The following is a 56747-nucleotide window of genomic DNA, read 5'->3' as shown; positions in this document are numbered from 1 at the left end:
CCGCAATCTCGACCGACGAAGCATCAATGGCTCTCCTCACCCATCTGTTCGGAAAACTCGCCAACGCCGTCGCGCTGCTGCTGGCGGTGCTGGTGATGAATTTCTGCCTGATCCATCTTGCACCGGGCGACCCGGTGCAGGTGATCGCCGGCGAGATGGGTGGGGCGTCGCCCGAGGTGATCGCGGCGCTCCGGGCAAAATACGGCCTCGACCACAGCCTGCTCGAACAGATGTTCACCTATCTAGGTAAGGTGGCGCATGGCGACTTCGGCTATTCCTACTACTTCAATCAGCCGGTGCTCGGCCTGATCCTGCAGCGGCTGCCGGCGACGCTGTATCTGGCAGCCGCCTCGCTGGTGGTGGCAGTGCTGATCGGCACGGTGCTCGGCGTGATCAGCGCGCGGCGCCCGAACGGTTTGCTCAGCCACGGCGTCACCGTGCTGTCGCTCGCCGGCCACGCGGCGCCGATCTTCTGGACCGGCCTGTTGCTTCTGCTGCTGTTCGGCTCGGTGTGGCCGATCTTGCCGGTCAACGGCATGACCGACGTGGTCAATCCGAAAACCGGCTTTGCCTACGCGGCTGACGTCGCCAAGCATCTGGTGCTGCCGTCGATCACGCTGGGGCTGGTATTCGTCGCGCAATATTCGCGGCTCGCCCGCGTCAACATGATCGACGTGCTGTCGGCGGACTACATCCGCACCGCGCGCGCCAAGGGGCTGCCGGAGCGGGTGGTGCTGGTCAAGCACGCGCTGCGCAACACCCTGATCCCGATCGTCACCGTGATTGGCCTGCAGTTCGGTAATCTGTTCGCCGGGGCGGTGTTGGTGGAGACGGTGTACTCCTGGCCGGGCATGGGGCGGCTGGTGTTCGACTCGATCCTGCGCCGCGACTACCCGACGCTGATGGGCGTGCTGTTCTTCTCCGCCGTGATGGTGATCGCGGCCAATATCCTCACCGACCTGGTGTACCGCCTGATCGATCCTCGCATCCGCGCAGGTGCCCGATGAGCACGATGGAGTCTTCGCTCGCGATGGCACAGAAGCCCGTTCCCAGCGTCAGCAAAGTGCCGAAGGCGGTGTCGCCGGCCCGGGCTGCGCTGCGCCAGTTCATGAAGAGTCCGTCCGGCGTCGCCGGCGCGATTCTGCTCTTGCTGCTGCTCGCCGGCACCGCGCTCGGTCCGTGGCTGTATCCGGTCGATCCGCTCGACATCGTCGGGCTGCCGTTTGCCGCGCCCGCGGCCGATGCTCCGCTCGGCACCGATTATCTCGGCCGCGACGTGCTGGCCGGGCTGATCTATGGCGGCCGCGCAACGCTGACGGTGGGCGCAGTGGCGGCGCTGATTACGATCGTGATCGGCGTCACCGTCGGTGCGCTCGCCGGCTTCTTCGGCGGCTGGGTCGACGCGCTCCTGGTCAAGATCGCCGAGTTCTTCCAGGTGTTGCCGCCGCTGCTGTTCGCGATGGTGCTGGTGACGCTGTTCGGTCCGAAGCTGTCGACCATTACGCTGGCGATCGGCGCGGTGAGCTGGACCGCGGCGGCGCGGTTGACGCGCGCCGAATTCATGCGGCTGCGGGATCTGGATTTCATCAAGGCCTCGCGCGCCGCCGGCGCCGGCAATCTGCATCTGATCCTGCGGGTGGTGTTGCCGAACGCGCTGCCGCCGATCATCGTGTCGGCGACGCTGGCGATCGGCACTGCGATCCTGTTCGAGGGCGGCCTCAGCTTCCTCGGCCTCGGCGATCCCAACACCATGAGCTGGGGCCTGATGATCGGCCAGAACCGCAACTACGTACTCGACGCCTGGTGGGCGGTGACGTTCCCGGGCGCCGCGATCTTCCTCGCCGTGCTGGCGGTCAGCCTGGTCGGCGACGGCGTCAACGATGCGGTCAATCCGCGGCTGCGGCGGAGGTGATGATGGCGCCGGTATTGTCTGTCGAGAATCTCAGCGTCAGCATGACCAATCGCGACGGCGATCTGGTCCCGGTGCTGGAGAATCTGTCGTTCACCCTCGATAAGGCGCGCACCGTCGCGCTGGTCGGCGAGTCCGGCTGCGGCAAGAGCATGACGGCGCTGGCGATCATGCGGCTGCTGCCGGAAGGCTTCGTGGTCACCGGCGGGCGCATCATGCTCGACGGCGAAGATCTGCTCACCGCGCGACCGAAGCGGATGCGCGCGCTGCGGGGCGACGCGATGTCGATGGTGTTCCAGGAGCCGATGACGGCGCTGAACCCGCTGTACACCGTCGGCGATCAGATCGCCGAGGTGCTGTATTATCACCGCCGGCTCAGCCGCAAGGACGCCGCCGAGCAGGCCGTGCAGTTCCTGAAAGCGGTGCAGATCCCGGCCGCCGAGCAGCGCGCCAAAGCCTATCCGCATCAGATGTCCGGCGGCATGCGGCAGCGGGTGATGATCGCGATGGCGCTCGCCTGCCGGCCGAAGCTCTTGATCGCCGACGAGCCGACCACTGCGCTCGACGTCACCGTGCAGGCGCAGATCTTCGACCTGCTCGCCCAGCTCCAGGACGAGACCGAGGCCGCAATCGTGCTGATCACGCACGACCTCGGCGCGGTCGCCGAACTCGCCGACGAAATCGCCGTGCTCTATGCCGGTCGCTGCATCGAGACCGGGCCGGCGCATGAGATCGCGGCACGGCCGCGCCATCCCTATACGCGTGGGCTTCTCGGCTGCGTCCCGCATCTCACCGTCGGCGTCGCCAAGCCGGAGGAGTGGGTCGATCTGGGCGAAATTCCCGGCATGGTGCCGGCGCTCGGCAATCGCGGGCCGGATTGCGCGTTCCTGGCGCGCTGCGCCAACGCCTCGGAGGCATGCCGGTCGCGGCCGCAGCCGCCGCTCGGGGCGATCGCGGCCGGGCATGCGGTGTCGTGCTGGCGTGCCGAGGAGATCGCTGCATGATGATCCACGAAGATCTGCGCCCCGCCGACGGCGATCCCTATCTGCTCGACGTCAACGACCTCGTGGTGCACTTTCGCACCGGCCGTAAGCGGCCGTGGGGCAAGCCGTCGTTCGTTCACGCGGTCGACGGCGTCAGCTTCCGCGTCAAGCGGGGCACCACCTTCGGCATCGTCGGCGAAAGCGGCTCGGGGAAATCCACCACCGCGCAGGCGATCATGAGGCTGGTGCAGGCGACCTCAGGGCAGGTGGTGTTTCGCGGCGAAGACATCATGCCGCTCACCGGCGAGCCGCTGCGCAAGGCGCGCAAGCATCTGCAGATCGTGTTCCAGGACCCGTTCTCGGCGCTCGATCCGCGGCGAAGGGCCGGCGACCAGATCCGCGAGCCGCTCGATCTGCTCGAGATCGGTAGCCGCAGCGAGCGCGACGCGCGCGTGCGCAAGCTGCTCGCCGAAGTCGGCCTGCCGCCGGAAGCCGCCGATCTGTTTCCGCATCAGTTCTCCGGCGGTCAGCGCCAGCGGCTGTGCATTGCCCGCGCCTTGGCGCCGGAGCCCGAGCTGATCGTCTGCGACGAGGCGGTGTCGGCGCTCGACGTCGCGATCCAGGCGCAGATCCTGAACCTCTTGAAGAAGCTGCAGCGCGAGCGCGGCCTCACCTACATCTTCATCTCGCACGACCTCGGCGTCATTCAGCAGTTCTGCGACGAGATCGCCGTGATGTATCTCGGCAAGATCGCCGAACAGGCGCCGGCCTCGGCGCTGTTCACCGAGCCGCGCCATCCCTACACATGGTCGCTGGTGTCGGCCGCTGTGCCGCCCGGTCCGCTGCGCGACGAGCTGAAGGCCAAGTATCTGGTCAAGGGCGAGCCGCCGTCGCCGGTCGATCCGCCGCCCGGCTGCCGCTTCGCGCAGCGCTGCCCGTTCGCCGAGGCGCGCTGCCGGGCGGAGTTGCCGTTCCCCGACGCCGCCGGTCACGAACACTACGTCGCCTGCCACCGCAAGGACGAGATCGGCATCCCCGATTTCGCCCCGCGCGCGGCGAGCGGGCCGATCGGTTAGTTCTCTCGTCGGCGATTTGCCATTCGTGGAATATCAATCACCGTCATTGCGAGGAGTGCAGCGACGAAGCAATCCAGCTCAGTGCACGAAGCTGGATTGCTTCGCTTCGCTCGCAATGACGGGAGGACTACACCTTCGCGTCGAGCAGCGCCTTGCTCATGTCGCGGTCCGCCTTCAGTGAGGCGAGGTTGGCGGTGTAGCTGTATTTGGCGACCATCTGGCCGATGAACTCCTGCGCCAAGTCGACGTTCGGCGCCGCCACCATGCCGTCCGCATTGGCGAACGGCGCTTGCGGGTCGGACACCGGGACGGTGGCGGGCGAGGTCGTGCCCAGGCTGGTCTGAGTGCCGCCAGTCGATGTGTCGGTTTGATTGACCTGCAGCGGCTTGTAAGCCTGCGGCGCACCGGCCGGGACGGTGCCGTCGGCGCCGGGCAGCGCGCCGGTCGATTGCTGATTGGCGATGTTGCTGGCCGACACTTCCAGCCGGCGGGTCGCTGCTTTCAGGCCGGAGACGGCAATCGACGAGATGCTGGACATGGACGCGCTCGTTGCGGCGGGCAGATGCGGGCAGAAGACGCCCGCACCTTGCAACGATCCGTGCACCGCTTCGGTGCAATTTGAACGATCCGGCTAAAGCCTTCTCAATCCTGCCGGGGCGTCAGACGGATTGCGTCAGGCCGGCTGCGTCGCCGGCCGCTGCGGGCGCCGCCGCAGCTTGCGCCGGGTCCACAGCCAGACGCCGGTGACCAGCAGGCCGAGCAGCACCACCGAGGTGATGACGTTGAGCGTGCCGGACAGCCAGGTCGACCAATTGCCTTCGTGCAGTAGCCGCGGCCAATTGCGCGGCAGCGGTGTGACGCCATCCGGCGCGAAGGTGTAGGCGCGCAGCTCGCCATCTTCGTAGATCCGCGCCATCATCCGTCCGCCGCGATTGGCGATCATCGTCAGGTGCGACACGTCGTGCGATTGCGCGATCTGCTGCACCGCGTCGGTCAGCTTGATGGTCATGCGGGCCGGCGGCGGGCCGCTGGAGAACGTCAGGCCGAACGCCATGCACAGCGCGGTGAGAGGGCTGAGCAGCAACAGCGGCAGCGTGAACCACGCCGCGCCCTTGTGCCAGCCGGAGAGGCTATTGCGCAGCCGCGGCAGCCCCATCAGCACGCCGATCGTCATCAGCACCGTCATGGCGATGGTCGAGGCGATCACCAGCCACTCGTAGCCGAGCAGGCGCTCATGGGTGCGCCGCGCCCATAGCAGCAGGTCGCCGGTGGAATCGCTGGCGGCTGCGGCTTCGCCGCTTGCGAGGTCGATCGGTGGTGCATTGACCCCGAGCAGGCGCATTTGTTGGCCGGTGGCGTTGATCGCGAGCCCGCGCGCCTGGCCTTGCGGATCGTAGCGTTCGATCAGGCCCGTGAGGCGGGCGGCATCGAGCGTTCCGGCCGGCAAGCCGCGGCCTTGCAGCATCGGCTCGACCGACAGAATCAGTCCGGTGACGATGATGGCGAGCAGCGGCAGCGCGAACACCAGACTGGTCCAGCGATGCAGTTTGAGGAGCAATGCATTATTCATGATGGAACTTCACGGTTGCGATCAGCGGCGAGCAACATGCGGATGCCGTCGTTGATCAGGCTTAAACGTCGCCGGCGGCGTCTGGCGTCGGCTCTGCTGCCTTCGTCCGTCTCTTCAGGACCGGCGGAGAGCCTCAATGTCGCGGCGAGTACTCCTACCTGCTCACGAGGCGGATGGAGCGCAGCGTGTTGTAGGCCTCTGAACCTATCGATTCGCTGACAGATTTTGCAGAGCAGCAAGCCCTTGGGGCTGCTCGAATTCTCGCGCCAAGGCCGCATGGTCGCTTCTTGAACCAGATGATGCGGGCAGCGGTGGTCCGATCGAGCGAAGTGATTCGGGGCACGCAGCCCTCGTGACGTTCTTGTCCGGGAAATGCCGAATCACCGGCACATTGCGGACTGGGGCGGTGGCCAGCGTTGCTCTTCCTTCGTCGTTAGGCCTCCTGCCCGAATGCGCGCGAGCGGGCGTGCATCGCGTTGCTGCCGCTCCGGCCAGATCGCGATGGCAGATTCGAATGTGCTCCGGAACGGCCGGCCTGTCCGGCAAATCACCAACTCGCGCAAACTGATGAGCGACGGTAACATCGTTGCAAGCAGTCGGTCGTGACGGGCCGCGCTGGATGGTGAGCCGCCGTGACCGGCGTGTCGCCGACGCGCGTTGTGGTGACGATCGCGCTGTGCCGACGTCATCCTTAGTAGCGGTTGCTCTGTCCTTAAGCGTGCTGAAACTTGCGCCTGTTGAAATTCCGGGGCGTTGATAACATGCTGCAGTTGCAAACCGTCTGGTGACAATTCCAACAGGTATGGAGGTAGTATGCGCTCCTCATCGATGATCTTCCTCGGTGCCATCGCGTTCGTTGCCGCGCTGTCGGTGGTGAACCAGGTCGGTGTGCCTCATCCGGCCCTGATCGAACCCGCCGTCGCTGCCACGCCGGTCGCGCCGCCGGTCAGTGCTTTCCGCACCGTGACGTCGTCGACCTGCTCGTCCAACGGCTGCCCGACCTCGTGCGAGGCGGATGAAGCGCTGATCTCCGCGATCTGCATCGGTCCGAGCAGCGCCAAGTTCAGCGACAACCTTTCTCTGGAGAACGGGCAGATGACCGCGAGCTGCGGCCCGAGCTCCTCCACCATCGTGGTGTCCTGCGCCCGCAAGTAACGCAGGCAGTTCGCTTCTGGGAGCCGGCGGCTGATCCAAGCACCCGCGGGCTCCCGTCAGTCTCAAAGGTTCTCTCCGATGCAAAACTGGTTCATCGCACTCGCCGTCGCAGTGCTGCTGCTCATCGGCTTCGCCGCCGGACCGATGTCCGTGGTCGTCGCCTTCCTGGCATTCTGGGTCACGCTGTATCTGGTGTGGGCCCGCGACCTCGGCTTCAAGGACACCTGGTCGCGCTACGGCCTGCAGCGCGTGAAGCCGCCGTTCTGGGCGGCGGAGAACAAGGTCTGGTTCTTCCCGATCTTCGACGACCGCGCCAAGGTGGTGAAGGCCGCCGCGGTGCCGCTGCTGATCATCGCGCTCAGCCTGATGCTGCCGACCTCGGTGGTGCGGATCGGCACGCTCTTGGTGCTGGCCTGGTACTGCCTGGAGATCTACCGGTCGCAGAAGGGCCTGGATCAGCTCGACCGCGCGCGCTTCAACTAATTCGGCGCAGCGCCGTTTCGGCGGCGCGCGCTCACGACGACATCGGCAACGGCGGGTGTGGCCAGCTCCACGCCCGCCGTTCGCGTGTCGGCGGTTAGGCATCTTTAAATGCTCCGCAGTTAGTACTGGACGGCGCTGCAGATTTTGCGATCATTGTCGCGCGTGAATGGCGTGCACAGGGCTCCGGCCGTGCGGCCATCTGGTGCTTTAAGTAGCCGGAGAGCCTCGAGGAGATCGCGATGGCAGACAAGAACTCGTCCGACGTCATCCTGAACGTGATGACCAAGAACCTCGAGCAGGCGCGCGGCGCGATGACCAACTACCTCGAGTTCATCAGCAAGAGCATGTCGGTGGTGCCGATGGGCCAGAGCAGCCAGGCCACCACGCTGAAGGGCTACGTCGACCGCAACGTCCAGGCGACGTTCGATTTCTCGCAAGCGCTGCTGCACGCCAAGGACTTTCAGGACGTGGTCCGGATCCAGACCGAATTTCTGCAGACGCAATTCCGCGTTCTCACCGACCAGGCCAAGGACGTCGTCGAGATGACCAAGCCGACCGTCATCGTTCCGAACGACGGCTAGAAGGCGTTGTCCGCCACCGTCGGTCTGCCTGTCGTGTAGCGGTCGTCATCTGCGACGACCGCTACGGGAACGGTTGCGCACACATCGCATTGATGCAACTGAACAGGCTCAGCTCTGATTTGGATACCAAGCATGTTGAAGATCGTTGGTCCGCTCGTTTGCCTCACCCTGATCGCCGGCGCCGCCCAGGCGCAGGAGCGTCGCCCCGACCCTGGCTGCGGCCGGGATGTGTCGCGTCTGTGCCGGGCGGTGATGAACGAGTCCGACGGGGTGATCCTGAACTGCCTGCAGCAGCATCGCGCCAAGCTCAGCGCCAAATGCGCCAAGGTGCTGACTGACAACGGTCAGTAATAACTCTCCGTGATCGGTCCATGCCCGTGCCTGTCGCGGACATCCGCCTCTTGAGATTTCGCCATGAGCGAATGGCTAAGAGCGGGATGGCAAAGACAAGCCCGACCATGACGCCGGACGAGATCGACCCTATGTCGAACCGCCGCTGACGCCGGCGACCGGCAGCACTTCGGTCGCGGTGGTGCGATCGGGCGATTCCTCTTTCCAGCGCACCGAGCCGAACGGCCGCTCCAGCATGCGGCGTACCCGCACCGGCTCCGGTCCACGATGAAACGCGATCGCGCGCCGGTGCAGCGCGCGGTCGTCCTGGGTCGAACGGCTGCGCTGGCGCAGATAATCGAGCCAGGTCGGGCAGTGGTAGCGCTCGGTCCACAATTCCGGATCGGCGACGTCGCGGGCGATCGACCAGCCATAGGCGCCGTTGCGCTGGCGGCTGAGCTGCACCTCCTGCATCACGTTGTGAAACGCGCGCGCTTCGTCGGCGTCGACCCGATAGTCGATTTCGATCACCACTGGACCGCTGCGTGACGTCAGCGCCAGTTTCACTTCCGGATCGGCCAGCAGTTCGGCGTCCTCGGTGGGGGTGCCGACCGGCGGCATCGGCAGCAGGAAGGCGAGCACTGGAGAAGCCAGCATCGCCAGCCCCGACAGCAGCATCGATGGCGCAACGCCGGACAGATCGGCGACGTGACCCCAGCCCCAGCTGCCGATCGCGATTCCGCCGGAGATCGACGCCTGGAATGCCGCAAGCGACCGCCCTGCCACCCAGCGCGGTGCCGACAGTTGAACGCCGATGTTGAACAGCGCGATCGCCAGCATCCACACCGCGCCGGCGACGACGAGGGCTGCTGCGGTGAGGAGGGGCGAGCGGCTGATCGCGATCACCGCCATCGCCACGCCCATGATCATCGCACACAGCCGAACCGCGGCTTCACTGCTTAGGCGCTGCCGCGCAATCCCGACATTGAGTGCGCCGATCACTGCGCCGATGCCGAACGCGCCGAGCAGCAGCCCGTAGGTCTCGGCGCCGCTGTGCAGCAGGTCGCGCGCCACCAGCGGCATCAGGGCCAGCACCGAGCTGCCGGCGATGCCGGTCACCAGCGTGCGTGTCAGCACGATGCGGATCGCCGGCGAGTTGGTGATGTAGCGCACGCCGGAGACGATCGCGCGGTTCAGGCGCTCCGGCGGCAGCCGCGGCGGCTCGCTCTCCCGCCGCCACAGCAGCAGCACGATCAGCAGCGGCAGATACAGCACCGCATTGGCGGCGAATGCCGCCACCGCGCCGGCAGCCGCCACCACGATGCCGCCGACCGCCGGGCCGAAGCTGCGCGCGATGTTATAGCTGATGCCGTTCAGTGCGACCGCGGCCGGCAGGGTTTCGGCCGGCACCTGCTCGGACACCGAGGCCTGCCAGGACGGCCCGAACAGCGCCATGCCGGTGCCAATCACGAAGCAGAACAGCAGCAGGGTGTTGGGCGTCACCAGCCCGAGATGCGCCAGCGCCGCCAGCGTGGTCGCGCCGGCGAGGCCGATGCCGAGCGCGGCCAGCGCCACTAGGCGGCGGTCGTACATGTCGGCGATCGCGCCGGCCGGCATTGCCACCAGCATGATCGGCAGCATCAGGGCGGTCTGCACCAGCGCCACCTTGTCGGCGGACGCGGTCATCTGCGTCATCGCCCAGGCGGCACCGACGCCGTTGATCATCAGGCCGAGATTGGACAACAGGCTTGCCAGCCAGATCCGCCGGAACAGTGCGTGCCGCAGCGGCGCCGCGATCCCGTCGCCGGAAAACAGCCCGCGCTTCGCCGTGCCCGCCATCTGGGTCTGACCCTCCGCCGTCCTCACCGCCCCGCCGATTCAACGGCGCTGGAAACAGTGATGCCTGCGAAGCGCTCGCACTGTCCAGAGCCAACGGCGCTGGAGCGCCGGACCACGGACTGTTACGGTCGAAAAAACCGATGGAGGAGACGCGATGCAGACCACCCGGCGCAGCCTGCTGAAGGCGTTCGGAGCGCTGCCCGTGGTGCTTGGTGGCGCACCACTCGCGGCGCTGGCGCAAAGCGAAGCGACTGCGGTACCGGCGGAAGTTCCGCCGATCCTGTTCGTACATGGCAATGGCGACCACGCCGCATTGTGGATCGCTCAAATCTGGCGGATGGAGTCCAACGGCGTCGCCCGCGGTCGACTGGCCGCGCTGAATTTCACCGATCCGTTGGCGCGCAGCGACGACGGTGTGGCGCAGGATCATCGCTCATCGACCAACGACCAGCGCCGCGAATTGGCCGCAGCGATCGCCGACCTCAAGCGTCGCACCGGCGCAGCCAAAGTCGCGTTGGTGGCGAGTTCGCGCGGCGGCAACGCGGTGCGCAACGTGATCAAGAATGGCGGCGCCGCCGACGTCTCCCATGCGGTGCTGTGCGGCACCCCGAACCACGGGGTCTATGCCTGGGATTCCGGCCTGGGCAACGAGTTCAATGGCAAAGGCCCGTTTCTGAGCGGCCTCAACGCCGGCGACAGCGAGGTCACTCCCGGCGTCGCGTTCCTCACCTTACGCAGCGATGGCATGGACAAATACGCGCAAGCTGACGGCCGCTTCGTCGGCAAGCCGGCTACGCCAACCGGCGTCACCGCGGTGGGGCCGGAGCTGAAGGGCGCCACTAACCTGGTGCTCGGCGCGCTCGACCATCGCGAGACCGCGTTCCATCCGCGTGCCTTCCGCGAGATCTACAAATTCATTGCCGGCCGCGAGCCGGAACGGATCGCGGTCGCGCCCGAAGCGGCGGTGCAGCTCAGCGGCCTCGTCACCGCGACGCCCGGCGGTGTGCCGACCAACCGGCCGGTGGCGGATGCGCGGGTCGAGGTCTATCGCGTCGACCCCGACAGCGGGAAACGGATCGGCGCGGCGCTGTTCGACGGCCGAAGTGGCCCCGACGGGCGCTGGGGCCCGGTCGACACCCAGCCGCCCTGGCCGCTGGAATTCGTGCTTACCCAGCCCGGCGAGATGACCACCCACATCTATCGTTCACCGTTCCCGCGCTCGTCGGACGTGGTGCATCTGCGCGCGACGAAGCCGGCCGCCAAGCCGCAGGACGGCGCCGGCGCGGTGGTGATGCTGTCGCGGCCGCGCGGTTATTTCGGCCTGCCGCGCGACATCGTGATCCTCGACGGCAAGCAGCCGACCGACGTCAAGCCGGGTGTGCCGACCGACTCGGTGACCACGGCGATCGTGCCGTCTGGGGAAGTCGGTCGCGCCGTGATCGGCCTGTTCAATGAGGAGCGCATCGTCGCCCGGGCGTGGCCGCTCGCCGAGAACCGCATCACCGTCGCCGAGCTGACCTATTAGCGCGGCGGTTCGCGCTTGCGCCGGGTTTTTGCGGGGCCCTCACCCCGCCCCTCTCGCGCTTGCGGGAGAAGGGGATGGTGCTCCGAGCAAGGGGGCTCTTCAGCGGGTCAAACGTGCCCGCTTAAATCCGTGATCGTCGGCGCGTCGCCATTCAGGGGATTTTGCGGGTCGCGGCTGTAGCGCAGCGTCTCGAACCGCATCGCGCGGGCGTCGATCATCACGAGCCGCCCGACCAGGCCTTCGCCGAAGCCGACGATCTCGCGGATCGCCTCCAGCGCCATCATCGAGCCGAGCACGCCGGCGAGCGCGCCCATCACCCCGGCCTCCTCGCAGCTCGGCACGGTGCCGGCCGGCGGCGGTTCGGGAAACAGGCAGCGATAGGTCGGGTTGGGCTCGCCCGCGGCGTTGCGTTCGTGGGCGCGAATCGTGGTCAGCGATCCGTCGAACTGGCCGAGCGCCGCGGTGATCAGCGGCTTCTTGGCCAGATAGCAGGCGTCTGACACCAGATAGCGCGTCGCGAAATTGTCGGAGCCATCGAGCACCAGATCGCAGCCGCCGATCAACGCCAGTGCATTGGAGCCGTCGAGCCGCACCCGGTGCTGCACCACGCGGACGTTGGGATTTAGGGCGAGGATCCGGCTGGCCGCACTGTCAGCCTTGCGGGCGCCGATGTCGGGCGTTGCGTGGATCACCTGGCGCTGCAGATTCGACAGCGTGACGATGTCGTCGTCGACGATGTCGAGCGTACCGATTCCGGCCGCGGCCAGATACATCAGCACCGGCGCGCCGAGTCCGCCAGCGCCGACCACTAGCACCCGCGCACCCTTCAGCGCCGCCTGCCCGGGGCCGCCGACATCGCGCAGCACGATGTGGCGGGCGTAGCGTTCCAGTTCCTCGGCACTCAGCATGATCGGATGGTATCCTTCACTTCCACGGCCAGACCGGCATCGTCATCTTGAAGACGCGCATCCGGCTCATCCTTTCCTGCGGTCGAAGGTGCGATTTCCGGCAGGCGAGACATTGTGCGCGCTGCCGCGCGTCGAACCGGCGCAGCGTTGGCGCCGACCAAGCGGTTGTGGTTATTTGCGCATGGCGCAACGTTGCTCGGGAATTGTCATGAGATCGATGCTGGCTGCAACCCTGATCGTCGCCGGTGCCGCCACTCTGGCGGCGCATGGCGCAAACGCCGCGCCAAAGCAAACCGCGGCCGCACCGCCGGCAGCGCAGACACCTGCGGAGACGGCCAAAACGCTGGCGCAGGGCGAGCGCCAGGCGATTCAATCCGATCTCGCCTGGACCGGCGACTACAATGGCCTGATCAACGGCGAGGTGTCCGATCGGATGATCGCCGCGATCAAGCAATTCCAGACCAATCAGGGCCACAAGCCGACCGGCGTGCTCAATCCGCAGGAACGCGGGCAGCTCGCCGAGGCGGCGCGCAGGCTGCAGGCCAGCGTCGGCTGGAAGCTGGTTTCCGATCCGGTCACCGGCGCGCGCGTCGGCGTACCGACCCGGCTGGTGCCGCAACAGGCCTCCGACGGCAATGGCACGCGCTGGAGTTCCTCCACGGGGACGATCCAGGTCGCGTTGTCGCGGCGTAAGGAAGCGGACGTCTCGATCGCCAAGCTCGCCGAGCAGGAGAAGAAAGAGCCTGGCCGCAAGATCGAATACAGCGCGATCAAGCCGGACTTCTTCGTGCTGTCGGGCACCCAGAACCAGAAGAAGTTCTATATCCGCGGCAGCTTCAAGGATGCCGAGGTCCGCATCCTCACCGTGCTGTACGACCAGGCCACCGAAGGCACGATGCAGCCGGTCGTGGTCGCCATGTCGAGCGCCTACAATCCGTTTCCGGGCGGCGTCCAGGCCGGCCCACCGCCGCGCAAGAAGGTCGAATATTCGACCGGCACGATCGTCGGCGCCGATGGCGCGATCCTGGCCGATCGCGAGGCGGTCGAGGGCTGCCTGTCGATCGTTGTTGCGGGCTACGGTCCTGCCGATCTGGCCGATCGAAGCAAGGAGCACGAACTGGCGCTGCTGCGGATCTACGGCGCGTCCGAGCTCAAGCCGCTGCCGATCGGCGGTGGCGCAGCCAAGGCCGGAGCGGTCGAGATCACAGGCGTCGCCGATCCGCAGAGCCAGGGCGGCGGCGCTGCCGTCACCACCGTCAAGGCGCAGCTCACCGTTGCCGGCACCACCGGCGGGTTGGTAGTAACGCCGCCGCCGAGCCTCGGCTTTTCCGGTGCACCGGCACGCGATGCGGAGGGACGGTTCGCGGGGCTGACGACGCTGCGTCTGCCACTGGTCGCAGGAGCGGCGGATGGCGCTGCGGCGCAGGCGACGCTGATCACCGCCGACACCGTCCGCAGCTATCTCACCGGCGTCGGCGTGAAGCCGGCCGAAGTCACCACCAAGGATGCCAAAGCGAGCGTCGTCCGCGTGATCTGCGTGCGGAAGTAATCCCCGCGGACTCGCTGCCTGTGTCGTCCGAAGTGATTGGTTGAATTCCCTTCACTTCTGGCACTTCGGGCACCAGAACGTCGACCGGCCGTTCTGCACGAAGCGTTGCACTGTGCCGCTGCAGGTCGGGCACGGCTTGCCTTCGCGGTCGTAAACCTTGAACGCGTGTTGGAAGTAACCGAGCTCACCGCTGGTCTGGCGATGGTCGCGGAGCGATGAGCCGCCGGCCTTGATCGCTTCGCCCAGCACCTCGCGGATTGCCTCGGTCAACCGCACCGCATGGTCGGTCGGTTCTTCCTTGCGATTGGCCAGCGTCGAGGCTTTGCGCTTTGGTGATAGGTGCGCGCGAAACAGCGCCTCGCAGACATAGATGTTGCCGAGCCCGGCAACCACGCGCTGATCGAGCAGCGCGGCCTTGAGGCTGGTCTGCTTGCCGGCGCAGGCCTTCGCCAGCAGGCTGGCGTCGAACGCGTTGCCGAGCGGCTCGGGGCCGAGGCCCTTCAGGTGCGGCTCGGTTTCGATCTCGCTGCGCGGAAACACCTTCATGAAGCCGAACCGCCGCGGATCGTTGAACACGATGCGGGCGCCGGACGCCATTTCGAACACCACGTGGTCGTGGGTGCGGTCCTCGCTGCGGGGATAGTGAAACTCGCCCGGCGTGGTCTCGCCATCGGCCTCGATCACCCGGAACGAGCCGGACATCCCGAGATGCATCAGCAGCACGTCGCCGCTCGACAGATCCGCCAGCAGATATTTGGCACGCCGGCCGAGGCCGGTGACGATCTGGCCGGTGAGCCGGGCGACGAAGTCCTTCTGCAGCGGAAACCGCAGGTTCTCCCGGTGCGCCACCGCGCGGTCGATCCGAAAGCCCTCCATCGCCGGCTGCAGCCCGCGGCGGACGGTTTCGACTTCGGGGAGTTCGGGCATCGGGCTCGCTCGGAAGGGCTTTAAGCCACTCGATTGGCTTGAATTTCAGGCATGGCGGCGACAACCCGGCGATTGCGGCCGGCGCCGTCCGTTGTTGCATTCTACATTTGGCGTCAGCCAGTTAAGGCATTCAGGTGATAGCGCCTCCGCACCAAGCGCGCTATATGGTCCGCCGCGGACCGCCGTTTTCGTGTTTCGGGCGGCAATCGGCCTGAAAAACCGTCCGCGCGCAGGAGTTGAAGGCATGACTGAGCCGGGCGAGACCACGCATTTCGGCTATCGCGACGTTCCGCTGGACGAGAAGCAGACGCTGGTCAACGACGTGTTTCACAGCGTCGCCGGCCGCTACGACCTGATGAACGATCTGATGTCGGGCGGCATGCACCGGTTGTGGAAGGACGTGATGATCACGACCCTCAACCCGCCGCGCGACGACACGCCGTTCCGGCTACTCGACGTTGCCGGCGGGACCGGCGATATCTCGTTCCGTGCCGCCAAGGCCTCGGGCGCCGGCTTTCACTCCACCGTCTGCGATATCAACACCGACATGCTCGAAGTCGGCCGCCAGCGCGCGGTCGAGCGCAATCTCGACGACAAGGTCGATTTCGTCGAGGGCAATGCCGAGAGCCTGCAGTTCGACGATCGCAGCTTCGACGCCTACACCATCGCGTTCGGCATCCGGAACGTGCCGCGGATCGATCTGGCGCTGAAGGAAGCCTATCGGGTGCTCAAGCCGGGCAGCCGTTTCCTGTGCCTGGAGTTCTCGTCGGTCGACGTGCCGGGCCTGTCCAAGCTGTACGATCTGTTCTCGTTCAAGGTGATCCCGGAGATCGGCCGCGTCGTCACCGGCGATGCCGACAGCTATCAGTATCTGGTCGAATCGATCCGCAAATTTCCCAAGCCGTATGATTTCGCCGAGATGATGCGCGACGCCGGCTTTGCGCGCGCCAACTGGCAGGTGATGAGCGGCGGCATCGTCGCGCTGCATTCGGGCTGGCGTTTGTGATCGCAGCACTTACTCATGTGGCGCGGCTCGGCCGCGCCGCCTTCGTGTTCGCGCGCGAGGGCGTGTTCGGCGTGGTCGATCCGGCGTTGATTCCGCCCGCCGGTCAGGTGCCGATCCGGCTGGCGCGGCTGATCGAGCGGCGCGGCGCCAAGTCCGGCCCGCGGCTGTCGCGCGCCCTGACGCGGCTCGGCCCAGCGTACTTGAAACTCGGCCAATTCCTCGCCACGCGGCCCGACGTGGTCGGCGTCGCGATGGCGCGCGATCTCGAAGCGCTGCAGGACCGGCTGCCGCCATTCTCGCAGGACGAAGCCAACGAGGTGATCGCGACCTCGCTGGAGCGGCCGCTGCGCGATCTTTTCGTCAGCCTCAGCCCCCCGGTGGCGGCCGCTTCGATCGCCCAGGTGCATCGCGGCGAGGTCGAGATCGACGGCGTCCGCAAGCAGGTCGCCGTGAAGGTGCTGCGGCCGAACGTGTCGGCGCGGTTCAGGCGCGACCTGTCGGATTTCTTCTATGTGGCCGACAAGGCCGAGCTGTATTCCGCCGAGGCGCGGCGGCTGCGGCTGGTCGAAGTCATCAACACGATGTCGCGCTCGGTCGCGATGGAGATGGACCTGCGGCTGGAAGCGGCCGCGGCGTCCGAGATGGCCGAGAACACCAAGGACGATCCGGACTTCCGCGTCCCCACCGTCGATTGGGATCGCACCAGCCACAACGTGCTGACGATGGAGTGGATCGACGGCATCCCGCTGAACGATCACGCCCGTCTGAAGGACGCCAACGTCGATACCATCGAGCTCGGCCGCAAGGTGATCCAGAGCTTCCTGCGCCATGCGCTGCGCGACGGCTTCTTCCACGCCGACATGCATCCGGGCAACCTGTTCCTGGATCGCGACGGCAAGCTGGTGGCGGTCGATTTCGGCATCATGGGGCGCCTGCTGCCGAAGGAGCGGCGCTTCCTCGCCGAGATCCTGCTCGGCTTCATCACCCGCAACTATCGCCGCGTCGCCGAGGTGCATTTCGAGGCCGGCTACGTGCCGGCGCATCACTCGGTCGAGAATTTCGCGCAGGCGATCCGCGCGATCGGCGAGCCGATCCACAATCGCACCGCCGAAGAAATCTCGATGGCCAAGCTGCTGACGCTGCTGCTCGAGGTCACCGGCCTGTTCGACATGCGGACCCGGCCGGAGTTGATCCTGCTGCAGAAGACCATGGTGGTGGTCGAAGGCGTGGCGCGGTCGTTCGATCCCAAGCTCGACATCTGGAAGGTCGCCGACCCGGTGGTGCGCGAGTGGATCCAGCGCAATCTGGGTCCGATCGGCAAGGTCGAAGGCGCGCTCGCCGGCGCCGGCGAGCTCGGCCACACCCTGACCAGCCTGCCGACCATCGTGTCGCGCGCCGTCACCGTGCTGAATCAGCTCGAGGTCATGACCAAGGACGGCCTGGTGCTGGCGCCGGAGACGATCGCTGCGATCGGCCGCACCGTGCGCGGCCGCACCCGCGGCCGGACGGTGGCGCTCTGGGTGATCGCTGCGACCTTCATCGGGGTTCTGATCGCGCTTTCGCGAATGATCTGACGGCATTGCATTCATGTCTTGAATGCAATGCTTGCGTCCGCTAGCTTTTCGTCATGGCTAATCTGACGATCCGCAAGCTCGACGACGTTCTTAAGGCCGAACTCCGCCAACGAGCGGCTGCCAATGGCCGCTCGATGGAAGACGAAGTCCGGGTGATCCTGCGCGACGCCTGCCACAGGCGGCTCGGCTTCGCAGAGCCTTCGTCGGTCGACCCTTCCGTGCCCTCAGTCCCGACGCCGGAAGATCCGCCGGAAGGCGCTCGTGCCCAGCCGCAGCAGGGCGGCGCGCGGGTGACGCTGATCGTCGGCGGCGGCATCGCGGCCTACAAGGCGATGGACCTGATCCGCCGGCTCAAGGATCGCGGTGCTGACGTCCGTGTGGTGCTGACCAAGGCGGCCCAGCAGTTCGTCACCCCGTTGACCGCGAGCGCGCTGTCGCATCAGCGCTGCTACACCGATCTGTTTGACCCCTCGAGCGAGTTCGATGCCGGGCACATCCGCCTTGCCCGCGACTGCGACCTGATTGTCGTCGCGCCGGCGACCGCCGACCTGATGGCCAAGATCGCCGGCGGTCATGCCGATGACCTCGCGACCGCGATCCTGCTCGCCACCAATCGCCAGATCCTGCTGGCGCCGGCGATGAACCCGCTGATGTGGAACAACGCCGCGACCCGGCGCAACGTCGCCCAGCTCAAGCAGGACGGCGTTGTGATGGTCGGCCCCAATGCCGGCGAGATGGCCGAGCGCGGCGAGGCCGGCGTCGGCCGGATGGCGGAGCCGATCGAGATCGCCGCAGCGGCCGAAGCGCTGTGGCGGCCGCAGCCGCCGAAGCCGCTGCTCGGCAAGCGCGTGCTGATCACCGCAGGCCCGACCCATGAGCCGATCGATCCGGTGCGCTACATCGCCAACCGCTCGTCCGGCAAACAGGGCTACGCGATCGCAGCCGCGGCGGCCGCCGCCGGCGCCGAGGTATCGCTGATTTCCGGTCCGGTCGAGCTACGGGCGCCGGCAGGTGTCGACCTTACCCGCGTGGAGTCGGCGCGCGAGATGCTTGCTGCCGTTCAATCGGCGCTGCCGGCGGATGTGGCGATCTTCGCCGCTGCCGTCGCGGACTGGCGTGTTGCCAGTGAAGGAATACAGAAGCTCAAGAAGGGCGCCGGCGGGCCGCCGCCGCTGCAGCTGACCGAGAATCCCGACATCCTGGCGACGATCTCGAAGTTGACCGAGGGCCGGCCGCCGCTGGTGATCGGCTTTGCGGCCGAGACCGAAAACCTGATCGACAACGCCACCGCCAAGCTGGCCCGCAAGGGCTGCGATTGGATCGTCGCCAACGACGTCTCGCCAGCCACCGGCGTGATGGGCGGCGACCGCAACACCGTGCATCTGCTGATGCGCAACGATGCCGCCACCGATCTCGAATCATGGCCGCTGATGACCAAGGACGAAGTCGCGACCGCGCTGGTGGCGCGGATCGCTCAAGCAATGGCAGTTCCCGCATGACCCAAAAGATCACCGTTTCGATTCGCCATCTGCCGCACGGCGAAGGCTTGCCGCTGCCGGAGTATCAGACCGCGCATGCCGCCGGGCTCGACCTGACCGCCGCCGTCCCGCAGGACGCGCCGCTGACGCTGCAACCCGGCCGCTACGTGCTGGTGCCGACCGGACTCACCATTGCGCTTCCGGAGAACTACGAGGCGCAGGTCCGGCCGCGTTCGGGGCTTGCCGCCAAGCACGGCGTCACCGTGCTGAACGCGCCGGGCACGATCGACGCCGATTATCGCGGCGAGATCGGCGTGCTGCTGATCAACCACGGCACCGAGCCGTTCACGATCCGCCGCGGCGAACGCATCGCTCAAATAGTGATCGCCCCGGTCAGCCGCGCTCAGTTCGTGGCGGTCGAGGTGCTGCCGGAAAGCGGCCGCGGCGCCGGTGGTTTCGGCTCGACCGGCCGCTGAGTGGCGGCGCCGCGTTGAGGTGTTAGTTCCGCGACTCAACTAGATTTAGTGTCAAGCACGGCCGGAATCGGCGCGGGAAAATATAAATCGTCCGTTTGCGGACGGTCATCACTCCGTTCACGGTCTGGACTCTTACCCCCCGAGTCGCGATGGCGATAATGTCCTCCGATTCGGCTATGGCGCGGCTTGTCAGTTGCGCCGTGCGGTTTGGGGCAATCGATGTCAGGCGTATTGGGGTCCATACGTCGGACCAGTCTGTCGTGCACCTCCCTGGTGCATGGTTTGGCTGGGACGGCTGTGATGGTCGCGTCCTCGCCGGCGCGAGCCGCAGACGATCACCTGGCCGCCATCACGTCGTCGCTGCTGCTGGACCTCAACCGCCACGAGATGATGACGTTGATCATCGCGCTCGCGGCGCTGGGCTTTTCGGTGATGTCTGCGATCATGCTGGTGCGGACGCGGCAGCGCGCGCTTGCGCGCGAAGCGGGGCTGCGCGCCGACCTGCAGGGACTGCAGGCAGAGTCCGATCGCTTTCAGGCGCTGCTGTTCGCCGAGCCGCAGGTGCTGATCTCCTGGGCCGCCGGCGACAGCCGGCCGCAGATCAGCGGTGACACCGCGCTGTTCCTGCCGCCCGAGACCCAGAGCCGCCAGCCGCAACGCGTGCTCGCGTTCGGAACCTGGCTGCCGCCCGAGCCGGCTCTGCAGATGGATCACGCCGTCGACGCGCTGCTCGACAAGGGCGAAGGCTTCCTGTTGCAGCTCGTCACCTCGACCGGCCGGTCGATCGAGGCGATGGGGCGCGCCGTCGGCGGTCAGGCCGTGGTCCGCATCCGCGAACTGAGCGGCGTGCGCCGCGAGCTCGCCGATATGAGCCGGCGCTTCAAGGCGCTGCAGGACGAAACCGAGATGCTGCGCGGCTTTGCCACCGCCGCGCCGTGGCCGATCTGGACCCGCCGTTCCGATGGCACGCTCAGCTTCGCCAACGCCGCCTATGCGCGGGCGACCGATGCCAGCGACGCCGCGGACGCGATCGGCCGCAATCTCGAACTGCTCGATTCCAGCGATCGTGCAGCGCTGGCGCGGGCGCTCAGCGACGGCTACGAATACTCCGGCCGGCTGCCGATCGTGGTCGGCGGCGAGCGCCGTTACTTCGACGTCCGCGCCCTGAAGGTGACCGGCGGCAGCGCCGGCATCGCGGTCGACGCCAGTGAAACCGCCGCGCTCGGCGCCGCGCTGGAGCGGATGGCCGATGCACATCGGCGCACGCTCGATCAGCTGTCCTCCGGGGTCGCGGTGTTCGACGCTCAGCGCAGGCTGTCGTTCTACAACGACTCCTATCGCAAGCTGTGGGATCTCGACCGCATCTTCCTCGACAGCCATCCCGACGACTCCACCGTGCTCGACCGGCTGCGCGCCGAGCGCAAGTTGCCGGAGGAGCGCGACTTCAAGGCGTGGAAGAACAAGCTGCACGAAGCCTATCGGGCGGTCGAAGCCGAGAAGGACGTCTGGTACCTGCCTGACGGCCGCGCGGTCAGCATCGTCACCACGCCCAATCCGGAAGGTGGCGTCACCTATCTGTTCGATGACGTCACCGAAAGCCTCGATCTCAAGCGCCGCTATGGCGGCCTGATCGACGTCCAGCGCGAAACGCTCGACAATCTCTCGGAAGCCGTCGCGGTGTTCGGCTCCAACGGCTGCGCGCAGTTGTTCAACCCGCCGTTCGCGCGGATGTGGAACCTGTCGGCCGAGGCGCTGCAGAGCCAGCCGCACATCGAGGCGATCGAGGAGTGGTGCCGGCCGCTGTTCGACGACGAGGTGTTCTGGCAGGCGCTGCGCGGCGCCATCACCGGCATCGACGATCGCCGCCATGTCCTGCTCAAGCTCGAGCGCAAGGACGGCAGCGTGCTGGCCTGCAAGACCATGCCGCTGCCCGACGGCGCCACCATGCTGACGTTCCAGGACATCACCGACACCGAGAATGTCGAGCGGGCGCTGCGCGAGCGCAACGAGGCGTTGGAGACGGCCGATCGCATCAAGATCGATTTCGTCCACCACGTCTCGTACGAACTGCGCTCGCCGCTGACCACGATCATCGGCTTCGCGCACTTCCTCAGCGATCCCTCGACCGGGCCGCTCACCGAGAAGCAGGCCGAGTACGTGAACTACATCACGACCTCGACCAATGCGCTGATGGCGATCATCAACAACATCCTCGATCTCGCCAGCATCGACGCAGGCGCGATGACGCTCAATCTCGGGCCGATCGACATCCGCAAGGTGATCGATGCGGCCGCCGAGGGCATTCAGGACCGGCTGGCGCGCGATCAGATCGCGCTGCAGGTCGACATCGATCCGGCGATCGACAGCTTTGTCGGCGATGAGCGGCGGGTCGTGCAGGTGCTGTACAATCTGCTTGCCAACGCGGTGGATTTCTCGCCCCCGCAAGGGACGGTGCGGCTGACGGTGCGCCGGGGCGAGACCCGCGTCGCGTTCACCGTGACCGACTCTGGTCCCGGCATCGCGCCGGCGTTCAAAGAGAAGATGTTCGATCTGTTCGAGAGCGACCCGCAGGGCTCGCGGCATCGCGGTGCCGGGCTCGGCCTGTCGCTGGTGCGCTCGTTCGTCGAGCTGCATGGCGGCAAGGTCCAGGTCGAGTCGGCGATCGGTCGCGGCACGTCGGTGACCTGCGAGTTTCCGATCGAGCCGGCTGCTCGACGCCACGCGGCCGAATGAGTGCGGTGGCGACATTCTCGGTCGCGCTCGCCAACGAGACGGCGACCGCGCGGCTGATGGCCGAGGTGGCGCTGCTGATCGGCCCCGGCGATGTCGTGACTTTGTCGGGCGATCTCGGTGCCGGCAAGACAGCCGCAGCGCGGGCGATGATCCGTTATCTGGCGGACGACGACGCGCTCGAAGTGCCGAGCCCGACCTTCACGCTGGTGCAGACCTACGATCTGCCGCCTTATCCTCTGCTGCATGCCGATCTGTATCGGGTCGAGGATCCGTCCGAGCTGGAAGAAATCGGGCTGTCGCCGCTGCCGGACGGCACCGTGGCGCTGATCGAATGGCCCGAGCGCGCCGGCGCGGCGCTGCCGGAAGACCGCATCGATATCGCGCTCAGTCATCGTCCTGCGCTGGGCCCGTCGGCGCGTGCCGCGGAAATCACCGGCCACGGCAAAGCCGTGAAGCAGGTCGAACGGCTCGCTGCGCTGCGCAGCTTCATCGAGACCGCCGGCTACGCCGATGCCGAGCGCCGGCACATGCCGGGCGACGCCTCGACGCGCTCCTACGCGCGGCTGCAGCGCGGCGCCGAGAGCGTGATCCTGATGAACGCGCCGCGCCGTCCGGACGGTCCGGCGCTCTATGCCGGCAAGAGTTACAGCGCTGCGGTGCATCTGGCCGAAGACGTCCGGCCGTTCGTTGCGATCGGGCAGGGCCTGCGCGAGCGTGGCTTCTCGGCGCCTGCCATCCATCACGCCGATCTCGATGCCGGCTTCCTGATCACCGAAGATCTCGGCCGCGTCGGCTTTGTCGAGGGCGATCCGCCGGCGCCGGTGGTGGCGCGCTATCAGGCTGCCACCGACATGCTGGCGGCGCTGCACGCCAAGCCGCTGCCCGATCACCTGCCGCTGTCGACGCGCGAGAGCTACGCGGTGCCGACATTCGACGAAGCCGCGATGATGATCGAGGTCGGCCTGATGCCCGAGTGGTATCTGCCGGATCGCGGTGCGCCGCCGTCTGAAGCGTTGCGGGCCGAATTCGTCGCGCTGTGGCGCAAGCTGCTCGCCGGCATAGCGGCCGCGCCGCGGACCTGGGTGCTGCGCGATTATCACTCGCCGAATCTGATCTGGCTGGAGGATCGTCCCGGCATCGAGCGCGTCGGGGTGATCGACTTCCAGGACACCGTGCTGGGCCCGGCCGCCTACGACGTGGTGTCGCTGCTGCAGGATGCCCGCATCGACGTGCCGGAAGCGACGGAATTGTCGTTGCTCGGCCGCTATGTCAAAGCCCGGCTCGCTACGGATCCCGAGTTCGACGCTCCCGGTTTCGCGCGGCTCTACGCAGTGATGTCGGCGCAGCGGAACACACGGCTATTGGGAACTTTCGCCCGGCTCAACCGGCGCGACGGCAAGCCGCAATATTTGAAGCATCAGCCGCGGGTGTGGGCGTATCTGGCCCGCTCGCTGGCGCATCCGGCGCTTGCCGAGGTCCGGGCCTGGTATCGGGACCACGTGCCGCCACCGCTCTGATTCGGCGGATTTCCTTTACGCATCTTTAGAATCGGCCCCGTAGTGTTCCGGGGTCGCCGAGGCATGGCCCGGCGGCGCCAAGACCGAACCGCAGGACTTCGAGATGGTTGCCGAACGCAATAAGGACGGCCGCGTCGTTTTCGATCGTGGGTTGCGCGCGCAGATGATGGCGATCGACGGCACTTGGCGCCGTCCCTGCCTGATCGAAGACGTCTCCGAACTCGGCGCCAAGCTGACGGTCGAAGGGACGGTCGAGGGTCTCAACCTCAAGGAATTCTTCCTGCTGCTGTCGTCGACCGGATTGGCCTATCGCCGCTGCGAGCTGAGCTGGATCAACGGCGACCAGATCGGCGTCACCTTCCTGCGTCTCGACCGGAAGAAGAAGCGCGCCGCGCAAGCCGAGAACGCCTGAGCGGCGTCTGCGCTGCCTGAATGCTCTCGCGCCGAACCGCGCGCCGTCGTATCGTCGTCATGATCGCCGACTACCCAATGACCGCCTCCGATAGACCGTTCGGAGCCGCGTGATACAATCGATTCGCGCCGCCCGGCGCGTTCCGAGTCGGAGACCATGACCGTTCGTCCCCACAAAGCCATGGTGCTGGCCGCCGGCCTCGGCCTGCGGATGCGCCCGCTCACCGATCATATGCCGAAGCCGCTGGTGCGCGTCGCCGGCCGTCCGTTGCTCGACCACGTGCTCGACCGGCTGGCCGAAGTCGACGTCACCGAAGCCGTCGTCAACGTCCACTATCTGCCGGATCAGATCATCGATCACGTCGCCGGGCGGACCAGCCCGCGGGTGATCATTTCGGACGAGCGCGATCAGGTGCTCGGCACCGGCGGTGCGGTGGTCAAAGCGCTGCCGCTGCTCGGCGATGCGCCGTTCTATCATCTCAATGCCGACACGATGTGGATCGACGGCGTGCGGCCGAATCTGGCGCGGCTCGCCGAAGCGTTCGATCCGGCCCGGATGGACATCCTGCTGCTGATGGCGCCGACCGCGAACAGCATCGGCTATGCCGGCAAGGGCGATTTCGCGATGAGCCCCGACGGCAGCCTGCACAAGCGCAAAGAGACCGAGGTGGTGCCGTTCGTCTATGCCGGCGCCGCGATCATGTCGCCGGCGATCTTCAAGGACGCGCCGCAGGGCGAGTTCTCGCTGACCAAGATGTTCGATCGCGCCGGCCAGCAGCATCGCCTGCACGGGCTGCGACTCGACGGCTTGTGGATGCATGTCGGTACGCCCGACGCGGTGCCTGCGGCCGAACGGGCGTATCTCGCCAGCGTCGCCTGAGAGGTCGGCCCGCGCCGGCCACCTCCTTTCGCCGGATTTGCCGTGCCATGATGGCGGAGGCGAATCAGGACATCGATGCACCTTTTCAGCGTTCCATCTTCGGCGCCGTTTTTGCGCACGACCATCGCGGCGCTGGTCGACGGCCGGCTGGTCGACGGTTTCGAGGCACGCACCGCGCCGGAGCGGCTTGCCGACGCCACGCTGTATCTGCCGACGCGCCGCGCCGGCCGGATGGCGCGCGAGATCTTCTTGGACGTGCTCGGTGCCGACGCCGTGCTGCTGCCGCGGATCGTCGCGCTCGGCGATATCGATGAAGATGAGCTGGCGTTTTCGCAGGCCGCATCCGGCCTCGCTGATCTGGAGATTCCGCCAGCGCTCGACGGGCTGCCGCGCCGGCTGTTGCTGGCGCAGCTGATCGCGAGCTGGGCGGCGCGGCTGAAGCCGGACGATCCAACGCAGGCGCCGCTGGTGGTCGGCGGGCCGGCCTCGGCGCTGGCACTCGCCGACGATCTGGCGCGTCTGATCGACGACATTTCGACCCGCGGCGTCGATTGGGCCGCCCTCGATACGCTGGTGCCCGACGCGTTCGATCGCTACTGGAGCCTGACGCTCGATTTTCTCAAGATCGCCGGCCACGCCTGGCCGCAATATCTAAAAGAGACCGACCGGATCGAACCCGCGGCTCGCCGCGACCTGTTGATCGACGCCGAGGCGCAGCGGCTGGCGACCCAGCGCAGCGGTCCGGTGATTGCCGCCGGTTCGACCGGCTCGATGCCGGCGACCGCGAAACTGCTCACCGCGATCGCGCGATTGCCTCACGGCGCGGTGGTGCTACCCGGCCTCGATGTCGATCTCGACAATGCGGCGTGGGATCTGATCGGCGGCAGCCGCGACCGGCAGGGCAAGCTCGGCACGCCGCCATCGCCGAACCATCCGCAATACGCCATGCATGGCCTGCTCGACCGGATGGGCGTGACACGACGGGATGTGCAGCAACTCGGCACGCCGGCGCGGCACGGCCGCGAACTCCTCGCCTCCGAGGCGCTACGGCCGTCGTCGGCGACGGCGGTGTGGCACGACCGGCTGAAGGACACCGAGGTCTATCGCCTGATCGGTGAAGGCACTGACGGACTGACGCTGATCCAAGCGCCGAATTCGGAAGCCGAGGCGCTGGCGATCGCGGTGGTGCTGCGCGAGGCACGTGAGCAGGGCAAGACCGCAGCGCTGGTCACGCCGGATCGCGCGTTGGCGCGCCGCGTCGTCGCCGCGCTCGGCCGCTGGCATCTGCCGGTCGACGATTCCGGCGGCGACTCGCTGATGGAAACGCAGCCCGGCATCTTCGCACGACTCGCGGCCGAGACTGCGCTCGAAGGCTGCGAACCGGCGACGCTGCTGGCGCTGCTCAAGCATCCGCTGCTGCGGCTCGGCCGCCACGACCATGGCTGGCGTAGCGCGATCGAGACGCTGGAGCTGGCGCTGCTGCGCGGGCCTCGGCCACCCGCCGGCTGCGACGGGCTTACCAAAGAATTCGCGATCTTCCGCGACGAGCTTGCCAAGCTGAAGCGCGGCGAGGCCAGCGCGCTGCATCCGTCCGAGCCGCGCACGCGGTTGTCCGAACCGAGCCTCGACGAAGCGCAGCAACTGATCGCCGAGTTCAAGGCCGCGCTCGCGCCCTTGGAGACGTTCGGACCGAGCCCGCTCGATCTGTGCGAGATCAGCGCGCGACATCGCGACGTCTTGAAGGCGTTGACGGCCGATCATGACGGCATCGTCGAAGCGTTCGAAGGCCCGCAAGGTTCGGCACTGCTGCGGGCATTCGACGATCTCGCCGCAGTTGGACCGGCGAGTGGCGTATTGGCCGCGGCGCGCGACTATGGCGAAGTGTTCGAGACCGCGTTCGGCGATCGCGTAGTCCGCCGTCCCGAACGTGCCGAAGCGCCGATCCGCATTTACGGTCCGCTCGAAGCGCGTCTGACGCAGCAGGACCGGGTTGTGCTCGGCGGCCTGGTCGAGGGTGTCTGGCCGCCGGCACCGCGGATCGACCCATGGCTGAGCCGCCCGATGCGGCACGAACTGGGCCTCGATCTGCCGGAGCGCCGCATCGGCCTGTCGGCACACGACTTCGCGCAGGCGCTCGGCGCCGATGAGGTATTCATCACCCACGCCGCCAAGGTCGGCGGTGCGCCCGCGGTGGCGTCGCGCTTCCTGCACCGGCTCGAAGCGGTCGCCGGAGAAGATCGCTGGAAGGCGATGAAGGCGCGCGGGCAGACTTATCTCGACTACACGCACGAACTCGATCGCCCTGAGAGCGTGGCGCCGATCGCGCAGCCTGCACCGAGGCCGCCGCGGATCGCACGGCCGCTGAAACTGCCGGTGACGGCGATCGAGGATTGGCTGCGCGATCCGTACACGATCTACGCCAAGTACATCCTGCGCCTGTCGCCGCTCGATCCGGTCGACATGCCGCTGTCGGGCGCCGATCGCGGCTCGGCGATCCATGCGGCGCTCGGCGAATTCACCGAGCGCTACCAGGAAGCTCTGCCGGACGATCCGGTGACGGCGCTGCGCCAAATCGGCCAAAAACACTTTGCGCCGCTGATGGATCATGCCGAGGCCCGCGCGCTGTGGTGGCCGCGCTTCCTGCGGATCGCCACCTGGTTTGCCGCGTGGGAGCAGCAGCGCCGCACCGGGGTCGTGCAGGTGCAGGCGGAGCGCCGCGGCACGCTGATGATCCCGCTTGGTGGAGAGCGAAATTTCGAACTGTCGGCGCGCGCCGACCGCATCGAACGGCGCGACGACGGCAGCTACGCGATCCTCGACTACAAGACCGGCCATCCGCCGACCGGCAAGCAGGTGCGAATGGGGCTGTCGCCGCAGCTCACACTGGAGGCGGCAATTCTGCGCGACGGTGGCTTTGCGGATATTCCGGCTGCCGCCTCAGTGAGCGAGCTCACTTACGTCAAGCTCAGCGGCAATACGCCGCCGGGCGATGAGCGCGTGCTGGAACTCAAGATCGAACGCAAGGACGAGCCGCAGCACCCTGACGATGCCGCGGATGAGGCGCGTGCCAAGCTGGAAGGATTAGTCCGCCGCTTCGAGGACGAGAAGCAGCCCTATCGCTCGCTGGTGCTGTCGATGTGGTCGCAGCGCTACGGCACCTATGATGATCTGGCGCGGATCAAGGAATGGTCGGCGGCCGGCGGTCGCGGAGACACGTCGTCATGAGCCGTGTCATTCCCAACGAAGCCCGCGCCCGGCAGGAGATCGCCTCCGATCCGTCGGCATCGGTGTTCGTCTCCGCCAACGCCGGCTCTGGCAAGACCCATGTGCTGGTGCAGCGCGTGATCCGGCTGCTGCTCGACGGCGTTTCGCCGGAGCGCATCCTGTGTATCACCTTCACCAAGGCGGCCGCCGCCAACATGGCTGAGCGGGTGTTCACCACGCTCGGCCACTGGGTGAAGCTCGACGACGACGCGCTGGCCGACGCGATCCGCGCCACCGGCGTCAAAACGGTCGGTCCTTCGCTATTGGCACAGGCGCGAAAACTATTTGCCTGCGCGTTGGAGACGCCCGGCGGGCTGAAGGTGCAGACCATCCACGCGCTGTGCACCCGGTTGCTGCAGCAGTTTCCGTTCGAGGCCAACGTGCCGGCTCGGTTCAGCGTGCTCGACGACCGCGATCAGGCCGAACTGATGCAGCGCGCGAGCCTCGACGTGCTGCTGCGCGCCGCCGCGGCGCCGGAGAGTGACGCCGGGCGCGCACTGGCGTTCGCGATGACCAGCGCCGCCGACGTCACCTTCCGCGATGTGGTGCAGGAAGCCTGCATGAGCCGCGATCGCTTCATGGCGTGGGTGGCGCAGGCCGGCAGCGTCGAACGCGCGATGGCGCAATTGTCCGCGACCCTCGGCGTGGCGCCGGACGATAGCTGTGAAGCGGCCGATCGCGACATCGTCGACGGCCCGAACCTGCCGCGATCGGAATGGGCTGCGGTCGCGGCGACCTTCGAAGGCGGTAGCGCCAACGATCAGGCGCAGGGCAGGCGGTTGCGTGCCGCGCTGGCGCTGGCCGATGCGGCGCAGATCGAGGCCTATCTCCAGGTGTTCTTCACCAAGGATAGCGGCCTGCGCAAAAGCCTTATCACCAAGAAGCTCGGCGACGGCGCGCCCGGCCTCGCCGAAAGGCTGCAGCGCGAAGGCGCCCGGCTTGCCGGGCTGCTCGAGCGACGCCGCGCATTGGCATTGCGCGAACGCACGCGAGCGCTGCTGGTGATCGCCGCGCAGGTCGCGGGCAACATCGCGCGAGAGAAGCGCGAACGCGGTCTGCTCGATTACGACGACCTGATCGACAAGACGCTGGCGATGCTCGACAGCGGCGCGGCCGGGTGGGTGCATTTCAAGCTCGACCGCGGCGTCGATGACGTGCTGATCGACGAGGCGCAGGATACGTCGCCGAAGCAGTGGAAGATCGTCGCCCGGCTGATCGACGAATTCACCGCTGGCGAGGGTGCCCGCGACGGCGTCCGGCGCACTATCTTCGCGGTCGGCGACGAGAAGCAGTCGATCTTCTCGTTCCAGGGCGCGGTGCCGAAGGAGTTCGCCGAGTGGCGTGACCTGTTGCAGCGGCGGTTCACCGGCGCCGGCCTGACCTTCGAGAAGGTTTCGTTCAACTACTCGTTCCGCTCCGGTGCGGCGATCCTGCAATCGGTCGATCACGTATTTCGTGACCCGGCGATCTACCGCAGCATCCACGCCGACTCGACCTATCCGCTGCATCAGTCGCTCGCCGATGCCGGGCCGAGCCTGATCGATCTGTGGCCGCTCGAAGTGCCGGACGATCGTCAGCAAATCGAAGGCTGGCAGGCGCCGTTCGATGCGGTGTCCGAAACCAGTCCCGAGGTCCGGCTTGCCGACAAGGTGCGGGCCGAGATCGGTGCACTGATCGCGCGCGGCACCCAGACCGGTCCGATGGGACGACGCCGGCCGCTGAGCTATGGCGACGTGCTGATCCTGGTGCGGCGGCGCGGTTCGGCGTTCGACGCGGTGATCCAGGCGCTGAAGCGCGGCGGCATTCCGGTCGCGGGCGCCGACCGGCTGAAGCTGACCGAGCACATCGCGATCATCGACCTGATGAACCTCGCCGATGCGCTGCTGCTGCCGCAGGATGATCTGGCTCTCGCAGTGGCGCTGAAGAGCCCGCTGTTCGGGCTCGATGACGACGACCTGTTCAAGCTGGCCTGGCAGCGCAAGGGCTCGCTCCGTGCCGCGCTCGCCGATCATGCCGCGGGCGATCAGAAGTTTGCGGCCGTGCAGCGCCGGCTGGAGAGCTACGCGGCACGGGCGCAAGCCGAAACGCCGTTCGGATTCTACGCCTGGCTGCTCGGCGGCGATGGCAGCGACAGCGGCCGCGCCCGAATCCTGCGCCGGCTCGGGCCGGAGGCCAATGATGCGCTCGACGAATTTCTCGAACTGGCGTTGAGCTTCGAGCAGAAGCGCGCGCCGTCGCTGCAGGGCTTTATGGCGTGGCTGCGTGAGGCCGACACCGAGATCAAGCGCGACATGGAGATCTCCCGCGACGAAGTCCGGGTGATGACGGTGCACGGCGCCAAGGGGTTGGAAGCGCCGGTGGTGTTCCTGATCGACACCACCTCGTCGCCGGCCGACACCCAGCGGCTCAATCTGATCCGGCTGCCGGGCGGCAACGCCGCGCCGGGCTCGGTCGCCGCGATGGTGTGGGCGGGCCGCAAGGCCGACGATCCGAGCGTCGTCGAGCAGGCGCGCAGCACGATGATCGAGGAGACCGAGGACGAGTATCGCCGGCTGCTCTATGTCGCGATGACCCGCGCGGCCGACCGGCTGATCGTCGGCGGCTGCATGCCGGGCAATCGCAACGAAGTGCGGCCGCATTCCTGGTACGACCTGATCAGCAAAGGGCTGGAATCCTCCGGGCTGGTGATGCAGCCGGTCCCGCCCGACGGCGTGATCAAGCGCTATTGCCGGCCGGAGGACGTGATCGAGGAAACCGGCCAGGCGGCGCCGAGCCACGAGACCGCGGCACCGTCCCTGCCGGACTGGCTGCGCCGGCCGGCGCCCGGCTTGCCGTCCGCCGAACAGGTGCTGCGGCCCTCGGATGCCGACGATGATGATCGGCGCCGGTTGCGGCCAGGGGAATCCGACGCCAGTCGCAGCCGCGCGCTGCAGCGCGGCACGCTGGTGCACCGGCTGCTGCAATCGCTGCCGGAGATCGCCGCGGCCGATCGCTCCGCCGCCGCTGGACGTTTCCTCGCCCGCAACGCGGCGGACTGGAGCGAGGAGGAGCGCGGCGCGCTCGCCGCCCAGGTCCTCGGGCTGATTGCCGATGCCAGGTTTGCGGCGGTGTTCGGTCCAGGCAGCCGCGCCGAGGTGCCGATTGTCGGCCGGCTGCAGCGGCGCGGCGGGCCGGTGCTGGTGTCCGGCCAGATCGACCGCTTGGTGGTGACCGAAACCGAAGTCCTGATCGTCGATTACAAGACCAACCACGCGCCGCCGCGGGTCGAGGCCGAGGCGCCGCGCAGTTACGTCCGCCAGCTCGCCCGCTACCGGGCGGTGCTCGGCGCGATCTATCCACAGCGCACCGTCCGGGCCGCTCTGCTCTGGACCGAAGTCGCTGAAATAATGGAGATTTCGGCCTCTGCGCTGGACGCGGAGCAGGCCGATCTGACGGTGCCGTGAGCCGTGCTTGACCGCACCGCGGCGCGTTCCTACGTTCACCCGTCATCACGGCGCGATTCCCGCCGCCGCTCTTCATCCGGTTTCACGAGGTATCCTATGGCCGTTGGTAAGGTGTCAGACGCCGATTTCGAAAACGAGGTTCTCAACGCCCAGGGGCCTGTGGTGGTGGACTTCTGGGCCGAGTGGTGTGGCCCGTGCCGCATGATCGCGCCGGCGCTCGACGAAATCGCCGGGGCGATGGGCGACAAGGTCAAGATCGTGAAGCTCAACGTCGACGAGAGCCCGGTCACTGCCTCGAAGTACGGCGTGATGTCGATCCCGACCCTGATGATCTTCAAGGGCGGCGAGATGGCCTCGCGCCAGGTCGGCGCCGCGCCGAAGGCCAAGCTGCAGCAGTGGATCAGCGCAGCGGTCTGAACTCGGACGCGCCACGAACGTTCTGAAACGGCCGGCATTCCGCCGGCCGTTTTGCGTTTCGGCCTCTCGTCATTGCGAGGAGCGAAGCGACGAAGCAATCCAGCCCCGTGCTCGGCGCGCTGGATTGCTTCGCTACGCTCGCCATGACGGGGATGGGGCCATTCGCAACCAGTGGGTTCGTATCGTGGCTGAGCGGAAATCATCCATCACCAAGACCCGCGCCGCGCCGCTCGCGCCGATGGAGGCGCGGTCGGTCGATGCGATTCCGAGCGGACCGCAATGGCAATACGAGCCGAAATGGGACGGCTTTCGCTGCCTGATGGTACGGAGCGGCGATGCTGTCGCGCTGTGGTCGAAATCGGGGGAAGACCTCACCCGCTACTTCCCCGAATTAGTTGCGGCGGCGCTGCAGCTGAAGGCCGAGCGCTTCGTGCTCGACGGCGAGATCGTCGTGCCGCAGGGGCGGAGGTTTTCGTTCGATGCGCTGCTGCAGCGGATTCACCCTGCCGCGAGCCGGGTGAACAAGCTCTCGGTCGAGACGTCGGCGCTGCTGTTGGTGTTCGATCTGTTAGCGAGCCCGCGCGACGACGCGCTGGCGGCGCAGCCGCTGACGCAGCGGCGCAAGGCGCTCGAAGTCTTTGCGAAAGCGCAGTTCAAGGGCCATCCGACGTTCCGGCTGTCGCCGGCCACCACCAGTGACAAGCAGGCCGCGAAGTGGCTGGCGCAGGCCGGCGGCGGCTCCGACGGCGTGATCGCCAAGCGGCGCGACCTCGCCTACCAGTCCGGCAATCGCGACGGCATGCAGAAGATCAAGAAGTTTCGCAGCGCCGATTGCGTGGTCGGTGGCTTCCGCTACGCCAGCGCGCCGCTTAACGGCCGCAAGGTGGTCGGCTCGCTGTTGCTCGGTCTCTATGACAAGGCCGGCCTGCTGCATCACGTCGGCTTCACCTCGGCGCTGAAGCGGACCGAGAAACCGGCGCTGACCGACAAGCTCGAAGAGCTGCCCGGCGAGGGTTTCACCGGCAATGCGCCGGGCGGCCCCAGCCGATGGTCGACGGCGCGCTCGGCCGAGTGGCAGCCGCTTGCTCCGAAGCTGGTGGTCGAAGTCTGCTACGATCATTTCAGCGGCGAACGCTTCCGCCACGGCACCAGCCTCTTGCGCTGGCGCCCCGACAAGGCGCCGCGGCAATGCACGATGGACCAGCTCGCGCAGAAGCAGGTCGATCCGATCAAGCTGCTGGCGTGAGCCGAACGATTAGTTCGGTGGTGTGCCGTTGAGGTTCAGCACATGGCCGGCGAGATACAATGATCCGGTGATCAGGATCCGCGGCGGGAGTTCATAGGCCAGCGACGCGATGCGGCGCAGCGCGGCTGGGACGTCATCGGCCAGTTCGACCCGCAAGCCGAGCGCGCGGCCGGCGTCGGCGAGGCGGTCCGGCGGCATCGCGCCGTCGCGGTTCGGGATCGGCACCACGATCAGGTGCCGCGTCAGCCCGGTGAAGTTGGCGAGAAACGCGGCTGCGTCCTTGTTCGCCATCATTCCCGCGATCAGCACCAGCGGCCGCGACACGCGTTCTTCGAGATCGCCCAGCGCCGCCGCCGCGACGCGTCCGCCGTCGGCATTATGGCCACCGTCGAGCCATAGCTCGCAGCCGGCCGGTGCGTCGTCGACCAGTTTGCCGGACGTGATTCGCTGCATCCGCGCCGGCCAGTCGGCCGCCAGCAGCCCGGCCTGATAGGCGTCTTGCGGAATCGTGAAGTGCGATTGCGCGCGTAGCGTCGCGATCGCGAGGCCGGCATTGTCGATCTGATGCCGGCCGAACAGTTTGGGCGCGGTGAGATCGAGCAGGCCGCGTTCGTCCTGATAGGCGAGCCGGCCGTGTTCGAGCTGGACGTGCCATTGCTGACCGCAGGCGAACAGCGGTGCGCGCAGCCGTTTGGCGTCGCGTTCGATCACCTCCATCGCTTCGTCGCGCTGCTCGGCGACGATCACCGGCGCGCCGCGCCGCAGGATGCCGGCCTTCTCGGCGGCGATATCGGCAACGGTCGGGCCGAGAAACTCGGTGTGATCGATGCCAATCGGCGTCAGCACGCAGGCGAGCGGATGTTCGATCACATTGGTGGCGTCGAGCCGGCCGCCGAGCCCGACTTCGAGCAGGGTGACATCGGCGGGATGCTGCGCGAACAGCCACAAGGCCGCGGCGGTCTCGATCTCGAACAGCGTGATCGGCGCGCCGGCATTGACGCGTTCGCAATGCGCCAGCGCGGCGATCAGCTCATCATCGCGGACCAGCCGGCCGGCGATCCGGATGGTCTCGTTGACGCGGACCAGATGCGGCGAGGTGTAGGCGTGGACCTTGAGGCCGGCGGCTTCCAGGATCGCGCGTAGGAACGCGACGGTCGAGCCCTTGCCGTTGGTGCCGGCGACATGGATCACCGGCGGGAGCTGACGTTCAGGATGGCCGAGGGCGGCGAGCAGCCGCTCGATCCGCCCGAGCGTGAGGTCGATCGCGACCGGATGCAGCCGCGCCAAGCGCGCGCGCAATTCGCCGAGCGAAGCCGGCGGCGCGGTGCCTTCGCTCACGCCTGCGGCGTGGCCGGCTGGGCCGGCGGCTCGGTCGGCGCCGGAGCGGCGGGCTGCTCGGTGGCAGTGGTCTCCGGCTCGGCCTTGGCGGCGGCTTCGGCCGGAGCCTCGACCGCGGTGGTGACGGTCAGGGCCGGCGACTTGGTCAAGAGCCGGCACAGCCGCGCCAGGGTCGGGCGCAGGTCGTGGCGATGCACCACCATGTCGACCATGCCGTGGTCTTTGAGATATTCGGCGCGTTGGAAGCCATCGGGCAGCTTCTCGCGGATGGTCTGCTCGATCACCCGGGCGCCGGCGAAGCCGATCAGCGCGCCTGGTTCGGCGATGTGGATGTCGCCGAGCATCGCGTAGGAGGCGGTGACGCCGCCTGTGGTCGGGTTGGTCAGCACCACGATGTAGGGCAGCTTGGCTTCGCGCAGCATCTGCACCGCGACGGTGGTGCGCGGCATCTGCATCAGCGACAGGATGCCTTCCTGCATCCGCGCGCCGCCGGAGGCCGCGAACATGATGAAGGGTGCGTGCTTTTCGACCGCCAGCTCCATGCCGCGGATGATCGCTTCACCCGCCGCCATGCCGAGCGAACCGCCCATGAAGTCGAAGTCCTGAACGGCGACCACGACCGGCGAGGTTTCGAGCTTACCGAAGCCGACGCGCACGGCGTCATGGGCGCCGGTCTTGGTGCGGGCATCCTTGATGCGGTCGGCGTATTTGCGCTCGTCGCGGAATTTCAGCGGATCGGCCACGACTTCGGGCAGCGCGACGTCGTACCAGGTCTCGTTGTCGAAGATCGACCGCAGACGCGCCAGCGCGCCCATCCGCATGTGATAGTTGGAGCCGGGAATGACGAACTGGTTCTGCTCGACGTCCTTGTAGAACACGAGCTGCCCGGTATCCGGACATTTGATCCAGAGGTTCTCCGGAGTCTCGCGCCGCAGAATGTTGCGGATCTTCGGACGGACGACGTTGGTCAACCAGTTCATGACGTGCTCCGCGCGTCGCCGGACAGGGCGCCGCCTGGGTTCATGGCGTTGTCAGGATATGGCGGCGGGGCACGGCCCCGTCCAGACCACCGTCCTGCTTCGATTGCTGCTATTCCGCAGCCTGTTTCGCACCGCGAACGCCGGCCGCAAGCGAGGCGACCAGATCCGCCACCGCACCGACCGTGGCCTTGGTGGCGCGGCCTTCGGCGTCGAGGCTGGCCTTGAGCGCATCGATCAGCGCCGAGCCCACCACCGCGCCGTTCGCCTGCGCGGCGATCGCTTGCGCGGCTTCCGGCGTGCGGATGCCGAAGCCGACGCAGACCGGCAGGTTGGTGTGACGCTTGATCCGCTGCACCGCTGTGCCGACCGCCGAGGCATCCGCCGAGGCCGATCCGGTGATGCCGGTGATCGAGACGTAATAGACGAAGCCCGAAGTGTTGGCGAGCACCGCCGGCAACCGCTTTTCGTCGGTGGTCGGGGTGGCGAGGCGGATGAAGTTGAGCCCGGCCTTCATGGCCGGCAGGCACAGTTCCTCATCCTCCTCCGGCGGCAGGTCGACGATGATCAGCCCGTCGACGCCGGCCGCCTTGGCATCCGCCAGGAAGGCATCGACGCCGTAGATGTAGATCGGGTTGTAGTACCCCATCAGCACCAGCGGCGTGGCGTTGTCGGTGGCGCGGAAGTCGCGGACCAGCCCCAGCGTCTTTTTCAGCGTCGTGCCGGTCTTCAGGGCGCGCAGGCCGGCGGCCTGGATCGCCGGACCGTCCGCCATCGGGTCGGTGAACGGCATGCCGATCTCGATCACGTCGGCGCCTGCGGCCGGCAGTGCCTTGAGGATCTGCAGCGAGGTGTCGAGATCGGGGTCGCCCGCCATCACGAAGGTGACGAGTGCCGGGCGGCCCTGCTGCTTCAGTTCGCCGAAGCGGGTGTCGATGCGGGTGGTCATCAGAACTTGCCCCCGAGATGTTCGGCGACCGACGCGAGGTCCTTGTCGCCGCGGCCGGACATGTTGACGACCATCAGGTGATCCTTCGGCAGCTTGGGCGCGAGGTCGGCGACCTTGGCGAGCGCGTGGCTCGGCTCCAGCGCCGGGATGATGCCTTCGAGCCGGCAGCACAGCTTGAACGCGTCGAGTGCTTCGGTGTCGGTGGCGGACAGGAAGTTGACGCGGCCGACATCGTGCAGCCAGGAGTGCTCAGGCCCGACGCCCGGATAATCGAGGCCGGCGGAGATCGAATGCGCTTCCTCGATCTGGCCGTCCGCATCCATCAGCAGATAGGTGCGGTTGCCGTGCAGCACGCCCGGCTTGCCGCCGGCGATCGACGCCGCGTGCAGCTTGTCCAGACCGTGGCCGGCGGCTTCGACGCCGTAGATCGCGACGCCCGGATCGTCGAGGAACGGATGGAACAGCCCCATCGCGTTGGAGCCGCCGCCGATGCAGGCGACCAGCGAGTCGGGCAGGCGGCCTTCGGCCTGCATGATCTGCTCGCGGACTTCCTGACCGATCACCGCCTGGAAGTCGCGTACCATCATCGGATAGGGATGCGGGCCGGCGACGGTACCGATGCAGTAGAAGGTGTTGTGGACGTTGGTGACCCAGTCACGCAGCGCCTCGTTCATCGCGTCCTTCAGCGTGTTGGCGCCGGAGGTGACGGGGCGGACTTCGGCGCCGAGCGCCTTCATCCGCAGAACGTTGGGCTGCTGGCGTTCGACGTCGACCGCGCCCATGAACACCACGCATTCGAGACCGAACTTGGCGCACATCGTCGCGGTGGCGACGCCGTGCATGCCGGCGCCGGTCTCGGCGATCACCCGCGGCTTGCCCATGCGCTTGGCCAGCATGATCTGGCCGAGCACGTTGTTCACCTTGTGGGCGCCGGTGTGGTTGAGGTCTTCGCGCTTGAAGTAGATCTTGGCGCCGCCGAAATGCTCGGTCAGCCGCTCGGCGTAATACAGCGCCGAGGGACGTCCGACATAGTGCTTGAGATGGCCGTCCATCTCGGCGCGGAACGCCGGATCGACCTTGGCTTCCGCGTAGGCCTTTTCCAGATCGAGGATCAGCGGCATCAGCGTCTCGGCGACGAAGCGGCCGCCATAGATGCCGAAATGCCCGCGCTCGTCGGGGCCGGACCGGAAAGAATTCGGCAAAGCTTGGTTCATGTCAGCTCTTGGGTTAGGCCGCGCGGGCGGCGCGGATGAAGTCGCGGATCAGGTCCGGGTCCTTTTCGCCGGGTGAGGTTTCAACCCCCGACGACACGTCGACGCCCTGCGCGCGCGTCACCCGCAGCGCCTCGGCGACGTTGCCGGCGTTGATCCCACCGGAGACCAGGAACGGCAGTTTGAGATTGACGCCGTCGAGCAGCTTCCAGTCGAACGTTGCACCGAGCCCGCCGGGGCGGGTGGCGTCCTTCGGCGGCCTTGCGTCGAACAAGATGCGATCGGCCACCGCCGCGTAGTCCGGCAGCACCGAAAGATCTTCCGGGCCCGCCACCGCAATCGCCTTCATCACCGGCAGACCGTAGATGCGCTTGATCGAACGCACCCGCTCCGGGCTCTCGCTGCCGTGGAATTGCAGCCAGTTCGGCCGAAGCTGCTCGACGATGGCGTCGAGCAGGTCGTCGTCGGCATCGACGGTGAGCGCGACCTTGGCGGCGCGGCTGCGGACTTGACGGCCGAGCGCATCGGCGAAGTCGATATCGAGGTAACGCGGAGAAGCGGGAAAGAACACAAAGCCGACCATATCGGCGCCGGCTTCGACCGCTGCTTCCAGCGTGTCGGCGGTCGTCAGACCGCAGATTTTTACAATTGTGGACATGGCTGTGCGCTGAATCTGGGTTGCCGGCGCGCCAGGGCGCCGCAGAGAATGCGCAGTCTTACAACGTCGCGCGGGACTTGTCGCGCCCGGCGCCGCTGGAACCGCTCTCGAGCAGCAGCCGGCGCGGCTCGCTCTGCGCGGGCGTGGCGATGCTGGCACGCAGGCTGGCGAGCTGGTTCTGGGCTTCGATCGCTTCGGCCTGATGCCGGCGGGCGGCGCGTCGCCAGCGCCGTTGTCCGAACCAGGTGGCGATACCGCCGAGGATGACGCCAACGATGGCGGTAACGATGATCACGACGAACAGCGGCAGCCGGATGTGACCGAGCGGGTTGCTGGGGTCGAGCGGATCGAACGAGACGTCGACCATGTGGCGGTTGGCGACCGCGAACACCACGAGGATCAAACCGAGCGGGATCAGCACCAGGGCCGTCAGGAATTTCTGCATGTCATTCGCTCGCCTGGCTCGGCAATGGGGCGTCGCGCTACGCGGTATCGCTGGTTTCAGCGTCGTCGCCGCCGTCGCGGTTCAGGCGCTCACGCATTTCCTTGCCGGTCTTGAAAAACGGCACGGTCTTCTGCTCGACCGGCACATGAGCCCCGGTGCGCGGATTGCGCCCGGCGCGTGCCGGACGATGCTTCACCGAGAATGCGCCAAAGCCGCGAAGCTCGACCCGATCCCCACGCGCCAACGCTTCGACGATCTCATCGAGGATCGCGTTGACGATGTTCTCGACGTCCCGCTGGTACAGGTGCGGGTTGTGCTCGGCGATACGCTGAACGAGTTCGGATTTGATCATCGAGGATGTGGTCCGTGCGTGCGGACCGCCATTTCCGTGAAAATGCCGTGAACTGTCAAGACGCTAAATCGGACAGACGCCCCGGCGAAAGGCGTCTGATGGGCGTCATTGAACCCGCTTTCAGGGTCAAAATACCGCACGGGCTGCACGCCCCGCGGGCAGAGATCACTGACCCCCGGACGGCGCCCACAGCGCCAGCATGCCGTCGAGGCCGAGCCGTTCGACCGACTGCATCGCGCCGGTCTGTTCGACGCGGCGTGCGATCACGCCGAGGCCTGCAGCATCGAACGCGACGGAGGCTGCGGCGCGCAGGAAGGTGAGATCGCCGAATTGCGGTGAGAGCTTGTAGTCGCGCACCGGCAGACCGGATTTGACGTTCTTGGCCTTCTCCAGCCACGCGATCGCGGTCTTCTCGTCGCCGAGTTCGTCGATCAGTTTGAGCCCTACGGCCTGACGTCCGGTGAACACCCGGCCATCGGCGACGACGTTGAGCTGATCGTCGGTCATCTTGCGGCTCTGCTGCACCATGCCGCGGAACCACGCGTAAGAATCCTTCACCAGCGCCTCGATGGCTGCGCGCGCCTCCGGGCTGGTCGGCTCGAAGCCGTTCGGCGCCGCCTTCAGCGGCGACGACTTCACTTCCTCGACCTTGACGCCGACGGTCTTCAGCAGCTCGGACACGTTCGGATATTGGAACAGCACGCCGATCGAGCCGACCAGCGAGGTCTGCTGAGCGACGATGTGTTCGGAGGCCAGCGCGGCGATGTAGCCGCCGGAGGCGGCGAGCCCTTCGACCACCACGACCATCGGCTTCTTCGCCTTCAGCCGCGCCAGCGCGTCGTGCAATTCCTCGGAGCCTGCGGTGGTGCCGCCGGGCGAATTGATGTGGACGATCACGGCCGAGTAGGACGACTTGCCGAGGCGGTCGAGCGCTTCGACACGCTCGTCATTGCTGCGGATCAGACCCTCGATCTTGATGCGGGCGATCGAGCCGGTCGAGGTGAGCGCACCGCGCCCCGCCGGCGACACCATCGCACCGATCGCCACCACGGCGACGATCGCGACCAGCACAGCCGCCACGCGCCAGAACGTCAGCTTCCTTCGCATCCGGCGGCGATCGACGATCACATCGGAATCAAGCGACATCAGCGGTTCTCCGGTCGGCGGCTATCGTTTCGGTTGTCGGATGGGATCGTTGCCGTCCCATGAGCGAAATACATCAATTACAATCCAATATGAAGAAAACATGGTTCGTGCGGCGGCCTGCCCGCACCGCTGCGACCAGCGGCGCCGGTCGTCGTATGGCGGGTCACGCGCAACGAAAAAGGGCCCCGGCAATGCCGGAGCCCTTGATGTCGTGAGGTAAGCCTGAGGCTTACTTGTCGCGCTGCTTGAGCGCGGTGCCGAGAATGTCGCCCAGCGTCGCGCCCGAATCGGACGAGCCGTACTGCGCGATGGCTTCCTTCTCCTCGGCCACTTCCAGCGCCTTGATCGACACCTGGACCTTGCGGGCCTTCTTGTCGAACTGGATGACGCGGGCGTCGACCTTTTCACCAACCGCGAAGCGGTCGCTGCGCTGGTCGTTGCGGTCGCGCGCCAGCTCCGAGCGCTTGATGAAGGTGTTGAAGTCGGTGCCGACGATCTGCACGTCGATGCCGCTTTCCTTCACGTCGAGCACTTCGCAGGTCACGACAGCGCCCTTCTTGACGTCGCCCGGCTCGGCGAAGGGGTCGCCTTCGAGCTGCTTGACGCCGAGCGAGATGCGCTCCTTTTCGACGTCCACGTCGAGCACCACGGCCTTGACCATGTCGCCCTTCTTGAAGTTGTCGATCACCTGCTCGCCCGGCAGCTTCCAGTCGAGGTCCGAGAGGTGGACCATGCCGTCGACGTCGCCGTCGAGACCCAGGAACAGACCGAACTCGGTCTTGTTCTTGACCTCGCCTTCGACGGTCGAACCGACCGGATGCTTCTCGACGAACACTTCCCACGGATTGCGCATGGTCTGCTTGAGACCGAGCGAGATACGGCGCTTGACCGAATCCACCTCGAGCACCTGCACTTCGACTTCCTGAGAGGTCGAAACGATCTTGCCGGGGTGCATGTTCTTCTTGGTCCACGACATCTCGGAGACGTGGATCAGGCCTTCGATGCCCGGCTCGAGCTCGACGAACGCACCGTAGTCGGTGATGTTGGTCACGCGGCCGGTGAAGCGCGCGTTCAGCGGGTACTTGGCCTCGATGCCCTGCCACGGATCGTCCAGCAGCTGCTTCATGCCGAGCGAGATGCGGTGGGTCTCGTGGTTGATCTTGATGATCTTGACCTTGACGGTCTGGCCGATCGTCAGCACCTCGGTCGGGTGATTGACCCGGCGCCAGGCGATATCGGTCACGTGCAGCAGGCCGTCGATGCCGCCGAGGTCAACGAACGCACCGTAATCGGTGATGTTCTTGACGACGCCGTCGATCACCTGACCCTCTTCGAGGTTCTGCACCAGCTCCTGGCGCTGCTCGGCGCGGGTCTCTTCCAGCACGGTCCGGCGCGACACGACGATGTTGCCACGGCGGCGATCCATCTTGAGGATCTGGAACGGCTGCGAGTTGTTCATCAGCGGCGCAACGTCGCGGATCGGACGGATGTCGACCTGCGAGCGCGGCAGGAACGCCACGGCGCCGTCGAGGTCGACCGTGAAGCCGCCCTTGACCTGATTGAAGATGACGCCGAACACCTTCTCGTTGTTCTGGAAGGCCTTCTCGAGCTTGCCCCAGCTCTCTTCGCGGCGCGCCTTGTCGCGCGACAGCACGGCTTCGCCGAGCGCATTCTCGATCCGATCGAGGAACACCTCGACGGTATCGCCGACCTTGATCTCGTTGTCGCGGCCCGGACCTGCGAATTCGCGCAGCGGCACGCGGCCTTCGGTCTTCAGGCCGACGTCAATGACGGCCATGTCCTTCTCGATCGCGACGACCTTGCCCTTGATAACAGAGCTTTCCTGCAGGTTGCCGCCGGCGAAGGACTCGTCGAGCATCGCGGCGAAATCGTCGCGGGTCGGGTTGTAAGTGTCAGTCGAAGCCATTTGTTCTCCAGATGCGGATGTCGCCGGCAGTTCGGTTGAGGGCCGTCTCGCGCGCACAGTGTCAGGGGTCCGCGAACCTGACGACCGCCCAGCACATCAGTGCGGAGCGGGCCGGCAGCATGCCTGCACGGTCGAGACGTTGATCCGCGGTGAAGCGGATCGCAGATTGGGGCATTCCAGCAGAACGTCCGGCGGCAAAAGAAGCGACGAATCCGAGATGGATCTCGCGGTCTTCATCCGGCCATCGCGGCGGTGGCGGCGGAGCGGGCGAACCTCCAATGACGGCGTCGGTTTGGTCGATTAGACCCGACGCCGGCCCGCTCGAACGGCCTCGACAATGTCGATGGCGGCCCGGACGCCGCCTTCTATATCCAAATAGGAATTATCGAGCAAGACTGCATCCGGTGCTTGCTTGAGCGGCGCCGCCGAGCGGTTCTTGTCGCGTTCGTCGCGCTTGATGATGTCGGCCAGGATCACCGCCTCGTCGGCGGGCTCACCGCGGGACTGGGCTTCCAGGAAGCGGCGGTGGGCGCGAACCTCGGGTGAGGCGACCACGAAGATCTTCACCTCGGCGTCGGGACAGATCACGGTGCCGATGTCGCGGCCATCCAGCACGGCGCCGGGAGGCGCGGCGGCGAAAGCCTGCTGGAACTCGACCAGGGCGGCGCGAACTTGCGGATGGGCCGACACCACCGAGGCGGCTTCGCCGACTGCGTGGCTCTTCAGCGCCGGATCGTCGAACCGCGCCGGGTCGAGCGTGCGCGCGACCTCGGCGGCGCGCGCCTCGTCGGTGAGGTTGGCGCCGGCGTCCAACATCGCCTTGGCGACCGCGCGGTAGATCACGCCGGTATCAAGATGCCTGAGGTCGTAATGTGCGGCTAGCCGCTTGGCGAGCGTGCCTTTGCCCGATGCGGCCGGTCCGTCGATGGCGATGATCATTCTCTTGTGCATTCCAATTGGCTTGGTGAGCCTTTACGGCGGCGGGCGTCCCGACGAGGTTTTGCAGCCGTGAACGACTGGGTATAAACCCGCGATCCGCCGAAGCCAGCCTCGTTGGCGATTTCCTATCAATCTCTGCCCGGACCCTTCCTGGATGGCCACGCCCGCTTTCGTCAAACGCATTACGCGATCGGATGCGGTCCTGTCGCTCGGCGTCAACTTTTCCAAGATCTATTTTAAGTTCGTGATGTGGACCGGCCGATACGACCGGCAGGCCGCTCCGATCCCCGAGCCTTACATCCTGGCGATGTGGCACGGGCGGCTGATCATGGCGCCGATGCTGCAGACCAAAAGCAAGCCGCTGGTCGCGCTGATCAGCGGGCATCGCGACGGCAAGATCATCTCCCGGGTCGGGGCCGCGTTCGGGATTCAGACGGCGGTCGGTTCGTCCTCGCGCGGCGGCATGCGGGCGGCGCGCGAAATGATGCGGCTTGGCAAGTCCGGCCACAGCCTGTTCGTCACGCCCGACGGCCCGCGCGGTCCGCGGATGCGCATCAACAGCGAGGGCGTTCTCGATATGGCGCGGCTGACCGGGCTGCCGATCCTGCCGGTTTCGGTCAGCCTGTCTCGTCACAAGCTGCTCCGGAGCTGGGATCGGCTGATGCTGCCCGGGCTTTTTGCCAAGGTCGCGATCCGGTTCGGCGAGCCGATCACCGTCGAGGCGGGCTCGCCGACTGCAGAGATTGCAGAGCGGCTGCAGGCGGCTCTGACCGCCGCGCAGAATGAAACCGACCGGATCGTTGGCCTTCAGCCGGTCGAAGCGGCCTGAGGCTCAGCCGAATTCGGCGCCGAGCCGCTGCATCATCGGAACGAAGTCCGGGAAGCTGGTGGCGATGAAGGCGGTGTCGTCGACCGTCACCGGCTTGTCCGAGGCGAGGCCCATGGCGAGCGCCGACATCGCGATACGATGATCCATGTGGGTGGCCACCACGCCGCCGCCCGGCACATGGCCCTTGCCCTCGACGATCAGATCGTCGCCGGCGATCTCGACCGCGACGCCGTTGACCCGCAGCATCGCCGCCGTCGCTTCCAGCCGGTCGCTTTCCTTGACCCGCAATTCGTGCAGGCCGCGCATCACGGTGGTGCCCTCAGCGAATGCAGCGGCGACCGCCAGCACCAGATATTCGTCGATCATCGACGGCGCCCGCTCCGGCGGCACCTCGACGCCCTTCAGCTTCGATCCACGCACGCGGAAACGGGCCATCGGCTCGCCGGCATCGCCCCGGACGTGGCTGTCTTCGATCGACGCGCCCATTTCGCGCAGCGTCGTGATCAGCCCGGTGCGCAGCGGATTGGTCATCACGTCGGTCAGTTCGATGTCGGAGCCGGGCACCACCAATGCCGCCACCATCGGGAAGGCTGCCGACGACGGATCGGCCGGCACCACCACCGGGGCGCCGCGCAATTCGGGCTGGCCGGTTAATGAAATCTTACGGCCATGCGTACCTTCGCGTTCGGTGACGATCGTGGCACCGAAATGCTGCAGCATCAGCTCGGTATGGTCGCGGCTGGCTTCGGCCTCGATCACGGTCGTGACGCCGGGCGCCGACAGGCCGGCGAGCAGCACCGCGGATTTGATCTGCGCCGACGGCACCGGGGTGCGGTACAGAATCGGCAGCGGATCGCGGGCGCCCTGCAGGGCCAGCGGCAATCGGCCGCCCTCGCTGCTCGACACCACCTTGGCGCCCACCAGCTCCAGCGGATCGACGATTCGCCGCATCGGCCGGCTACGCAGCGACGCATCGCCGTCGAACGTCGCCAGGATCGGCGATCCGGCGACCGCACCCATCGCCAAACGGCAGCCGGTGCCCGAATTGCCGAAATCCAACGGGGCTTCCGGTGTGGCGAAGCCGGCGACGCCGACGCCATGCACGCGCCATTCGCAGTCGCCGGTGCGCTCGACCTTGGCGCCCAGGGCGCGCATCGCCTTGGCGGTGTTGAGAACGTCCTCGCCCTCGAGCAGGCCGGAGATTCGGGTCTCGCCGACCGCCAGCGCGCCGAGAATCAGCGCCCGATGCGAAATCGACTTGTCGCCCGGGACGCGCGCGGTGCCGTGCAATGCGCCGCTCTTGCGCGCCTGCAGCGGCGTCGGCTGGTTCGAATCAGTCAAGATTGTGGTCCCTCGCGGCTGCGGGTGATTCGGCCTGGCATTGCGGCCGTCCTCGCGGCCTTCGGCATAAACCGCTATTGACAGCGGCGTGCCAACTAGCCAAGTGAAGCACCGTTTTTCAAGAAATCCCAAGGTTGCACAAGTGGCGAAATCCGATCTCGGAACCAAACGCATTTGCCCGACGACGGGCAAAAAGTTCTACGATCTGAACAAGAATCCCGTGATCTCGCCCTACACCGGCGAGGTGGTGCCGATTGCACCGGTCACGGCGCCGCGCACCCGTGCGGATCAGCGCTCCGCGGCCCCGATGGACACCGAGGCGCCCGAGGCGATGGAAGCCGAAGAGCTGGTATCGCTGGAAGAGGCCGATGCCGAGGAGAACTCCGGCAAGGTCAAGGCTGTGGTGCCGGAATCCGAGGACGACATCGAAATCGACGAGGCCATCGACGACGATGACGACGATTCGACCTTCATCGCCGATGAAGAAGAAGAGGATGAAGACGTCACGGACATCATTGGTGACGTTTCTGGCGATGAGGAGACTTGAGATCGTCGCCGATATGTGATCAACGATTGCCGCGCGGCCGATTTTGATTTGCGCCGCGCACCCAGGGTAAGGGGCCATAGCTCAGCTGGGAGAGCGCTTGCATGGCATGCAAGAGGTCGGCGGTTCGATCCCGCCTGGCTCCACCATCCTTCCCTCAGGCTTCCGTAGCTTTTGTTTCGCTCAGGCGCACACCCAGCGCCGCCGTTCAGGCCCGCAGCACGGAAGCCTCTCACGCGCCGCGAACGAAGCCGATGCCCGCCGGGCATTTGCCAAGACCGTGTTGGGGGCGATAAGTTCTCCGCTCCTGCAAAGCTTCGGTAAGAAAGCCCTTATGACCTCTGCATCGATGCCCGGCGCGATCGCCGGATTGCGCGTAATCGATCTGACCCGCGTGCTTGGCGGGCCCTACTGCACCCAAATCCTCGCCGACCACGGCGCCAACGTCATCAAGGTCGAACCGCCGGCCGGCGACGAGGTGCGCGACTGGGGGCCTCCCTTCCATGACGAGGACGCGGCGTATTTTCTCGGCGTGAATCGTAACAAGCGGTCGATCGGCCTCGATCTCGCCTCGCCCGGCGGGCGTGAGGTGCTGTTGAAGATGCTCGAAGACGCCGACGTGCTGATCGAGAATTTCAAGCCCGGCACGCTCGACAAATGGGGCCTCTCCAACGAGGTGATTCGCGAGAAGTTTCCGCGGCTGGTGCATTGCCGGATTTCGGGCTTCGGCGCCGATGGCCCGCGCGGCGGCAACCCCGGCTATGACGCCATCATCCAGGCGATGACCGGCATGATCGCCGCGACCGGCTCGCCGGAGAGCGGACCGGTGCGAATCGGTGTGCCGCTGGTCGACATCACCACCGGCCTGTATGCGACCATTGGTATCCTGATGGCGCTGGCGGAGCGCGAGCGTTCCGGCAAGGGCCAGTTCGTGGAGACCACGCTGTACGAAACCGGTCTCGCGATCATGCATCCGCATACCGCGAACTATTTCCTGCATGGCAAGCCGCCGGCGCTGACCGGCAACGAGCACCCGAACCTGGTGCCGTATTCGACCTTCAACGCCCGCGACGGCCAGATCTTCACCGGCGTCGGCAATGACGGCACGTTCCGCAAGCTGTGCAAGGAAATCGGCAAGCCGGAGCTCGGCACCGATCCGCGCTTCGCGCGCAACAAGGATCGCATCGCCAACCGCGCTGCGCTCCGCGCCGAACTCGAGGTGGTGTTCAGCCAGCACGATGCGGTGCCGCTGTGCGACCGGCTGCTCAATGCCGGCCTGCCCGCCGGCCCGGTGCAGTCGATCGACAAGGCGCTGACCAGCCCCCACACCGCCTACCGCGGCGATGTGATCGAAAAGGATTGGTACAAGGGCGTCGCCTCGCCGATCCGGTTCGAGCGCACCAAGGCCAGCTTGCGCGGCCTGCCGCCGACGTTCAGCCAGCACGCCAACGAAGTCCTCGGCGAGTTCGGCTATTCGGCGGACGACATCGCCAAGCTGAAGGCCGACGGCATCGTCAGCGGCCCCGAGCGCAAACGCTGATGAGGGCGGCGCCGGCCGCGATGCCGGCGCCGTTCATTCTGCTCTCGCTACGCACCCAGCTGCGATTACCGCAGTGCAGAAGCTCTTGCACTGCATCATAAGCTGTTGCGACGACAGCGATGCCGCCGCTTCCTCCCCGGCGGAGCCTCGCTTATACGGTCATGTGTCTGTCATCGCGCACTGCTACGCGCGCCCACCACGACAGCACGTGCCCAACCGGGAGGTTTTCATGGCATTTCGATCCTTTGGCCTGACCGCGGCCGCCGCAACGGCGATCGCCGCGACGCTGGCGATGGCTGCGCCGGCATATGCGGTCACCGAAATTCAGTGGTGGCACGCGATGACCGGCGGCAACAACGACGTCATCGTCAAGCTGGCCAATGACTTCAATGCCGCGCAGAGTGACTACAAGGTGGTGCCGACCTACAAGGGTGGCTACGCCGATACCATGAACGCAGGCATCGCCGCGTTCCGCGCCGGCAACGCGCCGCACATCCTTCAGGTGTTCGAAGTCGGCACCGCCACCATGATGGCGGCGACCGGCGCGGTGAAGCCGGTCTACAAATTGATGCAGGAAACTGGCGAGCCGTTCGACCCGAAGGCGTATCTGCCGGCGATCACCGGCTACTACTCGACCTCCAAGGGCGAGATGCTGTCGTTCCCGTTCAACTCGTCGTCGATGGTGATGTGGGTCAATCTCGATGCGCTGAAGAAGGCCGACATCGCCGAGATCCCGAAGACTTGGCCCGAGGTGTTCGAAGACGCCAAGAAGCTGAAGGCCGCCGGCTACGCCACCTGCGGCTTCTCCACCGCCTGGGTCACCTGGGCCAATCTCGAGCAGCTCTCGGCCTGGCACAACGTGCCGCTGGCCAGCAAGGCCAACGGTCTCGACGGCTTCGATACCAAGCTCGAATTCAACGGCCCGGTTCAGCTCAAGCATCTGCAGAAGCTGATCGAGCTGCAGAAGGACAAGACCTACGACTATTCCGGCCGCACCAACACCGGCGAGGGCCGCTTCACCTCGGGTGAGTGCCCGCTGTTCCTGACCTCGTCGGGCTTCTTCGGCAACGTCAAGTCGCAGGCCAAGTTCAACTGGACCAACGCGCCGATGCCCTACTATCCGGACGTCAAGGGCGCGCCGCAGAATTCGATCATCGGCGGCGCTTCGCTGTGGGTGATGGGCGGCAAGAACGCCGCCGAGTACAAGGGCGTCGCCAAGTTCCTGGCGTTCCTGTCCGATACCGATCGCCAGGTCGCGATCCACAAGGCCTCGGGCTATCTGCCGATCACCAAGGCGGCCTACGAGAAGGCCAAGGCCGACGGCTTCTACAACGAGCAGCCGTATCTCGAGACCCCGATCAAGGAACTGACCAACAAGCCGCCGACCGAGAATTCGCGCGGCCTGCGGCTCGGCAACATGGTGCAGCTCCGCGAACTGTGGGCCGAGGAGATCGAGCAGGCGCTGGCCGGCAAGAAGACCGCCCAGCAGGCGCTCGACGCCGCCGTCGAACGCGGCAACGCCATGCTGCGCCAGTTTGAGAAGACGGCGGTGAGGTAAGTGCTCCAACCCTACACTGGCTGTCATTGCCGGGCTTGACCCGGCAATCCATCCTTCGGAAGAGTGATGGATGCGCGGGTCAAGCCCGCGCATGACGGCAGGATGGGGGAGGGGAGTTAGTCATGCTCAAGCAGGCTGTCTTTCAGTCGAAACTGCTGCCTTATTTGCTGGTGCTGCCGCAGCTCGTGGTGGTGCTGGTGTTCTTCTATTGGCCGGCCGTGCAGGCGGTGATCCAGTCGTTCCTGCTGCAGGACGCCTTCGGCCTGTCGACCGTGTTTGTCTGGTTCGACAATTATCGCGAGCTGCTCGATCAGCCCGACTACTTCGCCGCGATCATCCGGACCTTCGTCTTCTCCTTCGCGATCGCGCTGTCGTCGCTGTCGCTGGCGTTGTTGCTGGCGGTGATGGCGGACCGCCCGCTGCGCGGCTCGACGTTCTACCGCACCATGCTGATCTGGCCCTACGCGGTGGCGCCGCCGGTGGTCGGCGTGCTGTGGGTGTTTATGCTCAATCCGTCGCTCGGCGTCATCGCCCATGGGCTGCGCGCGCTCGGCGTCGATTGGAACCCGCTGCTCGATGGTGATCAGGCGGCGCTGCTGATCGTGCTCGCGGCGGCCTGGAAGCAGATCTCCTACAATTTCCTGTTCTTCCTCGCCGGGCTGCAGGCGATTCCGTCCAGCGTGATCGAGGCGGCGGCGATCGACGGCGCCCGGCCGATGCGCCGGTTCTGGACCATCATCTTCCCGCTGCTGTCGCCGACCATCTTCTTCCTGGTGATCGTCAACGTCGTGTACGCGTTCTTCGACACGTTCGGCATCATCGACACGATGACCCGCGGCGGTCCGGCGAAAGCGACCGAAACGTTGGTCTACAAGGTGTATCAGGATGGCCTGCTCGGCTCGAACCTCGGCAGTTCGGCGGCTCAATCGGTGATTCTGATGGCGATCGTGATCGCGCTGACGGCGATCCAGTTCCGCTTCGTCGAGCGCAAGGTGAATTACTGATGGTCGAGCACCGGAAGTTCGGAAACCTGGTGCCGCATCTGATCCTGTGGATCGGTGTCGCGATCGTCGCCTTCCCGGTCTATCTGGCGTTCGTCGCCTCGACCCAGGACAACGCCACCATCGCCAATGGCCAGATGTCGCTGCTGCCTGGCGGCCACTTCCTGGAAACCTATTACAAGACCATCTTCGTCGGCTCCTCCGGCACCACCCGCGAGCCGGTCGCCAGCATGCTGTTCAACTCGTTCATGATGGCGATGTCGATCGCGCTCGGCAAGATCGCGATCTCGATCATCTCCGCCTATGCGATCGTGTATTTCCGGTTTCCGTTCCGGATGACGATCTTCTGGCTGATCTTCATCACCCTGATGTTGCCGGTCGAGGTCCGGATCTATCCGACCTACAAGATCGCCGCGGACCTCAATCTGCTCGACAGCTACGCCGGGCTGGCGCTGCCGCTGATCGCGTCGGCGACCGCGACGCTGCTGTTCCGGCAATTCTTCATGACGGTGCCGGACGAACTGTTGGAAGCGTCGCGGATCGATGGCGCCGGGCCGTTGCGCTTCTTCTGGGATACGCTGCTGCCGCTGTCGCGCACCAACATGGCGGCGCTGTTCGTGATTCTGTTCATCCTCGGCTGGAATCAATATCTCTGGCCGCTGCTGATCACCACGCGCGACGACATGCAGACCATCCAGATCGGCATCCGCAAGATGATCGTCACCTCGGACGCACTGACCGAGTGGCCGGTGGTGATGGCGACCGCCGTGCTGGCGATGCTGCCGCCGGTCGCCGTGGTGGTGCTGATGCAGAAACTGTTCGTGCGCGGACTGGTCGAGACGGAGAAGTAGCAACAGTGGCCAACGTCGTTCTCCGCTCTGTCCGCAAGACCTATCCGGGTGGTTTTGAGGCAATTAAAGGCGTCGATTTCGAAGTCGGCGACGGCCAGTTCTGCGTGCTGGTCGGGCCGAGCGGCTGCGGCAAGTCGACCCTGCTGCGAATGATCGCCGGGCTCGAAACCGTCACCGGCGGCGAGATCGGCATCGGGGACCGCGTCGTCAACGACGTCGAGCCGGCCGATCGGGACATCGCGATGGTCTTCCAGAACTACGCGCTCTACCCGCACATGACCGTGTACAACAACATGGCGTACGGCCTGCGCAACCGTGGCATGGGCAAAGCCGAGATCGACGCACGGGTGCAGGAAGCGGCGCGCATCCTCGAACTCGGTCCGATGCTGACCCGGAAGCCGCGGCAATTGTCCGGCGGCCAGCGCCAGCGGGTCGCGATGGGCCGCGCCATCGTGCGGCATCCCAAGGTGTTTCTGTTCGACGAGCCGCTATCCAATCTCGACGCCAAGCTGCGGGTCGCGATGCGGGTCGAAATCCGCAAGCTGCAGCGCCGGCTCGCCACCACGGCGATCTACGTCACCCACGACCAGCTCGAGGCAATGACGCTCGCCGACATGCTAGTGGTGATGAACGCCGGCCAAGTCGAACAGATCGGCTCGCCACTCGATGTCTATGCCAAGCCGGCGACGACTTTCGTGGCCTCGTTCATTGGCGCCCCGCCGATGAACCTGCTGGCCCTGGCGGACGATCTGCGGAGCCAGCTCGGTGGCGCGCCGGCCGAGGCGGGCATTCTCGGTGTCCGCCCGGAGGACCTCGTCATCGGCCCAGGGGCGGCAGCTCACGGCGGTCTGGCGCTCGACGTCACCGTCGAGGCGATCGAGCGGGTCGGACCGGAGACGTTCGTCTATGGGGCCCGCGCAGGGCATGAGGCGCAGCCGGTGGTTGCCGGGAAGCCCGGCGAAGGGGCCGGCGGTGACATCATCGTCCGGATTCCCGGCCAGGTCGCGCCGGCGGTCGGAGAGCGCATCACGGTCGCGGCGCCGCCGCACAGCCTGCATCTGTTTTCCGCCGACGGGCGCCGCCGGATTGCCGGCTAGCCGGCCGTAAGCTACTGGTGGAATTCGCTGTTCTGGCCTTCTTGAACAGTTCTTTTGCACTGCCCATATTGGTTTGGACTGGACGGCGAGGTGCCGGACGGTCGATGGGGTGCCGCAAGGACCCCCTCAAAGTCGCTTCGAGAGGACTTTGTGATGTCTCGTGTTCCTTCGTTATCTAGTCCCTTTCTGCTGGGATTCGACGAGATCGAGCGTGCGCTCGACCGCGTCGTCAAAGGCGCCGACGGGTACCCCCCGTACAACATCGAACGGTGCGAACGCAGCAACGGCGATCCCGAAAAGCTGCGCATCACACTGGCGGTGGCTGGATTCACCCGCGATCAACTCGATGTCACAGTTGAGGAAAATCAACTGGTGATCCGGGGCCGGCAGCAGGATGACAAAACTCGGCAATACATCCACCGCGGCATTGCCGCGCGTCACTTCCAGCGGACGTTCGTGCTGGCCGACGGGATGCAGGTGTTGGGTGCGGACCTGAAAAACGGGTTGTTGTCCATCGACCTGATCCGGCCTGAGCCGGAAAGGGTCATTAAGACAATCGCCATCACCGAACACGAATAATGGAACGAGTAGCGGACTCGACCGCTTAGTCTCCTAGAGGAGTCGAGACCATGACTGAAGCTGGTACTACGCTTGAAAATGTGGGCGTCACGCCGGAAGCGCTGGCGCATCTGGGCGAAGGCCACATCGCCTATGTGAAGCAGATCCGCTCCGAAGACGTACCTGGGTTATTCCCGCAGGCGCCGCAGATCGCGCCGGGCCTCAAGCTGTTTGCTTTGCATTCGGCCGATGGCACGCCGATCATGCTGACAGACAGCCGTGAAGCGGCGATCGCGAATGCCTGGAGCCAGGAACTGCAGGCCGTCAGCGTCCACTAAGCGCTGACTGAAGAAGACGGTTACGCGACGCGGGGAGTCCGGTGACGGCCCCCGCGCCCGCTGAATACCCACTAGCGGCGCTGAGGCGCCCGCCAGCAAGCAACCCTAGCGCGTTGCATTGCGCACTTCCACACATCGATACCAAAGCGATTCCGTGCCATTGCCGCTGGTAAGCGACGCAGGATCTCGGACGAGCAACCGCTGCGCCTGAACCAGTTTCGGTCCGGCGCTGAGCACTCATTGTGCGGTCAGTCGGATGTCTTCGCGAAGCTAGCGCCTGCTGGCCAGCAATACGCCGCGCTGTTACGCCGCGGTGGCCGGGGGCAGTGCGAGCACCGAATAGATCGCATGGGCGTCGCGGGAGGCGCGCAGCTTCTTGGCGACGTCCTGGTCGCGCAGCAGCCGGGCAATCCGCGCCAGCGCCTTGAGATGGTCGGCGCCAGCACCTTCGGGCGCCAGCAGCAGGAAGATCAGGTCGACCGGCTGGCCGTCCATCGCTTCGAAATCGATCGGACGTTCCAGCCGCGCGAACAGCCCGAACAGCTTTTCCAGCTTCGGCAGCTTGCCGTGCGGAATCGCCACCCCATAGCCGACCGCGGTGGTGCCGAGCTTCTCGCGCTGCAGCAGCACTTCGAAGATCGAGCGCTCGTTCTGACCGGTGAGTTCAGCGGCGCGCGCCGCGAGTTCCTGCAGCGCCTGCTTCTTGCTGATCACCTTGAGCGCCGGGATGACGGCCTCGGGCGCGACAAGATCCGTAATCGTCATCAGGCGTTCCGGGGGTGTTGGTGCGGTCCGGGTGAAATAGGACGGCGGTGGGTTGCGTCAAGCGTTCGATCCGAGAAGCGCCGCGCGATTTCCTGATCGCGGCTAAAACGCTTCTGAAATCATGATCCTAACTTAAGTCTAGCATTCCTGCCGGCGGCCGTAAAATGCCGTCGGCGGTCCGCCGAAAAGCGGCGGACCATAGGCAGAGCGTTGCACGGGCGTCAATGCCTCGCGGAGGTTCCGCTTGCGGCTTTCCCGCGAGGCAATGCGCGGGTCAGTTCGTGCCGTTCAGCACCGGCGGGTCGATCCAGCCGATATTGCCGTCGGCGCGACGATAAATGATGTTCACGCGGCCCGAGCTGCCGTGCTGGAACACCACCACAGGTGCGCCGGTGAGATCGAGCTCGACCACCGCCTCGCTCACCGACAGCCGCTTCATCGCGGTGGTGGCCTCGGCGATGATCACCGGGTTGTAGGCGTCCTCGTGATGCTCTTCGTCGCCGGGCGCTTCGATCACGTAGCTGGCCGCGTCCACCGGCGTGCCGAGCTCGGCGAGTGCGTTGGCCTCGGCGTGAGCCTTGCGGGCCGAACGATCCTTCAGGCGGCTCTTGTAGCGGCGCAGGCGCTTCTCGATCTGCACCAGCGCCTGATCGGCGCTGACATAGGCGTCGGCGGCATTGGACTCGGCTTCAAGCGTGATGCCGGAATCGAGGTGCAGCGCACAATCGGTGCGGAAGCCGAAACCGTCTTTGCTGAGCGTGAAGTGCCCCGAATAATTCCCATCGAAATACTTGCGCAGCACCTCCTCGGTGCGTTCGCTCACGCGGCTGCGCAGCGCTTCGCCGATGCTGATGCTTTTGCCGGATATCCGGATGGTCATGGCAGTGCCTCGATTCACATGTGGGGAGATGAGTCTAGTCAGAGCAGGGCGACGCAATCAAGCTGGGGCTGTGTCGCGGGAGCGGCTCGCTGCCGCAGACGGCGTGCCCAGCATGTTCTGCTTGTCGCGACGGCGCTGCACTGAAGAGGGAATGCGCATCGCTTCGCGATATTTCGCGACGGTGCGACGCGCGATGTCGATGCCGGCCTCGCGCAGACGTTCGACGATCGTATCATCCGACAGGATTGCTGACGGATCTTCACTGTCGATCAGTTGGCGAATCTGGTGCCGCACCGCTTCGGCCGAATGCGCTTCGCCGCCGTCGGCGGAAGCGATCGACGCAGTGAAGAAATACTTAAGCTCGAAGGTGCCGCGGTTGGTCGCCATGTATTTGTTGGCGGTGACGCGCGACACCGTCGATTCGTGCATCTGAATCGCGTCGGCCACGGCTTTCAGATTCAGCGGCCGCAGATGCTTGACGCCGTGGGTGAAGAATCCGTCCTGCTGGCGCACGATCTCGGTCGCCACCTTGAGGATGGTGCGGGCGCGCTGATCGAGCGCGCGCACCAGCCAGGTGGCGTTCTGCAGACAGTCGGAGAAGTACGACTTGTCGCCGTCCTTGCGGATCGTCTTCGACAGCTCCGAATAATACGACTGATTGACCAGCACCTTCGGCAGCGTGTCGCTGTTGAGTTCGACCAGCCAGCCGCCGTCGGGGCCGGGCCGGACGAACACGTCGGGCACAATCGTCTGCACCCGCGACGAACCGAACTTCAGCCCCGGCTTCGGGTCGAGGTGACGGATCTCGCCGATCATGTCGACGAGGTCTTCGTCGTCGACGCCGCAGATCTTGCGCAAGCTGGCGACGTCGCGCTTGGCGAGCAGGTCGAGGTGTTCGACCAGCGCCTGCATGGCCGGGTCGTAGCGATCGCGCTCGCGCAACTGGATGGCGAGGCATTCGCTCAAGTTGCGCGCGCAGATACCGGGCGGGTCGAAGGTCTGCAGCACCTGCACGACTGCTTCGACGTCGTCCTGACTGGCGCCGAGGCGTTCGGCGGCATCGCCGAGATCGGCCGGCAGATACCCGGCGTCGTCGACGAGGTCGATCAGGTACTGTCCGATCAGCCGCTGCGACGGCGTCGTGACCGCGACAGCGAGCTGTTCGGCGAGGTGGTCGGCCAGCGAAGTCTCGGCCGCCACGAAGGCTTCGAGGTTGTAGCCTTCATCCGACGACGCTCCGCCGCCCCATTCGGTATATGAGGCCGGCGCGCTGTCCTGCGCGGCGCGGGCCGCAGCTTCGGCAGGCTCTTCGGGAAAAACGTTCTCCATGCCGGTATCGAGCGTCTGCTCGATATCGCTCCGGCTGCCGAGATCGCGGTGCATCCATTCTTCGGTGCCGGGCTCGAACGCACCGGCGGCCGCGGGGTCGGTGAAATCCGAAGAACCCTCGCCGCCGAAATCCTCGCCGCCGCTTGCACCGAACTCACCGCCGCCCTCGGCGCCTTCCGCCGTGGCCTCACCGGCCACCGGCGGTTCCGCATTGTCGCCGGCGCGATCGAGCAACGGGTTCTTCTCGATCTCGTCTTCGACGAAAGCCGCGAGGTCGAGATTCGACAACTGAAGCAGCTTGATCGCCTGCATCAGTTGCGGGGTCATCACCAGAGACTGGGTCTGACGAAATTCGAGACGTTGCGACAGCGCCATGGTGGCCAGAAACGGTAGTTGGTCCGTTTCTTGCTTACGCCTTTCCGAAGCGGTTGTACACGCCTTGACGGATGGGAAATTTGGAGTAGAGGCGCCGGCCCTTCGGGCGGGATATCTTTCCGGTATCTAAGTAGTTCTGATCGTGCCTCACGATCAGGCCGGTAAAGGTAATCATGGACCCACCGGCTCTAAACCGCAACCGGCTTTACAGTCGGAATTCTTCGCCAAGGTAAAGCCGGCGCACATCCGGATCGTTGACGATGTCTTCGGGCGTACCTTCGGTCAGGATCTCGCCCGCATAGACGATGTAGGCGCGATCGGTGAGGCCGAGCGTTTCGCGAACGTTGTGATCGGTGATCAGCACGCCGATGCCGCGATTGGTCAGGTGACGCACCAGGTCCTGAATGTCGCCGACCGCGATCGGGTCGATACCGGCGAACGGCTCGTCGAGCAGCATGTAGTTCGGGCGGCTGGCGAGCGCGCGGGCGATTTCAACGCGGCGGCGCTCACCGCCCGACA

Annotated in this window: 51 protein-coding genes and 1 tRNA gene (1 of these 52 only partly in view); 32 read left to right on the top strand and 20 right to left on the bottom strand. The window is 66.3% G+C overall.

Features of this window, described 5'->3' with window-relative positions:
- Positions 1-26 precede the first annotated feature (26 nt).
- Genes RPPS3_RS00515 through RPPS3_RS00500 form a run of 4 tightly spaced genes read left to right on the top strand, consistent with a single transcriptional unit; the run spans position 27 to position 3968 of the window.
- A complete protein-coding gene (locus tag RPPS3_RS00515) occupies positions 27-1007 on the top strand; it encodes an ABC transporter permease (RefSeq protein ID WP_107342363.1) in 981 nt (326 codons plus the stop codon).
- Complete coding sequence (locus tag RPPS3_RS00510) at positions 1004-1912, top strand: ABC transporter permease (RefSeq protein WP_107342362.1); 909 nt, start codon at positions 1004-1006, stop codon at positions 1910-1912. Before RPPS3_RS00515 ends, RPPS3_RS00510 begins: the two co-directional genes overlap by 4 nt.
- 2 nt (positions 1913-1914) lie before the next feature.
- Positions 1915-2913, top strand: coding sequence for an ABC transporter ATP-binding protein (locus RPPS3_RS00505; RefSeq protein ID WP_107346365.1), 999 nt, complete (start codon positions 1915-1917; stop codon positions 2911-2913).
- The gene (locus RPPS3_RS00500) at positions 2910-3968 is read left to right on the top strand and encodes an ABC transporter ATP-binding protein (protein WP_107342361.1); all 1059 of its coding nucleotides are present in this window, start codon (positions 2910-2912) and stop codon (positions 3966-3968) included. The genes RPPS3_RS00505 and RPPS3_RS00500 overlap by 4 nt, the downstream gene beginning before the upstream one ends.
- A 127-nt stretch (positions 3969-4095) precedes the next feature.
- Here RPPS3_RS00500 and RPPS3_RS00495 read toward each other — a convergent pair whose 3' ends face one another.
- Together RPPS3_RS00495 and RPPS3_RS00490 are read right to left on the bottom strand one after the other, a co-directional pair.
- Positions 4096-4506 (bottom strand): flagellar basal body rod protein FlgC, encoded by a 411-nt coding sequence (locus RPPS3_RS00495; protein WP_107342360.1) that lies wholly within the window; start codon positions 4504-4506, stop codon positions 4096-4098.
- Between the two features lie 135 nt (positions 4507-4641).
- Positions 4642-5538, bottom strand: a complete 897-nt coding sequence (locus tag RPPS3_RS00490) for a PepSY-associated TM helix domain-containing protein (RefSeq protein WP_107342359.1) — start codon at positions 5536-5538, stop codon at positions 4642-4644.
- A gap of 813 nt (positions 5539-6351) precedes the next feature.
- Here RPPS3_RS00490 and RPPS3_RS00485 point away from each other — a divergent pair.
- The 4 genes from RPPS3_RS00485 (at position 6352) to RPPS3_RS00470 (ending at position 8108) form a co-directional block, all read left to right on the top strand.
- Positions 6352-6693: a hypothetical protein gene (locus RPPS3_RS00485; RefSeq protein WP_107342358.1), complete on the top strand. Its 342-nt coding sequence runs from the start codon at positions 6352-6354 to the stop codon at positions 6691-6693.
- A gap of 78 nt (positions 6694-6771) precedes the next feature.
- The gene (locus tag RPPS3_RS00480; RefSeq protein WP_107342357.1) at positions 6772-7176 is read left to right on the top strand and encodes a hypothetical protein; all 405 of its coding nucleotides are present in this window, start codon (positions 6772-6774) and stop codon (positions 7174-7176) included.
- Between the two features lie 239 nt (positions 7177-7415).
- A complete protein-coding gene (locus RPPS3_RS00475; protein WP_107342356.1) occupies positions 7416-7757 on the top strand; it encodes a phasin family protein in 342 nt (113 codons plus the stop codon).
- Between the two features lie 132 nt (positions 7758-7889).
- Entirely contained in the window at positions 7890-8108 is a 219-nt protein-coding gene (locus RPPS3_RS00470) for a hypothetical protein (RefSeq protein WP_107342355.1), read from the top strand.
- Positions 8109-8237: 129 nt separating this feature from the next.
- On the opposite strand, the gene RPPS3_RS00465 is transcribed toward RPPS3_RS00470, so the two are convergent.
- The gene (locus RPPS3_RS00465) at positions 8238-9926 is read right to left on the bottom strand and encodes an MFS transporter (protein ID WP_107346364.1); all 1689 of its coding nucleotides are present in this window, start codon (positions 9924-9926) and stop codon (positions 8238-8240) included.
- Positions 9927-10080: 154 nt separating this feature from the next.
- Here RPPS3_RS00465 and RPPS3_RS00460 point away from each other — a divergent pair, with 154 nt between their 5' ends.
- Positions 10081-11451, top strand: coding sequence for a hydrolase (locus RPPS3_RS00460; protein ID WP_107342354.1), 1371 nt, complete (start codon positions 10081-10083; stop codon positions 11449-11451).
- Between the two features lie 107 nt (positions 11452-11558).
- Here the strand turns inward: RPPS3_RS00460 and RPPS3_RS00455 are convergent, their stop codons facing one another.
- The gene (locus RPPS3_RS00455) at positions 11559-12359 is read right to left on the bottom strand and encodes a HesA/MoeB/ThiF family protein (RefSeq protein ID WP_107342353.1); all 801 of its coding nucleotides are present in this window, start codon (positions 12357-12359) and stop codon (positions 11559-11561) included.
- A gap of 208 nt (positions 12360-12567) precedes the next feature.
- On the opposite strand from RPPS3_RS00455, the gene RPPS3_RS00450 reads away from it, so the two are divergent.
- Entirely contained in the window at positions 12568-13908 is a 1341-nt protein-coding gene (locus RPPS3_RS00450; RefSeq protein ID WP_107342352.1) for a peptidoglycan-binding protein, read from the top strand.
- Between the two features lie 51 nt (positions 13909-13959).
- Here RPPS3_RS00450 and mutM read toward each other — a convergent pair whose 3' ends face one another.
- A complete protein-coding gene (gene mutM, locus RPPS3_RS00445; RefSeq protein WP_107342351.1) occupies positions 13960-14835 on the bottom strand; it encodes a bifunctional DNA-formamidopyrimidine glycosylase/DNA-(apurinic or apyrimidinic site) lyase in 876 nt (291 codons plus the stop codon).
- A gap of 244 nt (positions 14836-15079) precedes the next feature.
- Here mutM and ubiE point away from each other — a divergent pair, with 244 nt between their 5' ends.
- The 12 genes from ubiE to RPPS3_RS00385 all read left to right on the top strand — a co-directional run bounded on the left by ubiE (position 15080) and on the right by RPPS3_RS00385 (position 33280).
- The gene (gene ubiE, locus RPPS3_RS00440; RefSeq protein WP_011155654.1) at positions 15080-15841 is read left to right on the top strand and encodes a bifunctional demethylmenaquinone methyltransferase/2-methoxy-6-polyprenyl-1,4-benzoquinol methylase UbiE; all 762 of its coding nucleotides are present in this window, start codon (positions 15080-15082) and stop codon (positions 15839-15841) included.
- Positions 15838-17415, top strand: a complete 1578-nt coding sequence (gene ubiB / locus RPPS3_RS00435; protein ID WP_107342350.1) for a 2-polyprenylphenol 6-hydroxylase — start codon at positions 15838-15840, stop codon at positions 17413-17415. Before ubiE ends, ubiB begins: the two co-directional genes overlap by 4 nt.
- 53 nt (positions 17416-17468) lie before the next feature.
- Positions 17469-18914 carry a bifunctional phosphopantothenoylcysteine decarboxylase/phosphopantothenate--cysteine ligase CoaBC gene (gene coaBC / locus RPPS3_RS00430; protein ID WP_107342349.1) on the top strand — a complete coding sequence of 482 codons (1446 nt, stop codon included), beginning with the start codon at positions 17469-17471 and terminating at the stop codon, positions 18912-18914.
- Positions 18911-19369 (top strand): dUTP diphosphatase, encoded by a 459-nt coding sequence (gene dut, locus RPPS3_RS00425; RefSeq protein WP_107342348.1) that lies wholly within the window; start codon positions 18911-18913, stop codon positions 19367-19369. Before coaBC ends, dut begins: the two co-directional genes overlap by 4 nt.
- A gap of 219 nt (positions 19370-19588) precedes the next feature.
- On the top strand, positions 19589-22102 hold the full coding sequence (locus tag RPPS3_RS00420; RefSeq protein WP_107342347.1) for a sensor histidine kinase: 2514 nt from the start codon (positions 19589-19591) through the stop codon (positions 22100-22102).
- Complete coding sequence (gene tsaE, locus RPPS3_RS00415) at positions 22099-23619, top strand: tRNA (adenosine(37)-N6)-threonylcarbamoyltransferase complex ATPase subunit type 1 TsaE (RefSeq protein ID WP_107342346.1); 1521 nt, start codon at positions 22099-22101, stop codon at positions 23617-23619. Before RPPS3_RS00420 ends, tsaE begins: the two co-directional genes overlap by 4 nt.
- 103 nt (positions 23620-23722) lie before the next feature.
- Complete coding sequence (locus tag RPPS3_RS00410) at positions 23723-24031, top strand: hypothetical protein (RefSeq protein ID WP_012493906.1); 309 nt, start codon at positions 23723-23725, stop codon at positions 24029-24031.
- Between the two features lie 156 nt (positions 24032-24187).
- Positions 24188-24910, top strand: coding sequence for a nucleotidyltransferase family protein (locus RPPS3_RS00405; RefSeq protein WP_107342345.1), 723 nt, complete (start codon positions 24188-24190; stop codon positions 24908-24910).
- 75 nt (positions 24911-24985) lie between these two features.
- Positions 24986-28135, top strand: coding sequence for a double-strand break repair protein AddB (addB, locus tag RPPS3_RS00400; protein ID WP_107342344.1), 3150 nt, complete (start codon positions 24986-24988; stop codon positions 28133-28135).
- Positions 28132-31617 (top strand): double-strand break repair helicase AddA, encoded by a 3486-nt coding sequence (gene addA, locus RPPS3_RS00395; RefSeq protein WP_107346363.1) that lies wholly within the window; start codon positions 28132-28134, stop codon positions 31615-31617. Before addB ends, addA begins: the two co-directional genes overlap by 4 nt.
- A 96-nt stretch (positions 31618-31713) precedes the next feature.
- Positions 31714-32034 carry a thioredoxin gene (gene trxA, locus RPPS3_RS00390; protein WP_011155644.1) on the top strand — a complete coding sequence of 107 codons (321 nt, stop codon included), beginning with the start codon at positions 31714-31716 and terminating at the stop codon, positions 32032-32034.
- A 184-nt stretch (positions 32035-32218) separates the two neighbouring features.
- Complete coding sequence (locus RPPS3_RS00385) at positions 32219-33280, top strand: ATP-dependent DNA ligase (protein WP_283812310.1); 1062 nt, start codon at positions 32219-32221, stop codon at positions 33278-33280.
- Positions 33281-33289: 9 nt separating this feature from the next.
- Here RPPS3_RS00385 and RPPS3_RS00380 read toward each other — a convergent pair whose 3' ends face one another.
- From RPPS3_RS00380 to cmk, 10 genes are all read right to left on the bottom strand, one after another.
- Positions 33290-34618: a bifunctional folylpolyglutamate synthase/dihydrofolate synthase gene (locus RPPS3_RS00380; RefSeq protein WP_107342343.1), complete on the bottom strand. Its 1329-nt coding sequence runs from the start codon at positions 34616-34618 to the stop codon at positions 33290-33292.
- Complete coding sequence (gene accD, locus RPPS3_RS00375) at positions 34615-35598, bottom strand: acetyl-CoA carboxylase, carboxyltransferase subunit beta (RefSeq protein ID WP_107342342.1); 984 nt, start codon at positions 35596-35598, stop codon at positions 34615-34617. The genes RPPS3_RS00380 and accD overlap by 4 nt, the downstream gene beginning before the upstream one ends.
- Positions 35599-35707: 109 nt before the next feature.
- Entirely contained in the window at positions 35708-36544 is an 837-nt protein-coding gene (gene trpA / locus RPPS3_RS00370) for a tryptophan synthase subunit alpha (protein ID WP_107342341.1), read from the bottom strand.
- Positions 36544-37758 carry a tryptophan synthase subunit beta gene (trpB, locus tag RPPS3_RS00365; RefSeq protein ID WP_107342340.1) on the bottom strand — a complete coding sequence of 405 codons (1215 nt, stop codon included), beginning with the start codon at positions 37756-37758 and terminating at the stop codon, positions 36544-36546. Before trpB ends, trpA begins: the two co-directional genes overlap by 1 nt.
- Positions 37759-37771: 13 nt before the next feature.
- Positions 37772-38413, bottom strand: coding sequence for a phosphoribosylanthranilate isomerase (locus RPPS3_RS00360; protein WP_107342339.1), 642 nt, complete (start codon positions 38411-38413; stop codon positions 37772-37774).
- 58 nt (positions 38414-38471) lie between these two features.
- Positions 38472-38858, bottom strand: coding sequence for a lipopolysaccharide assembly protein LapA domain-containing protein (locus tag RPPS3_RS00355; RefSeq protein ID WP_107342338.1), 387 nt, complete (start codon positions 38856-38858; stop codon positions 38472-38474).
- Positions 38859-38895: 37 nt separating this feature from the next.
- The gene (locus RPPS3_RS00350) at positions 38896-39210 is read right to left on the bottom strand and encodes an integration host factor subunit beta (RefSeq protein WP_107342337.1); all 315 of its coding nucleotides are present in this window, start codon (positions 39208-39210) and stop codon (positions 38896-38898) included.
- 165 nt (positions 39211-39375) lie between these two features.
- Entirely contained in the window at positions 39376-40356 is a 981-nt protein-coding gene (gene sppA / locus RPPS3_RS00345; protein ID WP_107342336.1) for a signal peptide peptidase SppA, read from the bottom strand.
- A 229-nt stretch (positions 40357-40585) separates the two neighbouring features.
- Positions 40586-42283, bottom strand: a complete 1698-nt coding sequence (gene rpsA / locus RPPS3_RS00340; RefSeq protein ID WP_011155635.1) for a 30S ribosomal protein S1 — start codon at positions 42281-42283, stop codon at positions 40586-40588.
- A gap of 300 nt (positions 42284-42583) precedes the next feature.
- Entirely contained in the window at positions 42584-43222 is a 639-nt protein-coding gene (gene cmk, locus RPPS3_RS00335) for a (d)CMP kinase (protein WP_107342335.1), read from the bottom strand.
- Between the two features lie 154 nt (positions 43223-43376).
- Here cmk and RPPS3_RS00330 point away from each other — a divergent pair, with 154 nt between their 5' ends.
- On the top strand, positions 43377-44051 hold the full coding sequence (locus RPPS3_RS00330; protein ID WP_013499910.1) for a lysophospholipid acyltransferase family protein: 675 nt from the start codon (positions 43377-43379) through the stop codon (positions 44049-44051).
- A 3-nt stretch (positions 44052-44054) separates the two neighbouring features.
- On the opposite strand, the gene aroA is transcribed toward RPPS3_RS00330, so the two are convergent.
- On the bottom strand, positions 44055-45392 hold the full coding sequence (aroA, locus tag RPPS3_RS00325) for a 3-phosphoshikimate 1-carboxyvinyltransferase (protein ID WP_107342334.1): 1338 nt from the start codon (positions 45390-45392) through the stop codon (positions 44055-44057).
- A 142-nt stretch (positions 45393-45534) separates the two neighbouring features.
- Here aroA and RPPS3_RS00320 point away from each other — a divergent pair, with 142 nt between their 5' ends.
- The 9 genes from RPPS3_RS00320 to RPPS3_RS00280 all read left to right on the top strand — a co-directional run bounded on the left by RPPS3_RS00320 (position 45535) and on the right by RPPS3_RS00280 (position 52879).
- The gene (locus RPPS3_RS00320; protein ID WP_107342333.1) at positions 45535-45939 is read left to right on the top strand and encodes a TIGR02300 family protein; all 405 of its coding nucleotides are present in this window, start codon (positions 45535-45537) and stop codon (positions 45937-45939) included.
- A gap of 70 nt (positions 45940-46009) precedes the next feature.
- A tRNA-Ala gene (locus RPPS3_RS00315) sits at positions 46010-46085 on the top strand.
- A 185-nt stretch (positions 46086-46270) separates the two neighbouring features.
- Complete coding sequence (locus RPPS3_RS00310; RefSeq protein WP_159060634.1) at positions 46271-47476, top strand: CaiB/BaiF CoA transferase family protein; 1206 nt, start codon at positions 46271-46273, stop codon at positions 47474-47476.
- Positions 47477-47705: 229 nt separating this feature from the next.
- Positions 47706-49034 (top strand): sn-glycerol-3-phosphate ABC transporter substrate-binding protein UgpB, encoded by a 1329-nt coding sequence (gene ugpB / locus RPPS3_RS00305; RefSeq protein ID WP_107342331.1) that lies wholly within the window; start codon positions 47706-47708, stop codon positions 49032-49034.
- Between the two features lie 122 nt (positions 49035-49156).
- Positions 49157-50038: a sn-glycerol-3-phosphate ABC transporter permease UgpA gene (gene ugpA / locus RPPS3_RS00300; RefSeq protein ID WP_107342330.1), complete on the top strand. Its 882-nt coding sequence runs from the start codon at positions 49157-49159 to the stop codon at positions 50036-50038.
- Positions 50038-50886: a sn-glycerol-3-phosphate ABC transporter permease UgpE gene (ugpE, locus tag RPPS3_RS00295; RefSeq protein WP_107342329.1), complete on the top strand. Its 849-nt coding sequence runs from the start codon at positions 50038-50040 to the stop codon at positions 50884-50886. The genes ugpA and ugpE overlap by 1 nt, the downstream gene beginning before the upstream one ends.
- Before the next feature lie 5 nt (positions 50887-50891).
- A complete protein-coding gene (locus RPPS3_RS00290; protein WP_107342328.1) occupies positions 50892-51983 on the top strand; it encodes a sn-glycerol-3-phosphate import ATP-binding protein UgpC in 1092 nt (363 codons plus the stop codon).
- A 153-nt stretch (positions 51984-52136) separates the two neighbouring features.
- Complete coding sequence (locus RPPS3_RS00285) at positions 52137-52562, top strand: Hsp20 family protein (RefSeq protein ID WP_011155625.1); 426 nt, start codon at positions 52137-52139, stop codon at positions 52560-52562.
- A gap of 50 nt (positions 52563-52612) precedes the next feature.
- Positions 52613-52879, top strand: coding sequence for a DUF1150 family protein (locus RPPS3_RS00280; RefSeq protein WP_107342327.1), 267 nt, complete (start codon positions 52613-52615; stop codon positions 52877-52879).
- Positions 52880-53182: 303 nt separating this feature from the next.
- Here the strand turns inward: RPPS3_RS00280 and ptsN are convergent, their stop codons facing one another.
- The 4 genes from ptsN to lptB form a co-directional block, all read right to left on the bottom strand.
- The gene (ptsN, locus tag RPPS3_RS00275) at positions 53183-53644 is read right to left on the bottom strand and encodes a PTS IIA-like nitrogen regulatory protein PtsN (RefSeq protein WP_107342326.1); all 462 of its coding nucleotides are present in this window, start codon (positions 53642-53644) and stop codon (positions 53183-53185) included.
- A 274-nt stretch (positions 53645-53918) separates the two neighbouring features.
- Complete coding sequence (gene hpf, locus RPPS3_RS00270) at positions 53919-54524, bottom strand: ribosome hibernation-promoting factor, HPF/YfiA family (protein ID WP_107342325.1); 606 nt, start codon at positions 54522-54524, stop codon at positions 53919-53921.
- Positions 54525-54581: 57 nt separating this feature from the next.
- Positions 54582-56228: an RNA polymerase factor sigma-54 gene (rpoN, locus tag RPPS3_RS00265; RefSeq protein ID WP_107342324.1), complete on the bottom strand. Its 1647-nt coding sequence runs from the start codon at positions 56226-56228 to the stop codon at positions 54582-54584.
- A gap of 205 nt (positions 56229-56433) precedes the next feature.
- Positions 56434-56747: the 3' portion of an LPS export ABC transporter ATP-binding protein gene (gene lptB, locus RPPS3_RS00260; RefSeq protein WP_107342323.1), read on the bottom strand. The gene runs 649 nt beyond the window's last position; the window shows 314 of its 963 coding nt (coding positions 650-963); its start codon lies off the right edge, out of view — the gene reads right to left on this strand; its stop codon occupies positions 56434-56436.

The organism is Rhodopseudomonas palustris, assembly GCF_003031265.1.
Taxonomy (GTDB): domain Bacteria; phylum Pseudomonadota; class Alphaproteobacteria; order Rhizobiales; family Xanthobacteraceae; genus Rhodopseudomonas; species Rhodopseudomonas palustris_H.
This window is presented reverse-complemented; position numbering and strand designations above follow the sequence as displayed.

Bases quoted from the DNA above. Each gene is read 5' to 3' on its own strand.
- RPPS3_RS00500 (WP_107342361.1), top strand. From the start codon at position 2,910: ATGATGATCCACGAAGATCTGCGCCCCGCCGACGGCGATCCCTATCTG.
- addA (WP_107346363.1), top strand. From the start codon at position 28,132: ATGAGCCGTGTCATTCCCAACGAAGCCCGCGCCCGGCAGGAGATCGCC.
- RPPS3_RS00510 (WP_107342362.1), top strand. From the start codon at position 1,004: ATGAGCACGATGGAGTCTTCGCTCGCGATGGCACAGAAGCCCGTTCCC.
- addB (WP_107342344.1), top strand. From the start codon at position 24,986: ATGCACCTTTTCAGCGTTCCATCTTCGGCGCCGTTTTTGCGCACGACC.
- trpB (WP_107342340.1), bottom strand. From the start codon at position 37,758: ATGAACCAAGCTTTGCCGAATTCTTTCCGGTCCGGCCCCGACGAGCGC.
- RPPS3_RS00405 (WP_107342345.1), top strand. From the start codon at position 24,188: ATGACCGTTCGTCCCCACAAAGCCATGGTGCTGGCCGCCGGCCTCGGC.
- hpf (WP_107342325.1), bottom strand. From the start codon at position 54,524: ATGACCATCCGGATATCCGGCAAAAGCATCAGCATCGGCGAAGCGCTG.
- cmk (WP_107342335.1), bottom strand. From the start codon at position 43,222: ATGATCATCGCCATCGACGGACCGGCCGCATCGGGCAAAGGCACGCTC.
- ubiE (WP_011155654.1), top strand. From the start codon at position 15,080: ATGACTGAGCCGGGCGAGACCACGCATTTCGGCTATCGCGACGTTCCG.
- RPPS3_RS00285 (WP_011155625.1), top strand. From the start codon at position 52,137: ATGTCTCGTGTTCCTTCGTTATCTAGTCCCTTTCTGCTGGGATTCGAC.
- RPPS3_RS00280 (WP_107342327.1), top strand. From the start codon at position 52,613: ATGACTGAAGCTGGTACTACGCTTGAAAATGTGGGCGTCACGCCGGAA.
- ugpA (WP_107342330.1), top strand. From the start codon at position 49,157: ATGCTCAAGCAGGCTGTCTTTCAGTCGAAACTGCTGCCTTATTTGCTG.
- RPPS3_RS00495 (WP_107342360.1), bottom strand. From the start codon at position 4,506: ATGTCCAGCATCTCGTCGATTGCCGTCTCCGGCCTGAAAGCAGCGACC.
- RPPS3_RS00360 (WP_107342339.1), bottom strand. From the start codon at position 38,413: ATGTCCACAATTGTAAAAATCTGCGGTCTGACGACCGCCGACACGCTG.
- RPPS3_RS00455 (WP_107342353.1), bottom strand. From the start codon at position 12,359: ATGCTGAGTGCCGAGGAACTGGAACGCTACGCCCGCCACATCGTGCTG.
- RPPS3_RS00465 (WP_107346364.1), bottom strand. From the start codon at position 9,926: ATGGCGGGCACGGCGAAGCGCGGGCTGTTTTCCGGCGACGGGATCGCG.
- ugpB (WP_107342331.1), top strand. From the start codon at position 47,706: ATGGCATTTCGATCCTTTGGCCTGACCGCGGCCGCCGCAACGGCGATC.
- RPPS3_RS00505 (WP_107346365.1), top strand. From the start codon at position 1,915: ATGGCGCCGGTATTGTCTGTCGAGAATCTCAGCGTCAGCATGACCAAT.
- RPPS3_RS00480 (WP_107342357.1), top strand. From the start codon at position 6,772: ATGCAAAACTGGTTCATCGCACTCGCCGTCGCAGTGCTGCTGCTCATC.
- mutM (WP_107342351.1), bottom strand. From the start codon at position 14,835: ATGCCCGAACTCCCCGAAGTCGAAACCGTCCGCCGCGGGCTGCAGCCG.
- trxA (WP_011155644.1), top strand. From the start codon at position 31,714: ATGGCCGTTGGTAAGGTGTCAGACGCCGATTTCGAAAACGAGGTTCTC.
- RPPS3_RS00515 (WP_107342363.1), top strand. From the start codon at position 27: ATGGCTCTCCTCACCCATCTGTTCGGAAAACTCGCCAACGCCGTCGCG.
- RPPS3_RS00450 (WP_107342352.1), top strand. From the start codon at position 12,568: ATGAGATCGATGCTGGCTGCAACCCTGATCGTCGCCGGTGCCGCCACT.
- rpsA (WP_011155635.1), bottom strand. From the start codon at position 42,283: ATGGCTTCGACTGACACTTACAACCCGACCCGCGACGATTTCGCCGCG.
- RPPS3_RS00485 (WP_107342358.1), top strand. From the start codon at position 6,352: ATGCGCTCCTCATCGATGATCTTCCTCGGTGCCATCGCGTTCGTTGCC.
- RPPS3_RS00460 (WP_107342354.1), top strand. From the start codon at position 10,081: ATGCAGACCACCCGGCGCAGCCTGCTGAAGGCGTTCGGAGCGCTGCCC.
- rpoN (WP_107342324.1), bottom strand. From the start codon at position 56,228: ATGGCGCTGTCGCAACGTCTCGAATTTCGTCAGACCCAGTCTCTGGTG.
- RPPS3_RS00490 (WP_107342359.1), bottom strand. From the start codon at position 5,538: ATGAATAATGCATTGCTCCTCAAACTGCATCGCTGGACCAGTCTGGTG.
- tsaE (WP_107342346.1), top strand. From the start codon at position 22,099: ATGAGTGCGGTGGCGACATTCTCGGTCGCGCTCGCCAACGAGACGGCG.
- accD (WP_107342342.1), bottom strand. From the start codon at position 35,598: ATGAACTGGTTGACCAACGTCGTCCGTCCGAAGATCCGCAACATTCTG.
- RPPS3_RS00330 (WP_013499910.1), top strand. From the start codon at position 43,377: ATGGCCACGCCCGCTTTCGTCAAACGCATTACGCGATCGGATGCGGTC.
- ugpE (WP_107342329.1), top strand. From the start codon at position 50,038: ATGGTCGAGCACCGGAAGTTCGGAAACCTGGTGCCGCATCTGATCCTG.
- ptsN (WP_107342326.1), bottom strand. From the start codon at position 53,644: ATGACGATTACGGATCTTGTCGCGCCCGAGGCCGTCATCCCGGCGCTC.
- RPPS3_RS00410 (WP_012493906.1), top strand. From the start codon at position 23,723: ATGGTTGCCGAACGCAATAAGGACGGCCGCGTCGTTTTCGATCGTGGG.
- coaBC (WP_107342349.1), top strand. From the start codon at position 17,469: ATGGCTAATCTGACGATCCGCAAGCTCGACGACGTTCTTAAGGCCGAA.
- trpA (WP_107342341.1), bottom strand. From the start codon at position 36,544: ATGACCACCCGCATCGACACCCGCTTCGGCGAACTGAAGCAGCAGGGC.
- RPPS3_RS00355 (WP_107342338.1), bottom strand. From the start codon at position 38,858: ATGCAGAAATTCCTGACGGCCCTGGTGCTGATCCCGCTCGGTTTGATC.
- dut (WP_107342348.1), top strand. From the start codon at position 18,911: ATGACCCAAAAGATCACCGTTTCGATTCGCCATCTGCCGCACGGCGAA.
- RPPS3_RS00420 (WP_107342347.1), top strand. From the start codon at position 19,589: ATGTCAGGCGTATTGGGGTCCATACGTCGGACCAGTCTGTCGTGCACC.
- RPPS3_RS00475 (WP_107342356.1), top strand. From the start codon at position 7,416: ATGGCAGACAAGAACTCGTCCGACGTCATCCTGAACGTGATGACCAAG.
- RPPS3_RS00310 (WP_159060634.1), top strand. From the start codon at position 46,271: ATGACCTCTGCATCGATGCCCGGCGCGATCGCCGGATTGCGCGTAATC.
- RPPS3_RS00350 (WP_107342337.1), bottom strand. From the start codon at position 39,210: ATGATCAAATCCGAACTCGTTCAGCGTATCGCCGAGCACAACCCGCAC.
- RPPS3_RS00470 (WP_107342355.1), top strand. From the start codon at position 7,890: ATGTTGAAGATCGTTGGTCCGCTCGTTTGCCTCACCCTGATCGCCGGC.
- sppA (WP_107342336.1), bottom strand. From the start codon at position 40,356: ATGTCGCTTGATTCCGATGTGATCGTCGATCGCCGCCGGATGCGAAGG.